At 73.9% G+C, this 54,869-nt stretch carries 60 protein-coding genes (2 of these 60 cut by a window edge); 37 read left to right on the top strand and 23 right to left on the bottom strand.

Annotated elements, in window-relative coordinates; all coding sequences use genetic code 11:
* The 6 genes from M8316_RS05565 to M8316_RS05540 all read left to right on the top strand — a co-directional run.
* Positions 1-823 carry the 3' portion of a multicopper oxidase family protein gene (locus tag M8316_RS05565; protein ID WP_250052754.1) on the top strand. It extends 686 nt beyond the left edge of the window, so only the last 823 of its 1,509 coding nucleotides appear in the window; its start codon lies off the left edge, out of view; it ends in the stop codon at positions 821-823.
* Between the two features lie 32 nt (positions 824-855).
* Positions 856-1,323, top strand: coding sequence for a DUF6153 family protein (locus M8316_RS05560; RefSeq protein ID WP_250052752.1), 468 nt, complete (start codon positions 856-858; stop codon positions 1,321-1,323).
* A 74-nt stretch (positions 1,324-1,397) separates the two neighbouring features.
* A complete protein-coding gene (locus M8316_RS05555; RefSeq protein WP_308195965.1) occupies positions 1,398-1,976 on the top strand; it encodes a DUF305 domain-containing protein in 579 nt (192 codons plus the stop codon).
* A complete protein-coding gene (locus M8316_RS05550) occupies positions 1,973-2,800 on the top strand; it encodes a F510_1955 family glycosylhydrolase (protein ID WP_250052750.1) in 828 nt (275 codons plus the stop codon). Before M8316_RS05555 ends, M8316_RS05550 begins: the two co-directional genes overlap by 4 nt.
* Before the next feature lie 63 nt (positions 2,801-2,863).
* Positions 2,864-3,403 (top strand): glycine cleavage system transcriptional repressor, encoded by a 540-nt coding sequence (locus M8316_RS05545; protein ID WP_250052748.1) that lies wholly within the window; start codon positions 2,864-2,866, stop codon positions 3,401-3,403.
* 10 nt (positions 3,404-3,413) lie between these two features.
* Positions 3,414-4,541, top strand: a complete 1,128-nt coding sequence (locus tag M8316_RS05540) for a YihY/virulence factor BrkB family protein (RefSeq protein WP_250052746.1) — start codon at positions 3,414-3,416, stop codon at positions 4,539-4,541.
* Between the two features lie 21 nt (positions 4,542-4,562).
* On the opposite strand, the gene M8316_RS05535 is transcribed toward M8316_RS05540, so the two are convergent.
* The gene (locus M8316_RS05535) at positions 4,563-6,842 is read right to left on the bottom strand and encodes an MMPL family transporter (RefSeq protein WP_250052744.1); all 2,280 of its coding nucleotides are present in this window, start codon (positions 6,840-6,842) and stop codon (positions 4,563-4,565) included.
* A gap of 139 nt (positions 6,843-6,981) precedes the next feature.
* On the opposite strand from M8316_RS05535, the gene M8316_RS05530 reads away from it, so the two are divergent.
* The 5 genes from M8316_RS05530 to M8316_RS05510 all read left to right on the top strand — a co-directional run bounded on the left by M8316_RS05530 (position 6,982) and on the right by M8316_RS05510 (position 10,795).
* Positions 6,982-7,605, top strand: coding sequence for a TetR/AcrR family transcriptional regulator (locus M8316_RS05530; RefSeq protein ID WP_250052742.1), 624 nt, complete (start codon positions 6,982-6,984; stop codon positions 7,603-7,605).
* Between the two features lie 79 nt (positions 7,606-7,684).
* A complete protein-coding gene (locus M8316_RS05525) occupies positions 7,685-8,080 on the top strand; it encodes a DUF302 domain-containing protein (RefSeq protein WP_250052740.1) in 396 nt (131 codons plus the stop codon).
* A 4-nt stretch (positions 8,081-8,084) separates the two neighbouring features.
* Positions 8,085-8,567, top strand: coding sequence for a MerR family transcriptional regulator (locus M8316_RS05520; RefSeq protein WP_250052739.1), 483 nt, complete (start codon positions 8,085-8,087; stop codon positions 8,565-8,567).
* Between the two features lie 22 nt (positions 8,568-8,589).
* Positions 8,590-10,092, top strand: a complete 1,503-nt coding sequence (locus M8316_RS05515) for a SulP family inorganic anion transporter (protein ID WP_250052738.1) — start codon at positions 8,590-8,592, stop codon at positions 10,090-10,092.
* A 49-nt stretch (positions 10,093-10,141) separates the two neighbouring features.
* Positions 10,142-10,795: a DUF6198 family protein gene (locus tag M8316_RS05510; protein WP_250052737.1), complete on the top strand. Its 654-nt coding sequence runs from the start codon at positions 10,142-10,144 to the stop codon at positions 10,793-10,795.
* Between the two features lie 35 nt (positions 10,796-10,830).
* On the opposite strand, the gene M8316_RS05505 is transcribed toward M8316_RS05510, so the two are convergent.
* The 3 genes from M8316_RS05505 to M8316_RS05495 all read right to left on the bottom strand — a co-directional run bounded on the left by M8316_RS05505 (position 10,831) and on the right by M8316_RS05495 (position 14,585).
* A complete protein-coding gene (locus M8316_RS05505; protein WP_250052736.1) occupies positions 10,831-12,039 on the bottom strand; it encodes an NAD(P)/FAD-dependent oxidoreductase in 1,209 nt (402 codons plus the stop codon).
* Positions 12,040-12,065: 26 nt separating this feature from the next.
* On the bottom strand, positions 12,066-12,872 hold the full coding sequence (locus M8316_RS05500; RefSeq protein WP_250052735.1) for an SDR family NAD(P)-dependent oxidoreductase: 807 nt from the start codon (positions 12,870-12,872) through the stop codon (positions 12,066-12,068).
* A 183-nt stretch (positions 12,873-13,055) separates the two neighbouring features.
* Complete coding sequence (locus M8316_RS05495) at positions 13,056-14,585, bottom strand: MXAN_6640 family putative metalloprotease (protein ID WP_250052734.1); 1,530 nt, start codon at positions 14,583-14,585, stop codon at positions 13,056-13,058.
* A 223-nt stretch (positions 14,586-14,808) separates the two neighbouring features.
* Between M8316_RS05495 and M8316_RS05490 the strand changes: the two genes are divergently transcribed.
* The 3 genes from M8316_RS05490 to M8316_RS05480 all read left to right on the top strand — a co-directional run bounded on the left by M8316_RS05490 (position 14,809) and on the right by M8316_RS05480 (position 17,432).
* Positions 14,809-16,158, top strand: a complete 1,350-nt coding sequence (locus tag M8316_RS05490) for a DUF445 domain-containing protein (protein WP_250052733.1) — start codon at positions 14,809-14,811, stop codon at positions 16,156-16,158.
* A gap of 94 nt (positions 16,159-16,252) precedes the next feature.
* Positions 16,253-16,498, top strand: coding sequence for an RNA-binding S4 domain-containing protein (locus M8316_RS05485; protein WP_250052731.1), 246 nt, complete (start codon positions 16,253-16,255; stop codon positions 16,496-16,498).
* A gap of 229 nt (positions 16,499-16,727) precedes the next feature.
* Positions 16,728-17,432, top strand: coding sequence for a riboflavin kinase (locus M8316_RS05480; RefSeq protein ID WP_250052729.1), 705 nt, complete (start codon positions 16,728-16,730; stop codon positions 17,430-17,432).
* Between the two features lie 79 nt (positions 17,433-17,511).
* On the opposite strand, the gene M8316_RS05475 is transcribed toward M8316_RS05480, so the two are convergent.
* Both M8316_RS05475 and M8316_RS05470 read right to left on the bottom strand, forming a co-directional pair.
* Positions 17,512-17,880 carry an FKBP-type peptidyl-prolyl cis-trans isomerase gene (locus M8316_RS05475; protein ID WP_250052727.1) on the bottom strand — a complete coding sequence of 123 codons (369 nt, stop codon included), beginning with the start codon at positions 17,878-17,880 and terminating at the stop codon, positions 17,512-17,514.
* Between the two features lie 61 nt (positions 17,881-17,941).
* Positions 17,942-18,373 carry a CBS domain-containing protein gene (locus tag M8316_RS05470; protein WP_250052725.1) on the bottom strand — a complete coding sequence of 144 codons (432 nt, stop codon included), beginning with the start codon at positions 18,371-18,373 and terminating at the stop codon, positions 17,942-17,944.
* Between the two features lie 188 nt (positions 18,374-18,561).
* Here M8316_RS05470 and lepB point away from each other — a divergent pair, with 188 nt between their 5' ends.
* On the top strand, positions 18,562-19,362 hold the full coding sequence (gene lepB, locus M8316_RS05465) for a signal peptidase I (RefSeq protein ID WP_250052723.1): 801 nt from the start codon (positions 18,562-18,564) through the stop codon (positions 19,360-19,362).
* A gap of 36 nt (positions 19,363-19,398) precedes the next feature.
* Here lepB and M8316_RS05460 read toward each other — a convergent pair whose 3' ends face one another.
* A complete protein-coding gene (locus tag M8316_RS05460; protein WP_308195964.1) occupies positions 19,399-20,319 on the bottom strand; it encodes a DICT sensory domain-containing protein in 921 nt (306 codons plus the stop codon).
* 140 nt (positions 20,320-20,459) lie between these two features.
* On the opposite strand from M8316_RS05460, the gene M8316_RS05455 reads away from it, so the two are divergent.
* On the top strand, positions 20,460-20,897 hold the full coding sequence (locus tag M8316_RS05455; protein WP_250052720.1) for an FHA domain-containing protein: 438 nt from the start codon (positions 20,460-20,462) through the stop codon (positions 20,895-20,897).
* A gap of 30 nt (positions 20,898-20,927) precedes the next feature.
* Here M8316_RS05455 and M8316_RS05450 read toward each other — a convergent pair whose 3' ends face one another.
* Entirely contained in the window at positions 20,928-21,791 is an 864-nt protein-coding gene (locus M8316_RS05450; protein ID WP_250052719.1) for an inositol monophosphatase family protein, read from the bottom strand.
* Between the two features lie 63 nt (positions 21,792-21,854).
* On the opposite strand from M8316_RS05450, the gene M8316_RS05445 reads away from it, so the two are divergent.
* Positions 21,855-22,289 carry a DUF2231 domain-containing protein gene (locus M8316_RS05445; RefSeq protein WP_250052717.1) on the top strand — a complete coding sequence of 145 codons (435 nt, stop codon included), beginning with the start codon at positions 21,855-21,857 and terminating at the stop codon, positions 22,287-22,289.
* A gap of 33 nt (positions 22,290-22,322) precedes the next feature.
* Here the strand turns inward: M8316_RS05445 and rsgA are convergent, their stop codons facing one another.
* The 3 genes from rsgA to M8316_RS05430 form a co-directional block, all read right to left on the bottom strand.
* The gene (gene rsgA, locus M8316_RS05440) at positions 22,323-23,339 is read right to left on the bottom strand and encodes a ribosome small subunit-dependent GTPase A (RefSeq protein WP_250052715.1); all 1,017 of its coding nucleotides are present in this window, start codon (positions 23,337-23,339) and stop codon (positions 22,323-22,325) included.
* A 2-nt stretch (positions 23,340-23,341) separates the two neighbouring features.
* Complete coding sequence (gene aroA, locus M8316_RS05435) at positions 23,342-24,673, bottom strand: 3-phosphoshikimate 1-carboxyvinyltransferase (protein WP_250052713.1); 1,332 nt, start codon at positions 24,671-24,673, stop codon at positions 23,342-23,344.
* 107 nt (positions 24,674-24,780) lie between these two features.
* Complete coding sequence (locus tag M8316_RS05430) at positions 24,781-25,344, bottom strand: DoxX family membrane protein (RefSeq protein ID WP_250052710.1); 564 nt, start codon at positions 25,342-25,344, stop codon at positions 24,781-24,783.
* Positions 25,345-25,474: 130 nt separating this feature from the next.
* Between M8316_RS05430 and M8316_RS05425 the strand changes: the two genes are divergently transcribed.
* From M8316_RS05425 to M8316_RS05360, 14 genes are all read left to right on the top strand, one after another.
* Entirely contained in the window at positions 25,475-26,311 is an 837-nt protein-coding gene (locus M8316_RS05425) for an SOS response-associated peptidase (protein WP_250052708.1), read from the top strand.
* The gene (locus tag M8316_RS05420) at positions 26,308-26,994 is read left to right on the top strand and encodes an alpha/beta hydrolase family protein (protein ID WP_250052706.1); all 687 of its coding nucleotides are present in this window, start codon (positions 26,308-26,310) and stop codon (positions 26,992-26,994) included. Before M8316_RS05425 ends, M8316_RS05420 begins: the two co-directional genes overlap by 4 nt.
* 106 nt (positions 26,995-27,100) lie before the next feature.
* On the top strand, positions 27,101-27,784 hold the full coding sequence (locus M8316_RS05415) for a sigma-70 family RNA polymerase sigma factor (RefSeq protein WP_250052704.1): 684 nt from the start codon (positions 27,101-27,103) through the stop codon (positions 27,782-27,784).
* Positions 27,781-28,092, top strand: coding sequence for a mycothiol system anti-sigma-R factor (gene rsrA / locus M8316_RS05410; protein WP_250052702.1), 312 nt, complete (start codon positions 27,781-27,783; stop codon positions 28,090-28,092). The genes M8316_RS05415 and rsrA overlap by 4 nt, the downstream gene beginning before the upstream one ends.
* A gap of 575 nt (positions 28,093-28,667) precedes the next feature.
* A complete protein-coding gene (locus M8316_RS05405; protein WP_250052700.1) occupies positions 28,668-29,141 on the top strand; it encodes a TadE/TadG family type IV pilus assembly protein in 474 nt (157 codons plus the stop codon).
* 13 nt (positions 29,142-29,154) lie between these two features.
* Entirely contained in the window at positions 29,155-30,819 is a 1,665-nt protein-coding gene (locus M8316_RS05400) for a TadE/TadG family type IV pilus assembly protein (protein WP_250052698.1), read from the top strand.
* 105 nt (positions 30,820-30,924) lie between these two features.
* Positions 30,925-31,698 carry a Flp pilus assembly protein CpaB gene (cpaB, locus tag M8316_RS05395; protein WP_250052696.1) on the top strand — a complete coding sequence of 258 codons (774 nt, stop codon included), beginning with the start codon at positions 30,925-30,927 and terminating at the stop codon, positions 31,696-31,698.
* Positions 31,698-32,915, top strand: coding sequence for a CpaE/TadZ family protein (locus M8316_RS05390; protein ID WP_250052694.1), 1,218 nt, complete (start codon positions 31,698-31,700; stop codon positions 32,913-32,915). The genes cpaB and M8316_RS05390 overlap by 1 nt, the downstream gene beginning before the upstream one ends.
* A 1-nt stretch (position 32,916) precedes the next feature.
* Positions 32,917-34,518, top strand: a complete 1,602-nt coding sequence (locus M8316_RS05385) for a TadA family conjugal transfer-associated ATPase (protein ID WP_250052692.1) — start codon at positions 32,917-32,919, stop codon at positions 34,516-34,518.
* Positions 34,515-36,476 carry a type II secretion system F family protein gene (locus M8316_RS05380; RefSeq protein ID WP_250052691.1) on the top strand — a complete coding sequence of 654 codons (1,962 nt, stop codon included), beginning with the start codon at positions 34,515-34,517 and terminating at the stop codon, positions 36,474-36,476. The genes M8316_RS05385 and M8316_RS05380 overlap by 4 nt, the downstream gene beginning before the upstream one ends.
* Position 36,477: 1 nt before the next feature.
* The gene (locus tag M8316_RS05375; RefSeq protein ID WP_250052690.1) at positions 36,478-37,410 is read left to right on the top strand and encodes a type II secretion system F family protein; all 933 of its coding nucleotides are present in this window, start codon (positions 36,478-36,480) and stop codon (positions 37,408-37,410) included.
* Positions 37,407-39,053 (top strand): histidine kinase, encoded by a 1,647-nt coding sequence (locus M8316_RS05370; protein WP_250052689.1) that lies wholly within the window; start codon positions 37,407-37,409, stop codon positions 39,051-39,053. The genes M8316_RS05375 and M8316_RS05370 overlap by 4 nt, the downstream gene beginning before the upstream one ends.
* Positions 39,050-39,688: a response regulator transcription factor gene (locus tag M8316_RS05365; RefSeq protein ID WP_250052688.1), complete on the top strand. Its 639-nt coding sequence runs from the start codon at positions 39,050-39,052 to the stop codon at positions 39,686-39,688. The genes M8316_RS05370 and M8316_RS05365 overlap by 4 nt, the downstream gene beginning before the upstream one ends.
* Positions 39,689-40,017: 329 nt before the next feature.
* The gene (locus M8316_RS05360) at positions 40,018-40,212 is read left to right on the top strand and encodes a Flp family type IVb pilin (RefSeq protein ID WP_250052687.1); all 195 of its coding nucleotides are present in this window, start codon (positions 40,018-40,020) and stop codon (positions 40,210-40,212) included.
* Between the two features lie 103 nt (positions 40,213-40,315).
* On the opposite strand, the gene M8316_RS21270 is transcribed toward M8316_RS05360, so the two are convergent.
* The 5 genes from M8316_RS21270 to M8316_RS05340 all read right to left on the bottom strand — a co-directional run bounded on the left by M8316_RS21270 (position 40,316) and on the right by M8316_RS05340 (position 44,058).
* On the bottom strand, positions 40,316-40,390 hold the full coding sequence (locus M8316_RS21270; protein WP_370249596.1) for a 50S ribosomal protein bL37: 75 nt from the start codon (positions 40,388-40,390) through the stop codon (positions 40,316-40,318).
* 104 nt (positions 40,391-40,494) lie between these two features.
* Positions 40,495-40,893 (bottom strand): thioesterase family protein, encoded by a 399-nt coding sequence (locus M8316_RS05355; RefSeq protein WP_250052686.1) that lies wholly within the window; start codon positions 40,891-40,893, stop codon positions 40,495-40,497.
* A complete protein-coding gene (locus M8316_RS05350; RefSeq protein ID WP_250052685.1) occupies positions 40,890-41,396 on the bottom strand; it encodes a GNAT family N-acetyltransferase in 507 nt (168 codons plus the stop codon). Before M8316_RS05350 ends, M8316_RS05355 begins: the two co-directional genes overlap by 4 nt.
* 32 nt (positions 41,397-41,428) lie before the next feature.
* Positions 41,429-43,144, bottom strand: a complete 1,716-nt coding sequence (locus tag M8316_RS05345) for an acetolactate synthase (RefSeq protein ID WP_250052683.1) — start codon at positions 43,142-43,144, stop codon at positions 41,429-41,431.
* Positions 43,145-43,212: 68 nt separating this feature from the next.
* Entirely contained in the window at positions 43,213-44,058 is an 846-nt protein-coding gene (locus tag M8316_RS05340; protein WP_250052681.1) for a DUF2785 domain-containing protein, read from the bottom strand.
* Positions 44,059-44,219: 161 nt separating this feature from the next.
* Here M8316_RS05340 and M8316_RS05335 point away from each other — a divergent pair, with 161 nt between their 5' ends.
* Positions 44,220-45,701 (top strand): sensor histidine kinase, encoded by a 1,482-nt coding sequence (locus M8316_RS05335; protein WP_250052675.1) that lies wholly within the window; start codon positions 44,220-44,222, stop codon positions 45,699-45,701.
* Between the two features lie 89 nt (positions 45,702-45,790).
* Here M8316_RS05335 and M8316_RS05330 read toward each other — a convergent pair whose 3' ends face one another.
* On the bottom strand, positions 45,791-46,039 hold the full coding sequence (locus M8316_RS05330) for a WhiB family transcriptional regulator (RefSeq protein WP_136568628.1): 249 nt from the start codon (positions 46,037-46,039) through the stop codon (positions 45,791-45,793).
* A gap of 258 nt (positions 46,040-46,297) precedes the next feature.
* Between M8316_RS05330 and M8316_RS05325 the strand changes: the two genes are divergently transcribed.
* A complete protein-coding gene (locus tag M8316_RS05325; protein ID WP_250052673.1) occupies positions 46,298-46,795 on the top strand; it encodes a hypothetical protein in 498 nt (165 codons plus the stop codon).
* 29 nt (positions 46,796-46,824) lie between these two features.
* Here the strand turns inward: M8316_RS05325 and M8316_RS05320 are convergent, their stop codons facing one another.
* From M8316_RS05320 to sodN, 3 genes are all read right to left on the bottom strand, one after another.
* Entirely contained in the window at positions 46,825-47,694 is an 870-nt protein-coding gene (locus M8316_RS05320; protein ID WP_308195963.1) for an RNA polymerase sigma factor SigF, read from the bottom strand.
* A gap of 5 nt (positions 47,695-47,699) precedes the next feature.
* Positions 47,700-48,110, bottom strand: a complete 411-nt coding sequence (locus tag M8316_RS05315) for an anti-sigma factor (protein ID WP_250052671.1) — start codon at positions 48,108-48,110, stop codon at positions 47,700-47,702.
* A 291-nt stretch (positions 48,111-48,401) separates the two neighbouring features.
* The gene (sodN, locus tag M8316_RS05310; RefSeq protein WP_250052669.1) at positions 48,402-48,803 is read right to left on the bottom strand and encodes a superoxide dismutase, Ni; all 402 of its coding nucleotides are present in this window, start codon (positions 48,801-48,803) and stop codon (positions 48,402-48,404) included.
* Between the two features lie 169 nt (positions 48,804-48,972).
* Between sodN and M8316_RS05305 the strand changes: the two genes are divergently transcribed.
* The 4 genes from M8316_RS05305 (at position 48,973) to M8316_RS05290 (ending at position 52,541) form a co-directional block, all read left to right on the top strand.
* Entirely contained in the window at positions 48,973-49,287 is a 315-nt protein-coding gene (locus M8316_RS05305; RefSeq protein ID WP_250052667.1) for a S24/S26 family peptidase, read from the top strand.
* 398 nt (positions 49,288-49,685) lie between these two features.
* Positions 49,686-50,801, top strand: a complete 1,116-nt coding sequence (locus tag M8316_RS05300) for an NAD(P)-dependent malic enzyme (protein ID WP_250052861.1) — start codon at positions 49,686-49,688, stop codon at positions 50,799-50,801.
* 61 nt (positions 50,802-50,862) lie between these two features.
* Complete coding sequence (locus M8316_RS05295) at positions 50,863-51,831, top strand: zinc-binding dehydrogenase (RefSeq protein ID WP_250052665.1); 969 nt, start codon at positions 50,863-50,865, stop codon at positions 51,829-51,831.
* Positions 51,828-52,541: an SDR family oxidoreductase gene (locus M8316_RS05290; RefSeq protein ID WP_250052663.1), complete on the top strand. Its 714-nt coding sequence runs from the start codon at positions 51,828-51,830 to the stop codon at positions 52,539-52,541. Before M8316_RS05295 ends, M8316_RS05290 begins: the two co-directional genes overlap by 4 nt.
* 75 nt (positions 52,542-52,616) lie before the next feature.
* Here M8316_RS05290 and M8316_RS05285 read toward each other — a convergent pair whose 3' ends face one another.
* The 3 genes from M8316_RS05285 to M8316_RS05275 all read right to left on the bottom strand — a co-directional run.
* A complete protein-coding gene (locus tag M8316_RS05285) occupies positions 52,617-53,264 on the bottom strand; it encodes a TetR family transcriptional regulator (RefSeq protein ID WP_250052661.1) in 648 nt (215 codons plus the stop codon).
* A 184-nt stretch (positions 53,265-53,448) separates the two neighbouring features.
* Entirely contained in the window at positions 53,449-53,625 is a 177-nt protein-coding gene (locus M8316_RS05280) for a DUF6104 family protein (RefSeq protein WP_250052658.1), read from the bottom strand.
* A gap of 88 nt (positions 53,626-53,713) precedes the next feature.
* A protein-coding gene (locus M8316_RS05275; protein WP_250052656.1) for a multifunctional oxoglutarate decarboxylase/oxoglutarate dehydrogenase thiamine pyrophosphate-binding subunit/dihydrolipoyllysine-residue succinyltransferase subunit crosses the window boundary here: on the bottom strand, positions 53,714-54,869 show its 3' end. The gene runs 2,648 nt beyond the window's last position; 1,156 of the gene's 3,804 nt are visible here — the last part of the coding sequence; its start codon lies off the right edge, out of view — the gene reads right to left on this strand; it ends in the stop codon at positions 53,714-53,716.

Here is a 54,869-nt window from a genome sequence, read left to right as displayed (position 1 = left end):
TGCCCCGGGCACGGTGGAGCGGTGGCGCGTCGTGAACGCGTGCACGTCGCGGTACCTGCGACCGCTGCTCTCGACCGTGGGGGCCGCGGCGGTGGCGGGTGCCGGGGTGGTGGCCCGCGACGGGCGGGACCTGGCCTCGGGTCTCGGCGTGGGTGAGGTCGTGGTGCCGCCGGGCGGCCGGGCCGACCTGCTCGTGCCGGTCGGCCAGGAGGACCTCGTGCTCACCACCGCGCCGGTCGACCGTGGGGCGGGCACTGGTGGGACGGCGGGCGGGGGGATGGGCGGCATGATGGGCGGGATGATGGGCGGCGGCGCCTCGGACGAGCAGCCCTCCACCCTGCTGACGCTGCGAGCCACGGGGCCCGTTGCCCCTCCCTCGTCCACGTCCTCGATCGACGCCTCGACCACCGCCCCGCCCCGCGACCTGCGCGACGTCGAGCCCGACCGCCGTCGCACGCTGATGCTCACCTCGGGGATGGGGATGGGGCAGGGGATGGGCGGGGGGATGCTGTTCGGCATCGACGGGCGGACCTTCGAGCCCGGACGCACCGACCAGACCGTCACGCTCGGCACGGTGGAGGAGTGGACGCTGGTCAACGACACGACGATGGACCACCCGTTCCACCTGCACGTGTGGCCCATGCAGGTCCTGGACGGCGGGGAGACGCCGCTCCTGCTGGACACCGTCGACGTGCCGGCCGGGGAACGGGTGGTGGTGCGGGTCGCGTTCGACGACTTCCCCGGCCGGACGGTCTACCACTGTCACGTCCTGGACCACGAGGACCTCGGCATGATGGGCACCCTGGAGGCCCTGCGCCCGTGACCGCGGGCCGGACTGGTCCGTACCCTGGTCGCGTGACCTCCCCGACCGCCGTCCCCGGCAGCACCGGCGCGCGCCGTGCTGCGCTGGTGGTCGTCGTCGGGCTGCTGGCCGTGGGCGTGCTGCTCATGCACGCGGTCTCCGGCCACACCGGGCACGGCGCGGCCGAGCACGGCACGGCGACGGGCCACGCCGAGGTGGCCGCCTCGGCCCCCGAGCACGTCGGCTGGATGGTCACCGCGGCCGGCGCGGCCGTGGAGGTGACCGTGGCGGACACGGTCACCTGCGTGGGCTCCGCGCTCTCCGGGGTGGCCGGCTCCCACGGGGGCGTCCTCGGCGGGTGCCTGGCGCTGCTGACGCTGCTCCTGCTCCTGCTGGCGGCGCACCGTACCCCGGTCTGGCGCCTGCGCCGCGACCCCGGTGCGCCCGTGGACCCGCCGCTGCGCGCACCCTCCGGTGCCGCGGCTCCCGACCTGCACGCCCTCTCGGTCCTGCGCTGCTGAGCGGCCCGGCGACGCTCCGGCGTCGCCGTCGTCCGCACCAGCGCCACCACACCGCACCGAGAAGGAGCACTCCCGTGCCCGCACGCACCCCTGCCCGCAGCACCTCCGCCTGGGCCCGCGCCGCCCTGCTGGTCGCCGTCCTCCCCGCCGCAGCGCTCACCGCCTGTGCCGACGACGGCACGCCCGAGGCACAGTTCAACGACGCCGACGTGGCCTTCGTCAGCGGCATGCTGCCCCACCACTCCCAGGCCATCGACATGGTGGAGATGTCGGCCGGGCGCGACCTGCGACCCGCGGTCGCCGACCTGATGGCCGACGTCGAGGCCGCGCAGGCCCCCGAGATCGAGACCATGACGCAGTGGCTGGAGGAGTGGGGAGTGGAGACCGCCGACGACGGCCACGCCCACGAGCACGGCAGCGAGGACCTCACCGACTCGATGATGACCGCCCAGGACATGGCCGATCTCGAGGACGCCGGCGACCGCGCGTTCGAGCGCCTGTGGCTGGAGCTGATGATCGAGCACCACGAGGGCGCCGTCGCCATGGCCGAGACCGAGCTGGCCGATGGCACCAACCCCGACGCCCAGGACATGGCCCAGGACATCGTGGACTCCCAGTCCGCCGAGATCACGCTGATGGAGGGCCTGCTGTGAGGGCCTCCCTCGCCGCCGGCCTGGCGCTGGGTGGCCTCGCGCTGGCGGGGCTCTCCGCCTGCGGCGCCGACGAGGGTCCCGACGCCGGGGTCGACCTGACCCACGTGCACGGCATCGCGGTCGACCCCGTCGACCCGGGCACCGTGCTGATCGCCACCCACGAGGGGCTCGTGGCCTGGGACGGCGACGAGACGGCCCGCGTCGGCGACATCTCCAGCGACCTCATGGGCTTCGCCGTGGGCGGCGACCGGCTCTACGCCAGCGGCCACCCCGGCGAGGACGAGGAGGGGCCGGGCAACCTCGGCCTCATCAGCTCCGGAGACGACGGGGCGTCGTGGGCGGAGGTCTCCCTCGGGGGCACCGTCGACTTCCACGCCCTCGACGCCTGGGACGGCGGCGTCGTCGGCTTCGACGGCGCTTCGGGGTCGGTCCTGGTCTCCGAGGACGAGGGCTCGTCGTGGACGACCGTGGCGACCGACGTGGCCGTCGCCGACCTGGCCGCCGACGACGGCCGGATCGTCGCGACCACGGGCAACGGGCCGCAGCTGAGCACCGACGGTGGCGCCACGTTCACGCCGCTGCCCGACGCCCCGCTGCTGGTCCTCGTCGACCTGACCCCGGACGGCACCCTCGTCGGGGTCGGCGTCGACGGCGTCCTGCACACCAGCGAGGACCTGAGCACCTGGACGGAGGGCGCCGCGGTCGACGGCGAGCTCCGCGCCCTCGCGGCCGGGCCGGACGGGCACGTCTGGGTCGCCACGAGCCAGGGGCTCGCACGCAGCAGCGACGACGGCGCGACGCTGGAGACCGTCACCGCCTGGTAGTCGGCGCCGTCGGCCACCCGCCGAGGGGCACCGGGCCGTGGCGGGAGGCACTAGCCTCCCGCCATGGCCACCCTCGTGCTCACCGTCATCGGCGACGACCGCGCCGGCCTCGTCTCCGCCCTCTCCGCGGCGATCTCCGACCACCGCGGCTCTTGGCAGCGCTCCGAGATGGCGCGGCTGGCAGGCAAGTTCGCCGGTGTCGTCCTCGTGGACGTCCCCGACAGGCAGGTGGTGGCGCTGGAGGCCGCGCTGGTCGACCTGTCGGCGGCCGGCCTCACGGTCGGGGTCGCGCCCGCCCAGCCGGAGAGCCGGCCCGAGGACGCCGCGGGCGTCGACCACTGGTACCTGCACCTGGTCGGGCAGGACCGCCCCGGGATCCTGGCCGAGGTCTCCGCGGCGCTGGCCGGCCACGGGGTCGGCATCGAGGAGCTGGCCACCTCGGTCACCGAGGCCCCGATGGCGGGCGGCCTGCTGTTCGAGGTCGAGGCCCGGCTGAGCGTGCCGGCCGACCTGCACGCGGCGGCGGTGAGCGGCCCGCTGGAGCAGTTGGCCGACGAGCTGATGGTCGACCTCACGATGGGGCCCGGCACCGACCAGACCTGAGGTTCCTGGGATGAGCGCCGTGCCGGACAGGGACGAGGACCGCTCGACGAGCCGGCGGCTCGAGCGTCGCGCACGCCGTCTGCGTCGCGCCGGGCGCCAGGTGGGGGACCGGGTCACCGGCCAGGTCCGCGAGCGTCGGGACGAGGCGGAGCGCCGCGCCCTCGCGCACGCCGACCGGGTGCGCGACCGGCTCCCGCGCCCGCTGCGGGCCGTGTGGGACCTGACGGTGGTGACGGTCCGCGAGACCTTCGACGACCGGGTGCCCGGGCTGGCGGCGGAGACGGCGCTGTTCACGCTCATCTCGCTGCCGGCGCTGCTGCTGGTGCTGCTCGGCTCGCTGGGCTACGTCGCGGCGGCGCTGGACGCCGAGAACACCCAGCAGCTGGAGACGGTGGTCTACGGGCTGCCGTCCACGGTGCTCTCCGACTCCACCTACGCGGCCTACTCCGACGTCGCCGAGCAGGTGCTCTCCCAGGGCCGCGCGGACGTGGCGGGCATCGGCCTGGTGCTGGCGCTGTGGACCGGGTCGCGGGCGGTCAACCGCTCCCTGGAGACGATCGTGATCGCCTACGACGCCGAGGCCGAGGCCCGCTCCGGCTGGAAGCGGCGCATCCTCGCGTTCTTCCTGACGGTCGCCGGGCTGGTGGGCGCCGTGGCGATCCTGCCGCTGCTGGTGCTCGGGCCCCGGCTGCTGCGCGCACTGGTGCCGGACGGCACGGCGAACGCGCTGCTGGACGCCACGTCCTGGCTCTACTACCCGGCGCTGGGCCTGCTGGTGATGGCCGCCCTGACGACGCTCTACCACGTCGGCGTCCCGTGGCGGACGCCCTGGCGCCGGGACCTGCCGGGAGCCGTGCTGGCGATGGTCGGCTGGGTCCTCGCGGCGGCCGGGCTGCGGGCCTACCTGCTGGTCAGCGGCACCGGTGACGTCGCGTACCGGCAGATGGGCACCCCGATCGCGGTGGTGCTGTGGCTGTGGATCTCGGCGATCGTGGTGCTGGTCGGGGCGGAGCTCAACGCCGAGATCGAGCGGATGTGGCCCACCACGGACCAGGGGCGACTGCGCCGCGCGGACCAGGGCGGCGGCGATCCGGAGCAGCGACGCCGGGCCGGGCGGGAGCCCGACCCGGCGTCGTGAGGCGCGCGGGGACCGCCTGCGTCAGTCGGCCGAACCGGTGGGGGAGTCGACCGTCGAGCCGGCACCCGTGCTGCGCGGCGCGTGGCCGAGCCGGCGCACGAGCCCCTCGCCCTCGATGTCGAGGTTGGGCAGCACCTTGGCCAGCCAGCGGGGCATCCACCAGATCCGCTCACCGATGATCGCCATCACGGCCGGCACGATGAGCATGCGGACCAGGAACGCGTCGGCCAGCACGCCGATCGCCAGCGCGAAGCCGATCGACTTGATGATCACGTCGTCGGCCAGCGCGAAGCCCGCGAACACGCCGATCATGATCAACGCGGCGGCCACCACGACCCGGGAGCTGTGCTGGAAGCCGTCGATCACCGCGCGACGGGCCTCGGTGCCGTGCACCCAGGCCTCGCGCATCCGGGTCACGAGGAACACCTCGTAGTCCATCGCCAGGCCGAACAGGATGCCGGTGAGCAGGATGGGCAGCAGGAACATCACCGGCGACTCGCCGTCGAGCCCGATGACGGAGCCGAGCCAGCCCCACTGGAAGACGGCCACGGTCGCGCCCAGCGAGATGCCCACCGAGAGCAGGAAGCCGAGGGCAGCCTTGAGCGGCACCAGCAGGGAGCGGAAGACCAGCACCAGCAGGACGAAGGCCAGGCCCACCACGACCAGCAGGTACTTCGGGAACGCGGCGGCCAGCTCGTCGGAGATGTCGACCCCGACGGCGGTCTGACCGGTCACCAGCGCGCGGGCGCCGGTCTCGTCCTCGAGGTCGGCCAGGGTGCTGCGGATGTCGCTGACCAGGTCCTTGGTGGCCTGGTCCGAGGGGCCGGAGGAGGGGATGACCGTGATGGTGGCGAACTGGACCGCGTCCAGCTGCTGGGCGAAGGCCTGCTGGGCCTTCGCGGAGTCGCTGGTCACGGCCGGCACGATCGCGGTGACGTCGTTGGAGACGCCGCCCAGCTCGGCGAAGGCCGTCTGGTAGGCCGCGGCCGGGTCGTCGGCGCCGGCGGTGTCGACCACGACGACCAGCGGGCCGTTGAAGCCGGGGCCGAAGTTGTCGGAGATCAGGTCGTAGGCGACGCGGGCGTCGCTGCCCTCGGCGGCGGTGCCGTTGTCGGGCAGGGCCAGCTCCATCGAGGCCACGGGGATCGAGATGACGGCGGCGAGGACCACGCCGCCGATGACGGCGGGCCACCGGAACCGGCTGAGGAACGTTGCCCAGCGGGTGCCGAGGTGCTCCTTGGCGGGTGCGGTGCCGGTCGCCTCGGCCTTCTCCTCGGCGACCTCGCGCCGGGCGGCGCGGCCGATGGCCCGGGACCCGCCGAACCCGAGGATCGCGGGCAGCAGCGTCAGCGAGAGCAGCACCGTGACGGCGACCATGGCGGCGGCGGCGAGACCCATCTGGGTCAGGAAGCCGATGCCGACGACCGAGAGGCCGGCCAGCGCGATGATGACGGTGAGGCCCGCGAAGATCACGGCCGAGCCGGCGGTGCCGACGGCGACGCCGGCGGCCTCCTCCCGGTCGCGGCCCTGGGCCACCTCGTGCTGGTAGCGGGACATGATGAACAGCGCGTAGTCGATGCCGACGGCCAGGCCGAGCATGGAGCCCAGCGCCGGGGTGGTCGAGGAGAGCTCCACGAAGCCGGTGAGCACGGTGATGCCCAGGAAGCCGATGCCGACGCCGATGAGCGCGGTCAGCAGGGGCATGCCCGCGGCCACGAGCGAGCCGAAGGTCAGCGAGAGGACCACGAGGGCCACCACGATGCCGATCACCTCGCCCACCGGCGGAGCGGTCTCCGGTGCCACGGCGTCGCCGCCCACGGCGACGAGCAGGCCGGCGTCCTCGCCGGTGGTCTTCACGTCGTCGAGGGCGTCGCGGTCGGCCTCGGTCATCTCGATCGCCTGGACGGTGTAGGAGACCGAGGCGTAGGCGACCGTGCCGTCCTGGCTGATGGTGCCGGTGGTGAACGGGTCCGAGACGCTCACGACGTCCTCGGTCTGCACGGCGGCCAGCGCGTCGCTCACGGCCTGCTGGTTGGCGGGGTCGGTGAGCGTCTCGCCGTCCGGGGCCTGGAAGACCACCTGCGCCGTCGCGCCGTCGATGCCGGAGTCGGGGGTGCGGTCCTCGATCAGGGAGAACGCGTCGGTCGACTCGATCCCGTCCAGCTCGAAGTTGTCGGAGGTCTCACCCCCCAGCGTGGTCGCGCCGATGCCCACGGCGACCAGGAGGGCCAGCCACAGGCTCGCCACCAGTCGGCGGTGCCGGAACGAGCCCCTTCCGAGTCGGAACAGGTGCCATGCCATCGCGGGTCCTCCATCAGGGTTCGGGTCCGCCGGTCGATCCACAGGTGTGTCTCGATCACACCATCGGTCGGCGACAGGGTCGAGTGTAGGCAAATCTGGGAGTAACTCCCAAGATGGGAGTTACTGTTAGCATGCCCACATGGGACTGCGTGAGGAGAACGCCGCGAGGACGCGGCGCACCATCCTGGACGTCGCTCTCGGCCTGTTCCTCGACCATGGCTACGAGAGCACGACGATGGAGGAGATCGCCGCGGCCGCCGGCGTCGGCTCCTCGACCCTCTACCGCTACTTCGCCTCCAAGGACCTCCTGCTGGTCGAGCCGCTCCAGGTGGTCGGGCGTCTCGCGGACGCCCTGCTGCGACGTCCCGAGCAGGAGCCGATCGAGGTGGCGCTGGGGGAGATGCTGCTGGACGTGCTCGCGGCGCCCCGCGAGCACAGCCTGGTGACGCGCGCCCAGGCCGTCGTCCACGCCACCCCGTCCGTGCGCGGCCGGGTGCTGGAGCTGGTCGCCGACGAGCGCCGCGAGCTGGAGCAGGCCGTGCTCGCGCGGATGGGCCGCGAGCGCGGCGACCTCCAGGCGCTGATGACGGCCCGCACGGCCGGCCTGGTCCTGGAGTACTACTCCGAGCTCTCCGAGCAGATGCAGGCCGACGGGGTCTGGACGCCCGAGGTCGAGGTGCGCCGCGAGGGCATCGCCGTGCACCTGCGCGAGACGCTCGCCCGCCTGACGGTCGCGCCGCCGCTGCTGCCTCGGCTCCCGTGAGGGCGGCCCGCCCGGGTCCTCGCTAGGGTCGGGGCAAGCCCGGCGGCGACCGGGACGTCGCAGACCCGTGGAGCGTGTCATGGCCTCGTTCACCCTCATCCGCACCCTCGACCGCCCGTGGGCCGAGACCGTCGAGGCGACCCGGGCCGCCCTGGCCGAGCAGGGCTTCGGCGTGCTCACCGAGATCGACATGCAGGCCACGCTCAAGGCCAAGATCGACGTCGACATCGCGCCCCAGGTCATCCTCGGGGCCTGCCGTCCGCCGCTGGCCCACGCGGCCATCCAGGCCGAGCCGTCGATCGCCGCCGTCCTGCCGTGCAACGTCGTCGTCCGCGAGACCGAGGCCGGCACCGTCGTCGAGGCGTTCGACCCCCAGGCCATGGTGGGCCTCGCCGGCGTGGACGCGGACGCGCCGCTGTGCGGCGTGGCCGAGGACGCCCGGACGCGGCTCCAGGCCGCGCTCGCCGCGCTCTGACCCGGTGTCGCTGCTCCAGATCGGCGAGGTCGCCGAGCGCGTCGGGCTGAGCCTGCGCAGCATCCGCTACTACGAGGAGATGCGTCTCGTCGTGCCCGCGGACCGCTCCGCCGGCGGGTTCCGGCTCTACGCCGACGCCGACGTGGACCGCCTGCTGCTGATCAAGCGGATGAAGCCGCTCGGCTTCCCGCTCGAGGCCATGCGGGACCTGCTGGAGGTCGTCGACGCCCTGGACGCCGGCGCGGCCGGTGCGCAGCGCGCGGCGCTGCTCGAGCGGCTGGCCGCCGTCCACGCCCAGGCCACCGAGCGCGCGGAGAAGGCGCGCCGCGAGCTGGGCATGGCCGAGGAGTTCGCGACGGGTCTCGGGGACCGTCTGGAGGCGCTGTCCGACGCCCCGGCCGGCGTGCCGATCGACGGTCCGACCCACGGAGCAGGTGTCCCGGATCACACCACGGAGTCGACCTCGGGGAGTTCAACCCTTCCGTAACGGAAGGGTAGGGTCACGGCACGTGTCAGCCACCGCCACCTCGACCGTGACCGACGACCCCGAGGGCCACCTCGTCCGGACCGTCCTCCGCAGCCCGCGCCTCCTGCGCCGTGAGCTCGTGGCCGGCCTGGTCGTCGCCCTCGCCCTCATCCCCGAGGCGATCTCGTTCTCGATCATCGCCGGCGTCGACCCGCGCCTCGGCCTGTTCGCCTCGTTCACGATGGCCGTGACCATCGCGATCGTCGGTGGCCGCCCCGCGATGATCTCGGCCGCCACCGGCGCCGTCGCGCTCGTGGTGGCGCCCGTGGCGCTGAACTACGGCGTCGACTACCTCATCGCCACGGTGCTGCTGGCCGGCCTCTTCCAGATCGTGCTGGGCGTGCTGGGCGTGGCCAAGCTGATGCGGTTCGTGCCGCGCTCGGTCATGGTCGGCTTCGTCAACGCGCTGGCGATCCTCATCTTCACCGCGCAGCTGCCCAACCTCATCGACGTGCCGTGGGCGGTCTACCCGATGGTGGCGCTCGGGCTGCTGATCATCGTCGGCATGCCGCGGGTGACCCAGCTGGTGCCGGGGCCGCTGGTCGCCATCGTCATCATCACCGCCATCGTCCTGGCCAGCGGGATGTCGCTGCCGAACGTCGGCGACGAGGGCGCGCTGCCGGAGTCCCTGCCGTCCCTGGTGATCCCCGACGTGCCGTTCTCCCTCGACACGCTCGAGATCATCGCCCCCTACGCCCTGGCGATGGCGCTGGTCGGCCTGCTCGAGTCCCTGATGACCGCCAAGTTCGTCGACGACATCACCGACTCCGGCTCGTCCAAGACCCGCGAGGCCTGGGGCCAGGGCGTGGCCAACATCGTCACCGGTGCGTTCGGCGGCATGGGCGGCTGCGCGATGATCGGCCAGACCATGATCAACGTGCGCATCTCCGGCGCGCGCAGCCGGCTCTCCACCTTCAGCGCCGGCGTGCTGCTGCTGATCCTGGTCGTGGGCCTCGGCGACCTGGTGGCCCGCATCCCGATGGCCGCGCTGGTCGCGGTGATGATCATGGTCTCGGTCGGCACCTTCGACTGGCACAGCCTGCGCACGCTGCACTCCATGCCGCGCAGCGAGACCGCCGTCATGCTCGCCACGGTCGTGGTCACCGTCCTCACCCACAACCTCGCCTACGGCGTCATCGTGGGTGTGCTCATCGCCTCGGTGCTCTTCGCCCAGCGGGTGGCCCACCTGGCCCGCGTCGAGCGCGCGGTGGTCGTCGAGGACGGGGCCGAGGTGGCCCGCTACACCGTCAGCGGTGAGCTGTTCTTCGCCTCCAGCAACGACCTCTACGCGCAGTTCCACTACGCGGAGGACCCGGATCGCGTCGTCATCGACCTGACCGACTCCCACATCTGGGACGCCTCGACCGTCGCGGCGCTCGACTCGGTCACCACGAAGTACGGCCGCAAGGGCAAGACGGTGGAGATCCACGGGCTCAACGAGGACTCGACCGCACGCCACGAGCGGCTCTCGGGCAACCTCGGCTGACGGCCCGCTCGTTTTGGCAGGACGCGGTCGCGAGCCCGACCCTGGGCACGTGACCGCGTCCCAGCCCGAGACCCCGACCCCGGCGCAGGGACCCTCGCAGGCCCCCGCCGTCGTCCCGCACTCCCGCCTGGAGAACGTGCTGGGCGTGCTGACGGGCACCTGGACGGTGAGCTTCGGCGTCTCGCTGCTGACCCACGTCGGCGCGGTCACCGGTGGCACCGCGGGCCTCGCGATCGTCGTCTCCTACGCGCTCGGCCTGCCCTTCGGCGTCATGTTCGTGCTGGTGAACCTGCCGTTCTTCGCCGTCGCGGTGTTCACCAAGGGCTGGCAGTTCACCGTGCGCAGCCTCGTCTCGGTCGTGCTGGTCTCGGTCTTCGCCAGCGCGCACGCGCACTTCGCGGTGCTGGGGGACCTGGCCTCCCCGTACGCGGTGCTCACCGGCAACCTGCTGGTCGGCATCGGCCTGCTGATCGTCTTCCGGCACGGCTCGAGCCTCGGCGGCTTCAACATCGTGGCGCTGCTCGCCCAGGAGCGGCTCGGCCTGCGCGCCGGCTACGTGCAGATGGTGCTCGACGTGTGCGTGGTGCTGGCCGGCTTCGCCGTGCAGGCGCCCGCCATCGTCCTGCTCTCCGCCGTGGGCGCGGCGCTGCTCAACCTCGTGCTCGCGATCAACCACCGCCCGGGCCGGTACACCGGGGCCTGAGGGGCCCCGGGCACCGGCCCGACGGAAGCGGTCGCTCAGCCGAGCGCGCCGGCCAGGTCGGAGGCGTCCGCGGGGCGGCTGTGGCGCGCGAGCAGCGCGACCGCGTCCTCCGTCCTGCCGAAGACGTTCCAGCCGAGCACGCCGACCACCTCGTCGTCGGTGAGGTAGTAGACGATCCGGCCGCCGTCGCCGGCGTCCTCCACGAACGTCTCCAGCGAGGCGTCGAGCGTGCCCACGGCCTCGTAGCCGAGGTCGAAGAGGTCGGAGTAGAACATCGGCGTGTGGTCGTAGACCTCCTCCGCGCCGGCCAGGTTGCGGCCGGCGACGGCGCCCATGGTGGTGGCGTTGTCGACGTGCTCCACGCGGCGCAGGCCCAGCACGGCGTCCGGGTAGGTCACCACGTCGCCGCAGGCCCACACGTCGGGCGCGGAGGTGCGCAGCCGGTCGTCGACGAGGATGCTGCCGTCCTCGGCTCGCCGCAGCGATCCCGACAGGAAGCCGGTGGCCGGCTCGATGCCGAGCCCCACGACCGCCACGTCGGCCTCCACGACGGACCCGTCGGAGAGGTTGAGCCGCACGCCGTCACCCTCCTCGTCCCCGTCGGTGACCCGCGCCCCGGCGAGCACGGTCGCACCGTGGGAGCGGAACTCCTGGTCCAGCTCGCGCGCGAGCTCGGTGGGGTAGGTCTTCTCACCGAGCACCTCGTCGGGGTGGACGAGGGTGACCTGGCAGCCCTCGCCCAGCATCGCGGCGGCGATCTCGGTGCCGATGTAGCCGCCACCCACGACGGCGACGTGCGGCTTGACGTCGGCCAGGCCGTCCCCGGAGGTCAGCGCGCGCAGGCGCTCGTAGTCGCGCAGCGAGCGGTAGTACAGCACCCGCTCGCCCTCGGGCAGACCCTCGAGCGTGCGCGGGTGCCCACCGGTCGCGACCAGCAGCCGGCCGTAGGAGTAGGTGTCACCGTTGGCGCAGGTCACCGACCGGGCATCGGTGTCGACCCCGACGACACGGTGCTCGAGCAGCACGTCGGCGCGGGCCGCCTCGACGGTGCCGAGCCAGTTCTCGTCCCGCGTGAAGTCGGGGTCGGTCCACAGCTTCTTGCTCAGCGCCGGCCGGGGGAACGGCTGGGTGGGCTCCTCGGACAGGATGCCGATGGTGCCGTTCTCGTCCTTCTCGCGGATCGCCTGCGCGGCGGCGTCGGCGCTCATGCCGCCGCCGATGATCAGGTAGTCGTAGCGCGTCATGGCTCTCTCCTCTCGTCGGGGCCGGGTCAGATCGTCGCCACCGAGCCGGCGTCGACCCGGTAGTTGGAGCCGTTGACGAAGCTGGCGGCCTCGGAGCACAGGAAGACGATGACGTTGGCGACCTCGTCGGGCTCGCCGCGGCGACCCAGCTCCATGTGCGGGCGCTGGTCGGAGAGGAACGTCTCGACGGCCTCGTCGAAGGACATGTCCTCCATCTTCGAGCGGCGCTCCATCATCTTGTCCGTCATCGGCGTGTGGATGAAGGCGGGGGAGACGCAGTTGACCAGCAGGCCCTCGCCCGCGTAGGTCTGCGAGAGGCCCTTGGCGAAGGCGAGGACGCCGGCCTTGGCCGAGCAGTAGGGGATCTCGTCGTCGTAGGGCTGCACGGCGTCCTCGGAGGCGAGGAAGACCGCGCGGCCCCAGCCGCCGCGGCGCAGCGCGGGCAGCACGGCGCGGGTCACGCGGACCGGCGCGAGCAGGTCGGTGGTGAGGGTGGAGACCCAGCCCTCGTCGTCGATCTCGTGGAAGAGGCCCTGCGCGCCGGTCACGCCCGCGCAGTGCACCAGGATGTCGAGCGAGCCGCCGTCGAGGATCTCCTCGACCCGCGCGCCGAGGGCCTGGCAGGCCTCGTCGGTGGAGAGGTCGGCGGTGACCGTGTGCAGGCGGCCCTCCGGCGCCTCGAGCTTCTCCGCGGACGCGGCGAGCGACTGCTCGTCCATGTCGCTGAGGATGACGGTGGCGCCCTCGTCGAGCAGCAGTCGGGCGGTGTTCCAGCCGATGCCGGAGTCGCCTCCGGTGACGAGCGCGGTGCGGCCGGTGATGCCGAGGTCCATGCGGGAGTCCTTCCGTGTCCTCCGCGCGGGCGGACCGCGCGGAGGGGTGCTGGTGGGTTCTCCTCCTCGGTTCCCCGCACCGCGCCCGCTCGCCCTCACCCGAGGGGGAGCCATCCGTTCGGACGAACCTCGACAGGTGACCCGGCGCCCGCCGGCGTCAGCTGGCCCCGTCAGCTGGCCCCGTCAGCCCACCGGCGTGGCGGTGACCGTGAGGGTCTGCTCGAGCCCGTCGTCGCGGGGGCTGCCCTCGCAGGACCAGACCGAGCCGCGGTCGCAGCGGTACCGGGTCGAGGCGTTGACCAGCGTGACGGAGACGGCCTGCACGGTGCCGTGGTCGAACGGCACCGAGACGGACGCCAGCCCCGCCTCGTCCGCCGTGACGAGGCGGCGGGTGAGGGTGCCGTCAGCCCGTCGCACGACCACGACGTAGGCGGCGGAGGCGACCTCCGCGCGCTGGGCGTCGACCTCGACCACGAGCCGGTAGCCGTCGGTGACCCGGGAGGCCGGTCGGACCAGGACGGAGCTGCTGGTCAGGTGGTCGAGCGTGCTGGTGCGGGTCCAGGTGGGGGTGCCGACCCCCAGGGTGTGGGTCTCGACGGGGGCGCTCGGCCAGGTGCGGCCCTCCTCGTACGCGCGGCCGGGGGTGAGGTTGTCGGCCGCGAACCGGGCGTAGGCGCGGACGAAGCCGCGCTCGGGGGCCAGGGCGCGGGTCGTGGCGCGGATCGAGAAGGTCTGCCCCGCCCCCGCGTAGGCCCCGGCCTGCCGCCAGGCACGGCGGACGACGGCGGCGTTCGCCTCGTCCTGCACGTGCTGCCAGAACGCCCACTGCCCGTAGACGGCGAGCGATCCGGGGGTGGACTCGTCGAGCGGCAGCTCGGGATGCCGCACCTGGCCCGCCCGCAGGTACTGGCGGTTGTCGTCGACCTTGTCGGCGACGACCTCCTCCATCCACGTGGCGGTGGACTCCATGAACCAGGCGTCCTCGGTGTAGTCGTAGGCGAACTGCACGGCGTGGAAGAACTCGTGGGCAGCCGTCACCCGCAGGGTCTCGGCCGGGGCGGCCCCGTACTCGGCGCGGGCGAAGTCGTCGTCGAGCACGCAGTAGCCGCCGCCCACCTGCGGGCGCGCGGTGAGCCGGAAGTCGGGCGCGCAGTAGCCGTAGAGGCCCTGGTCGGCGAGCTGCGTCAGGTAGACGTCGAACCGGCCGTCGCCGCCGTTGGCCGGCCGGCCGAGCGACCCGTCGCTCAGCGGCCGGCGGTAGCCCAGGCGCCCCACCTCGGTGGCCCACGTGGCCTCCATGACCTTCAGGGTGCGTCGCACCCACGCCAGCGTGGCGGCGTCCGGGCCGGAGGTGACGAAGTGGACGCACACGTGCTCGCGGCAACGGACCTTCGAGCCGCGGTCGAAGGCGTCGGAGTCCCAGGAGTCGGTCGGCCGCGCGAGCAGCGCGTCGGCGTCCTCGCGGTCGGTGGCCGACAGGTCGCCGCGCAGCAGGAACAGGTCGCGCAGCGCGAGGGTGGCGTCGAGGCCGGTGCCACGCGCCGGGACCTGCACGGTGCTTCCGCGGGAGGCGGTCTGCGGCGTCGCGGCGAGGGCCGCCCGCGCCGTGGCGAGCGCGGCTGCCGCGGGGGCGCTGGAGGCCTGGTCTTCTTCCGCGGCGGCCGGGGCGACGAGGACCAGCGCCGAGGCCAGCGACAGGACGAGCGCACTCACGAGCCCGCTCGCCGGCCCACGGAGCGGCCCCCCGAGGAGCCCGCGGGCGGGCGGGGTCGCGGGCGCAGCCGGGGAGACGGCCGACGGACGGGGCACGGGGCCTCCCGAGGTGAAGGACTGGGCCCGGGCGCGGTGGCACCGGGACCCGGGGTGGGGAGGCCGACTTTACCCGGCGGGCCCGCGTGCACGCCCGTGTCGCCGCGGCCGGGCATGATCGGGGGCGATGAGCACGCCAGCCAGCACGCCACCCAGTCCGTCCACCCCTCCGTCCGACCCTGCCGGGTCCCGCGGGCCCCGCGGCGCCCGCGCGCTCGGGGCCGGCCTGGTGGCGGGGGAGGAGGCGGACGCGCGCCGCGCCCGCGACCTACGGCGCTGGAAGCTGATCGCCCTGGGGCTGCTGCTCGTCGCCGCGATCACCTACGCGGTCACGCTGCCGTTCGAGGACCACTGGTTCTGGGGCTTCGTCAACGCCGGCGCCGAGGCGTCGATGGTCGGCGCGATGGCCGACTGGTTCGCGGTGACCGCGCTCTTCCGCCACCCGCTGGGCCTGCCGATCCCGCACACCGCCCTCATCCCGCGGCGCAAGGACGACCTGGGCGCGGGGCTCTCGGAGTTCGTCTCGGAGAACTTCCTGGCCGAGGACGTGGTGCGCGACCGTCTCGCCGCGGCCCGCGTCTCCGAGCGGGTGGGCACCTGGCTCTCGCGCCCCGAGGCCCGGCAGCGCCTGGTCGACGAGGGCTCGGACCTGCTCGGCACCGCCCTGGCCCGGGTCACCGACGAGCACGTGCGGCTGCTGGTCGAGGACGGCCTCGTGCCGCGCCTGCGCGACGAGCGGCTCGCGCCGCTGCTGGGCTCCATGCTCACCGAGGCGATGCGGGACGACCTGCACCACGGGGTCGTCGACCTCGTCCTCGACGAGATGCACGACTGGCTGCTCGCCAACCCCGCGACCGTGGCCGAGGTCGTGGAGGAGCGGGCCCCGTGGTGGGCCCCGCAGGGCGTCAACGAGATGGTCAGCAGCCGGCTGCACCGCGAGCTGGTGCGCTTCGTGGTCGACGTCCGCGACACCCCGGACCACCGCGCCCGCCGGGCCCTGGACTCGTGGCTGGCCCAGCTGGCGACGGACCTGGGGGAGGACACCGAGACCGCCGCCGCCACCGAGCGCCTCAAGGAGCGGTTGCTGGACCAGCCCCAGGTGGTGGCCACCGCCGTGTCGGTGTGGGACGCGCTGCGCCGCGCCCTGGTCGGCTCGCTGACCGACCCCGACGGCCTCGTGCGCGCCCGCGTTCTGGAGGAGGTGCGCCTGCTGGCCGAGCGGCTCGTGCAGGACGCGGACCTGCGCGCGCGTCTGGACGGGCTGGCCGCGGACGCGGTCGTGCACGTCGTGGGTCGGTACGGTCACGAGGCAGTCGGCATCATCAGCAGCACCATCCAGGGCTGGGACGGCCGCGAGGCCGCGCAGCGGATCGAGCTGCACGTCGGCAAGGACCTCCAGTTCATCCGGCTCAACGGCACCGTCGTCGGCGGCCTCGTCGGCGTCGTCATCCACGGTCTGGCCCTGCTCCTCGGCTGAGGCCCCGGGAGCGTCCGCCGGGGTGAGGGCCCGGAGTGTGCGCGGCGTGGGCGTGGAGTGGGTCCGTCGCGGCCCGGTGGGGGAGGATGAGCGGGTGCCGCAGCCCTTCGACGTCCCCATCCGCGACGAGGCGATCCGCCTCGGCCAGTTCCTGAAGCTGGCCTCGCTCATCGAGTCCGGCTCGGAGGCCAAGCAGGTGATCGGGGCCGGCCTGGTGCGCGTCAACGGCGAGGTCGAGGAGCGACGCGGGCGTCGGCTCGTCGTCGGGGACGTGGTGGAGGTCGGCGGCCAGGCCGCCCGCGTGAGCGACACGGACGCCGGCGACGACCTGCCCTGGTAGCCGTGCGCCGGTCCGCGCGGCCCGGCCGGGGCCCCGGACACCCCGACGCGGGGAGGAACTCTGTGGCCGCATTCGCGGCCGGACGCGCCTGACCTGCGGCGGAGCGTGTGTGTCACAGGCGCAATAGGCGCGTTACCCCCGAGTGAACCCGGCGCAATCCGCCGGGGGTGGACTACGGTCGTCGGCTGATCCGAGTGGCCGGCGCTCCCCGCACCCTGGAGGAACACCCGTGACGACCCTCGCCGCCCCCGTCGAGCTGAGCGCCCCCGCCTTCCCGAGCGCCGTGCACGGACCGCTCGTCGGTGTCGTGGAGCGCGGTGACCAGCGCGGCCGCGAGCTGGGCTTCCCGACGGCCAACGTCGGCGTCCCGCTCGACGGCGTCCGCGACGGCGTGTGGACCGCCACCGTGGTGATCGCCTGCGGCACCGAGCAGCGCGTCTGCGTGGCCGCCGTCTCCGTCGGGCGGCGCCCCACCTACTACCGCCGCCACGGCGAGCGACTGCTCGAGGCCCACCTCGTCGACTTCGACGGCGACCTGTACGGCTCCCGCGTGGTCGTGCGGCTGCACCGCCTGCTGCGCGGCCAGCGCCGGTTCAAGGGCTCGGCCGAGCTCGTCGCCCAGATGACCGCGGACGTCGAGAGCACCCGGGCCTGGGCCGTCGAGGCCGGCCTGGGTGACCTGCTCACCCAGGCCCCCGCGCACCCGCCCCGCCACGTCCGGGCCACCCGCGGCCGGGGCGCCTCGGGCACCGTCACCGCCGCCCGCGCGGGCCGCGCCCGTCAGCGGATCGTCGCGATCGCGCAGGCGCTCGGCGACCTCGGCCCCGAGCGTGCCGACCACGAGAGCATCGCCCGCGCCACCGGCATCCCGCTGCCCTACCTGCGGTGGGCCTACCCGTCGCTGGCCGACCTGCACGCCGTCCGCGGCGACTGAGCGGCCCCCGCCCCGGAACGCCACGAGGGCCCGCACCGACCGAGTCGGTGCGGGCCCTCGCACGTCGGGCGGGGTGGGGTCAGGAGACGCCCAGCAGGTCCACGACGAAGATCAGCGTCTCGCCGGGCTTGATGACGCCGCCGGCGCCGCGGTCGCCGTAGCCCAGGTGCGGCGGGATGACGAGCTTGCGGCGGCCGCCGACCTTCATCCCCTGCACGCCGGTGTCCCAGCCGGAGATGACCTGGCCGATGCCGAGGCGGAACTGCAGCGGCTGGCCGCGGTTCCACGAGGCGTCGAACTCCTCGCCGGTGGAGTGGGCGACGCCCACGTAGTGCACGGAGACGGCCTGGCCGGCCTGGGCCTCGTCGCCCTCACCGACGGTGATGTCCTCGATCATGAGGTCGGCGGGCGGGTCGAAGTCGGGGAAGTCGATCTCGGGCTTGTCCATGGGCGTGAGCCTACGCGGCGAGGGCGCCGGGGGCTGAAGTCCGGAGCCGGAGGCCGGGGCCTCAGCCCTGGTTGACGTAGGAGTCCAGGGCGTCGCGCTCGAACTGGAGGGCGTCGATCTTGTGCTTGACCAGGTCGCCGATCGAGACGATCCCGACGAGGGTGCCCTCGTCGAGCACCGGCACGTGCCGCACCCGCTGGTGGGTCATCTGCCCCAGCACGTCGTCCATCTCGTCGTCGGGGGTGCAGGTGTGGACGGCGCCGGTCATGATCGCGCCCACGTGGTTGTTCACGACCGTGCCGTCGTGGTGCAGGTGGCGGACGACGTCGCGCTCGCTGACGATGCCGAGCATCTCGCGTCCGTCGCGGCTCACCACGAGCGCGCCGACGTTGTGCTCGGCCAGCATGCCGAGCAGCGCCCGCACGCCGGCGTCCGGGTCGACGGTGAGGACGTCCTGGTGCTGCTTGGCGGCGAGGATCTCTCCGATACGCATGACGGGACGGTACTGGCGAACCCGGGCTGTGACCAGGCTCACAGTCGCGCGTCCCCAGCGCGGCCGGACCGCGGGGAGCGTGGTCGCCCTCGGCGCGATCGGGTGCTACGGCTCCGGTGTCGGAGTGGGCGGTATGGTCTGCCAGGCTGCCGGGACGCGGTGGCCGGACGAGCAGGGGACGAGGGCACGTGACCGAGGAGAACGCCGGCCCGTCGGCGGCCGACGAGGCGCCGACGGAGAAGAAGCGGATGCCGGTGTGGCAGGAGTCGATCCTGCTCCTGGTGCTGGCGGTCGTCCTCGCCATCCTCGTGAAGACGTTCCTCGTCCAGGCGTTCTACATCCCCTCCCGCTCCATGGAGCCGGGGCTGGAGGTCAACGACCGTATCCTCGTCCAGAAGCCCTCCTACTGGGGCTCCGGGGAGCCCGAGCGCGGCGACGTCATCGTCTTCGCCGACCCGGGCGGCTGGCTCGACGCCAACGAGGCCGTGACCGCCACCAACCCGCTCACCGAGGCGCTGAGCCGCATCGGGCTCTACCCGACCGGCGGGCACCTGGTGAAGCGCGTGATCGGGGTCGCGGGCGACACGATCCACTGCTGCGACGACCGCGGACGCCTGGAGATCAACGGCGTGCCGCTGGACTCCTCGGACGAGTGGATCGAGAACAACAGCCGCTGCGACGGCCCCATGGTCGGCGCCTGCGACTGGACCGCTGGGCCCGTCCCCGACGGGGAGCTGTTCGTGATGGGCGACCACCGCGACAACTCGGCGGACTCCAGCTACCACCTGCAGTGCACGAGCAAGGCGGAGACGTGCGACGCCTCGGACGCCTACGTGGACGTCGACCTGGTGGTCGGCAAGGTCTTCGCCCGGGTCTGGCCGGCCGACCGGTTCGGCCTGGTCGAGAAGCCGCCGGCCTTCGACCAGCTGGCCGAGACCCTCGCGGCGCGCGAGGAGGACGCCGAGCCCGCGACCTCCTCGGCTCCGTAACCGGTCCGTCCGGCCTGTGCCGCGAGGCCGTGGGCGTCAGTCCAGCGGACGGTGTCGGGCGGTGCGGTCCACGTAGCCCAGGACCCGGTTGAACAGCCGGGTCACCGCGGTGACGTCGACGTCCGGCGCAGCAGGCGAGGCGAGCGCCTGCGCGGCCGCACGCGCGCGGTCGGCCGCGGCGGGGGAGACGTCCTGGACGCCGGTGCCCGGCGACGCCAGGGCGCCCAGGGTCAGGCGGGCGGCGTCGCGGACGACGGCGGGCTCGACGCTCCACAGGGTCTCGAAGACCCGCTCCCGGTCGGGCCGGTCGGCCTGCCCCGGCGGCTCCCAGGCGGTCAGCACCATCGGCAGCCGCGGGTGGTCGTGCACCACCGCCCACTCCCGACGGAGGGGAGAGGCATCCGTCAGGCCGGCGAGGTCGGGGCCTGCCGTCTCCGCGTCGGAACCGCTCAGGCCGGCGCCGAGCGCGAAGCAGGACGCGGTGCCCGCCGCCAGGTCGCGCCACCGGGCCGCGGCGGAGCGGTAGTGCCGCTCGCGCTGGAACAGGCCGACCAGGTAGCCACCCTGCCCGGCCACGGCGAGGGCCTCGTCCTCGATGGCCCACGAGAGCCCGAGCAGCGTGGCCTTGGTCAGCCGCTGCGGAGCCAGCGCCGGGTGCCGCTCGCGCAGGTGCGCCCACAGCGAGACCGGGGCCGCTGCCTGCGTGGGGGAGGTCGCCTGCTCGGCCGCCACGGCGGCGTCGAGGCGCTGGCCCGCGTCGCGCCGGGCCAGGACACGACGGACGGCGGCGACGTCCGCGTCGGTGTAGCGGCGGTGCCCGCCGTCGAGCCGGACGGCCGTCGGGAACCCGTGCCGGGCCTCCCACATGCGCAGCGTCGCGGGGCTCACGCCGGTCCGCTCGGCCAGGTCCCCGATGCTCCAGGGGGCGGCTTGCGCAGACCTCAACGTTGTGTTCACAATCAGAGCGTAAACCTCAACACTGTGTTCGTGCCATCCGTGTCACGAGCGAGGATGAGGACGGGCTAGTCCGGCACCGCCGGAGCAGGAGTGGGACCGATGAGCGCCACCGGCACGCGCGACCGCATGGGGGTCGCGCGATGAGCACCCCCACCGACGAGGGTGAGGGCACGCTGGCGCCCGTCGTCCCGCTCACCGAGCGCGCCGGCACCGACCTGCCCGGCGGCTTCCGGGCCATCCGTGCCCGGCGTCGGCGCGAGGCCGAGCGCACGGCCCGGGTCCCCGAGCCCGGCGAGGTCGCCCACGTCGCGGGGGAGGTGCGCGTGGCCGTGGGCTCCGGCTCCCTCGTCTTCGGCTCCCACCCCTCCTGCGACGTGGTGCTCCCGGGACTGCACGCGCGGCACGCCGTGCTCGGGCGCGACGGCGCCGGGCGGCTGGTGCTCAGCGCCCTCTCCGGCTCCACCCGCGTGGACGGGGTGCCCGTGCTGAACCAGGTCGTGGACGAGGCCGCGCGAGTGGTCATGGCCGGCCACCGGATCGCGCTGCTGCTCCCGCGCCCGGCGCCCCGGCTGGTCTGAGGGCGGCTGGTCCTCGGGTGGGCGCCCTGCTCAGCGCCCCCGCAGCGGCGAGACCGACCCGGGGCCGGTGCGCGGCCAGTCGGGGTCGGGGTCGTCGGAGTCGGGCAGGGACCCGATGAAGCCGAGGGCGGCCTCGTGCAGGTGCCCGTTGGAGGCGATGGCGTTGCCGCCCCAGGGGCCGGGATTGCCGTCGAGGGAGGTGAACCGGCCGCCGGCCTCGCGCACGATCACGTCGAGGGCCGCCATGTCGTAGAGCTCCAGCTCCGGCTCGGCCGCGATGTCGACCGCGCCCTCGGCCACCAGCATGTAGGACCAGAAGTCGCCGTAGGCGCGGGTGCGCCACACACGGCGCATGAGCGCCAGCACCTCGTCCAGCCGGTCACGCTCCTCCCAGCCGGAGAGCGAGGAGTAGGAGAACGAGGCGTCCTCGAGGCGGCGCACGTCGGAGACGTGGATCTGCTGGGCCTTCATCAGCGACTTGCCGGTGAAGGCGCCGCCGCCCTTCTGGGCCCACCACCGGCGCTGCAGCTGCGGCGCCGAGACGACGCTGCACACCACCTCGTCCTCCACCGCCAGGGCGATGAGGGTGGCCCACACCGGCACCCCGCGGACGAAGTTCTTCGTGCCGTCGATCGGGTCGACGATCCAGCGGCGCGCGGAGGTGCCGGTGGAACCCTCCTCCTCGCCGGTGATGGCGTCGCGCGAGCGCACGCGGGAGAGGGTGCGGCGGATGGCCTCCTCGACGCCGCGGTCGGCGTCGGTGACGGGCGTGAGGTCAGGCTTGGCCATCACGTGCAGGTCGAGCGACTTGAACCGGCTGCTGGTGAGGGAGTCGGCGTCGTCGGCCAGGAGATGGGCCAGCCGCAGGTCGTCGGTGTAGTCGGGCTCAGCCACGGTGAGCAGGCTACCGGTGCGGGCCCTGTCGGTCGGGTCACACCCCGGCTAGCCTCCTCGTCCATGGAGATCCTGGGGCTCCCGGCCCACCCCCTCGTGGTGCACGGCGCCGTCGTCCTCGGCCCGCTCGCCGGCCTGGTCAGCCTCGCCTACCTGCGTCCCGCCTGGCGCGGCCTCCTGCGGTGGCCGCTGCTCGTCGGCGCCGTCGCGGCCATGGTGTTCCTGGTGCTCGCGGCCGTCTCGGGCGAGTCGCTCCTGGAGAGCCGCGAGCAGCTGCGGCAGCTGGACGGCATGCACGACCACGAGGAGGGCGGCGAGCTGGCGCGGAACCTGACCCTGCTCTTCGGCGTGCTCGCGATCGCGACCACGGCGCTCCAGCGGCGCCTGCACGGCGTGCTCGCGACCGCCGCGCCGGTCGCCACGGCGCTGGCCGCGGTCGCGATGATCGTGGTGATCGCGCTGGCCGGGCACTCCGGCGCCTCGCTGGTCTGGGGCTGAGCGCGCCACCTACCAGGCCGTCCACCAGGCCGACTACCAGGCGGGCTCGGAGCGGGCGGCCAGGAGCCTGCGGAAGGACTCGACGCGGTCGGGGTCCACGGTGCCCTCGGTGACGGCCTCGTCGAGCCCGCACTCGGGCTCGTCGCCGCCGTGGGTGCAACCGCGGGGGCAGTCCTCGGTGGCCTCGTCGAGGTCGGGGAACGTCTCGATCAGGGTCTCGGGGTCCACGTGGGCGAGCCCGAAGGAGCGGATGCCGGGGGTGTCGATGATCCAGCCCTCCGCCCCGTCCGCGCCCGTGCCCCAGCTCTCGGGCAGGGCCAGCAGGTAGGCCGAGGTGGAGGTGTGCCGGCCACGGCCCGTCACGGCGTTGACGTGGCCGGTCTCGCGGTCGGCGTCCGGCACGAGGGCGTTGACCAGCGTGGACTTGCCGACGCCGGAGTGGCCGACCAGCACCGAGGTGCGCCCGGCCAGCAGCCCGCGCACCTCCTCGAGGTCGCCGCCGCGCTGGGTGACCACCCACGGCACGCCCAGGGAGCGGTAGGTGGAGAGGAACGCGTCGGGGTCGGCGAGGTCGGCCTTCGTCAGGCACAGCACCGGCTTCATCCCCGAGACGTAGGCGGCGACCAGCGCACGGTCGACCAGCCCGGTGCGGGGCTCGGGGTCGGCGAGCGCGGTGACGATGACCAGCTGCTCGGCGTTGGAGACGATCACCCGCTCCACCGGGTCGTCGTCGTCGGCGGTGCGGCGCAGCGTGGTGCTGCGCTTCTCGACCTCGACGATGCGGGCCAGCGAGCCGTCGTCGCCGGAGACGTCGCCGACGACCTTGACGCGGTCGCCCACGACGACGCCCTTGCGGCCCAGGGGGCGCGCCTTCATCGCCATCACGGTGCGGCCGTCGACCAGCAGCGTGAAGCGGCCACGGTCGACCGTGACGACGCGGCCGCGCACCGCGTCGTCGTAGGTCGGCCGGTCCTTCGTGCGGGGTCGCGTGCGGCGGCGGGGTCGCTCGTAGTGCTCGACGTCCTCGCGCCCGTAGCGGCTCCGCGCCATGCTCAGCCCTCGCTCGACGACCCGGTGGGCCGGGCCAGCAGGCCGGACCAGAACCCGGCGAAGTCGGGGAAGGTCTTCGAGGTCGTCGCCACGTCCTCCACGCGGACGCCGGGCACCGCCGCCCCGGCGATCACCGCGGCGTGGGCCATCCGGTGGTCGGCGTAGGTGCGGAACACGCCGCCGCTCAGGGGGGCGGGGGTGAAGGAGAGGCCGTCGCGGTGCTCGGTCACTGCCGCGCCGAGGCCGCGCAGCTCGGTGGCCAGGGCCGCGAGCCGGTCGGTCTCGTGGAAGCGGATGTGCTCCACGCCGCGCAGGTGGCTGGGGCCCTGCGCCAGCGCGGCCAGCGCCGCCACGGCCGGGGTCAGCTCGCCCACGTCGTGCAGGTCGACGTCCACGCCCGCCAGCACGCTGGGGCCGACGACCTCGAGGCCGCGGCCGGTCGGTGCGTCGGCGACGTCGACGAAGGAGACCTGGCAGCCCATCTGCGTCAGCAGGTCGCGCAGCACGTCGCCGGCCTGCGTGGTCTCGGCCGGCCAGTCGCGCACGACGACGCGGCCGCCGGTCACAGCGGCCAGCGCCAGGAAGGGGGCGGCGTTGGAGAGGTCGGGCTCGATCACGTGGTCCACGGCCGCGACCGGCCCGGGAGCGACGGCCCACCGGTTGGCGCCGTCGGTGTCCACCTCGACGCCGTGCATCCGCAGCACCTGCACCGTCATCTCGATGTGCGGCAGGGACGGCACGGGCTTGCCCACGTGGCGGACGTCGACGCCCTGCTCGTAGCGGGCGCCGGCGAGCAGCAGGGCGGAGATGAACTGCGAGGAGGACGAGGCGTCCAGCGTCACCAGGCCGCCGCGCACCGACCCGGAGCCGCGGACGGTGAAGGGGAGCGCCCCGCGGCCCTCGTCCTCGATGGCGACGCCGAGGCCGCGCAGCGCGGTGAGGACCTCGCCGACGGGGCGGTTGCGCATGTGGGCGTCGCCGTCGAAGGCGACGGTTCCCGAGGAGAGTGCTGCCACCGGCGGCACGAAGCGCATGACGGTGCCGGCCAGGCCGCAGTCGACCGCCGCGTCCGCGGTGAAGGGGGCGGGGGTGACCCGCCAGTCCTCGCTGCTGGTGTCCACGTGGGCGCCGAGGGAGGTCAGGGCCGCGGCCATGAGCGTGGTGTCGCGGCTGCGCAGGGCCCGGCGGACGACCGAGGGACCCTCGGCGATGGAGGCCAGCAGGAGGGCCCGGTTGGTGAGCGACTTGCTGCCGGGCAGCGAGACGACGAGGTCGACGGGCCCGGCCGCGGCGGGGGCGTCGTAGAGGTCGGTGCTGGAGGGGGCGCTGCTCACGGGCCGAGGGTAGTCGGTGGACGCGACGACGCCGGCCTCCGCACGCTCGGGCGAGCGGGGAGACCGGCGTCGGTCGGGAGCGAGCAGGGGTTCGGGTGGCCGGCGGCTCAGGCGCCGGGCAGGCTCTTGGCGGCCAGCTTCGCCTCGGCCTTGGCGGCCCGCTTGGCCGACTTCACCTCGCGCTTGGCGCTCTTGGCCGCGGACTTCGCACCCTTGGAGGCGTCCGAGGCGGCCTTCTTGGTGCGCCACGCGACGCCGGGGGCGCCGTCGGTGTCGCCGGCGGCGATGATCAGCCCGCCCACGAGGGAGACGTTCTTGGTGAAGCCCATCTGGGCCTCCTTCTTGGCGGCCGGGGAGTCGGCCTTCCAGAACGGGTAGCCGGCCCACGTCGTCGGCACCATGGTCGCGGCCAGGACGGCGGCGGAGCAGCGCGGCGCCTTGCCGGTGGCCAGCCCGAGCGCGGCGGCCAGCTGCACGCCGGCGTTCACCCGCACCAGCAGGGTGGGGTCCGAGGGGAACTGGGGGACGGCCCGGCGCACGAGCGGCACCAGCTTCTCGGTGACGGGCTCGGCCTTCTCGGCGAGCGCGGAGCTGTTCTTCAGCGCACCGGCGGCACCGGTGACGAAGGCAGCGGCGAGCAGGGGACGGGCGATGGCACGGCTGAGCGACATGACACCTTCCTACTACACGGCCCTGCGCGAGCGGCCCGCCCCGCCGGGTGGCCGCGTCGGCTGCGCGATCCTCGGGTTGCACGATCAGTGGGTGCGCGATCGATGGGTGGGGAGCCCCTAGGCTGGGCGCATGTGCGGCAGGTACGCCTCCAGCCGGGACGCGGCCGACCTCGTCGAGGAGTTCGAGGTCGACGTGCCCATGTTCGCCGCGCCGCTGGCCGCCGACTTCAACGTCGCGCCGACCAAGGAGGTCTACGCGGTGCTCGAGCGCCCGCCGAAGGGCGAGGAGCGACCCAGCGCCGAGCGGCAGCTGCGGGTGCTGAGCTGGGGGCTGGTGCCCTCGTGGGCCAAGGACCCCGCCATCGGCAACCGGATGATCAACGCCCGGGTCGAGACCGTCGCGGAGAAGCCGGCCTACCGCAAGGCGTTCGCCTCGCGCCGCTGCCTGCTGCCCGCGGACGGCTACTTCGAGTGGTACGCCACGTCCGAGACCACGAAGGCCGGCAAGCCGCGCAAGCAGCCGTTCTTCATCCGGCCGGCCGACGGCGGGACGCTGGCGATGGCCGGGCTCTACGAGATCTGGCGCGACCCCACGCGGGGCGAGGACGACCCCGCGCGTTTCCGGTGGACCTGCACGGTGATCACCACCCAGGCCGAGGACTCCCTGGGCCAGATCCACGACCGGATGCCGATGATGCTGGACCGGGAGCGCTGGGGCGCCTGGCTCGACCCGACCGTCGCCCGCGCCGACCTGGTGGACCTGCTGGTGCCCGCGGCGCCCGGTCGGCTGGAGGCCTTCCCCGTCTCGACCGCGGTCTCGAACGTGCGCAACAACGGCCCCGAGCTCGTCGCGCCCCTGCCGCTGGACGGCCTGCCCGACGACGTGACCGGCCAGGTGGCCCACCCCGACCCTGATGCTGATCCTGGCCAGCCCGCCCTGCTGCCCGCTCCCGAGGAGTCCCGATGACCGACGAGACCGGCCTCCCGGGCGTGCCCGGCCGCACCGTGGACACCCCGCACGGCCCCGGCCTGCTCCAGGTGGTGGACGCCGACGAGCCGGTCGCGCTCCTGCTGCTCTCGCACGGCGCGGGCGCGGGTGTCGACACCCGGGACCTCGCCGCCCTCGCCGAGCTGCTGCCGCCGCAGGGCTTCTCGGTGGCGCTGTTCACCCAGCCCTGGCGCGTCGCGGGCCGCAAGGTCGCCACGCCGCCCGCCACCCTGGACGCCGGCCTGGCCGCCGCGGCCGCGGCGGTGGCCGAGTCGCACGCCGGCGTCCCGCTGGTCCTCGGGGGCCGCTCCGCCGGCGCCCGCTCGGCCTGCCGCAGCGCGCGCGACCTCGGCGCGGTCGGCGTGCTGGCGCTCTCCTTCCCGCTGCACCCGCCGGGCAAGCCCGAGCGCAGCCGGCTTCCGGAGCTCTCCGACGTCGGCGTCCCCGTGCTCGTGGTGCAGGGGGAGCGGGACACGATGGGCCGCCCCGAGGAGTACCCCGACCCCATGCCCGACGGGGTCGAGATGGGGGTGCTGCCGGGGGCCGACCACGGGCTGAAGGTGGGCGCGCGGGCCGAGCCCGGCCAGGACGACGTGCTGGCGATGCTCGTGGAGACCACGCTGGAGTGGCTCGTGCGCGAGGTCGTCGGCGGCAGCGTCTGAGGGGCCGACCGGACACGGACCGGGGAATGTCCGGTGGGTGTCGGTGGTTGTCCCACCCGTGATGGCACTGCTGGAACCGACCGCACCGCGGCTAGGCTCGGGAGAGATGACTGAGCTCTCCCCCCGCGCCGACGACGCCGGACTCGACACCGGCCTCGACTCGAGCACCGTCGACCCCACCGAGATCGACGTGGCCACCGAGTCCGAGGCGGACCGCAACGCGCGCTTCGAGCGCGACGCCCTGCCCTTCCTCGACCAGCTCTACTCGGCCGCGATGCGGATGACCCGCAACCCCGCGGACGCGGAGGACCTGGTGCAGGAGACGTTCGCCAAGGCGTACTCCTCCTTCCACCAGTTCCGCCCTGGGACGAACCTGAAGGCGTGGCTGTACCGCATCCTCACCAACACCTTCATCAACTCCTACCGCAAGAAGCAGCGCCAGCCGCAGCAGTCGATGTCCGAGGACGTCGAGGACTGGCAGCTCGCGCGGGAGGCCTCGCACTCCTCGTCCGGGCTGAAGTCCGCCGAGAACGAGGCGATGGAGCACCTGCCCGACAGCCAGGTGAAGGACGCCCTCCAGCGACTGCCCGAGGAGTTCCGCCTCGCGGTCTACCTGGCCGACGTGGAGGGCTTCGCCTACAAGGAGATCGCGGAGATCATGGGCACGCCCATCGGCACCGTGATGTCGCGGCTGCACCGCGGCCGCCGCCAGCTGCGCGACATGCTGACCGACTACGTGCGGGACAACTCTCTGCTGCCCGCCTCGAGCCTGCCGGGGGAGACGTCATGACCCACCACGACCACGACCACGCCGGGCAGACCGGGGCTGCGCCCACGGCCGCGCCCGCCACGGAGTCGGACTGTGCCGACTTCCTCGAGCGGATCGTCTACTTCCTCGACAACGAGCTGGACGAGACCGACTGCGCCGACGTCCGCGTCCACCTCGACACCTGCAACCCGTGCCTGGAGAAGTACGACCTCCAGCGCACCGTGAAGCAGGTCGTCGCCCGCTCGTGCGCCGAGGCGGCTCCCGAGGACCTGCGGGCGCGGGTGCTGATGCGCGTGCGCGAGGTGCAGGTGCGCATCGCCGAGGGCTGAGCCCTCCCACCCCCCCTGGCCGACCCGCCACAGATCCACCGTCGACCCCCGTCCCTCCTGTGAGGGGCGGGGGTCGTCGTCTGTCTGTCTCGTCTGTCCAGACCACCGCCGCCGACCGGTCCCCCAGATGGCGTACGGACGCCCGTGCAGACCCCGGCCGTCCGCCACTCCCGTCACGCTGGCCGCAGTTCGGCCGTGCGGCCGGCGGGGTGGAGGAGCCCCGCCAGGCCCCGCCGGACCCCACCGGGTCACCCGTGGCTGCCCTCCCGGAGCGCGGCCACGGGTCCTGGTGCTTCCGGAGACAGTGCGGCCTGGCGCCGACCCATGTCGACGTCCGTCGCCTGACCGGGTGCGCGTCCGTGCACCCGCGCGTGCCACGGCGGGCCCGTGCCGTTACGTGCTTTCGAGGATTTACCCCCGCCAGGTCTAGGCCGCGGTTCACGGCTGTTCCCCCACATTGAGTAAGACGTTCGGGTCGTCCTGTTCCCCCGGACGTCTCGATCCACCCTCCTTGACGTGGCCCCGTCGGACAGCGGGACCACAGCGAGAGACCGACCAGCCATGGGGGAGGGCGGATGAGCACCGAGCGTGAGCACACCCGGCACGGGGGGCGCGAGGGACAGGTCCGGGCGCGGCAGCAGCTGCGCCGCGGACGGCACGAGGAGCGCGGCGCCGCCGCGGTCGAGTTCGCCCTGGTGGCGATGGTCCTGGTGACCCTGGTCTTCGGGATCATCCAGTTCAGCCTGTACTTCTGGGCCTGGCAGTCGGCCGGCAACGCGGCACGCTCCGCGGCCCGGGCCGGCGCCGTGGACCCGTGCGACACGGCGGCCGTGCAGACGGCCGCCACCAACGCGCTGGCCGGCACGCCGACCGACGGGGCGCCCGCCGGCGTCACCGTCACGCCGCCGTCGCCCGTCGAGGTCGGTTCCGACCTGACGGTGACCATCACCTTCGACGCCCTGGACCTCGGGTTCTTCCCGTTCCTGGACCCGGCGATCGACAAGAGCGTCACCACCCGGGTGGAGCACGTGCCGGCTGGTGGGTGCTGACGTGAGGACGCACGTGTCCACCCGACGGGCGGCGCGCCGCTCGCGGGAGGACCGCGGCGCGGTGGCCGTGCTGGTCGCGATCCTCGCCGTCGTCCTCATCGGGATCGGCGCCTTCGCCGTCGACCTGGGCCAGGCGTACGCGAAGAAGTCGCTGCTCCAGACCGACGTCGACGTGGCCGCCATGGCCGCGGCCGCCGAGCTGACCCAGGAGGACGGCTGCAACGCCGAGGTGATCGACACGGCCGAGGAGTACCTCACCCACGCCGACAACGCGGTGCCCGGGCAGTACCCGATCGACCTCGGCGGCAGCGCCGGCGACGGTGACGGGTTCATCTCGTGCAGCGACTGGACCGTGCACCTGTGGGCGCCCGCCTCCGAGGTCGAGCTGGGCCTGGGCCAGGTGATCAGCGACTCCGACAGCTTCGACGTCGCGTCCTACGCGGCCGCCCAGGTGGGCTCGCCCGCCGCCAGCGGCACCCTGCCGTTCTTCGGCGTGCAGGGCTGCGACTACGGTTCGCAGACCATCCGGGACGACTCGGGGTCGCCGACCAGCGCGTCGCCGCCCTCGACCTTCGTGCCCGACTCCGGCACGCACAACAACATCGTCGTCCAGTCGGTCACGCCGGACACCGCGCCCTCGCCCGCCGACGACGGCACCACCACCGCGATGACCGTGACCGTCGACGGCACGCACATGAACAACGCCCGCTACGTCGGCTTCACCAGCGCCACCGGTCAGCACTACGAGGCCCTCATCTCGCCGGTGCCGAGCAACGGCCAGCAGACCGTGACCGTCTCGGTGCCCAGCGACGTGCTGGCCGCGGTCGGCACCTGGTGGGTGCGGATCAAGGGCTCCAGCGGCAACTGGTCGAACCCGACCGAGGCGAAGCCGTTCCAGGTGGGCGACGACCTGCTCTACTGCGACAACTCCAACGAGGGAAACTTCGGCACCATCGACGTGCCCCGCACCGACGGCAACGCCGGCAACCGGCTGGCCCTCAACATGATCCTCGGCGTCCAGCCTGAGCTGGCCATCCACCCCTCGCCCAACGGCGAGTGCGGCGGTGACCCGAGCCCCACCGTGGAGTCGAAGAACTCCCCGGTCGACGGCACCAACTGCCTGCTCAGCGAGCCGGGGCTCAAGGTCTCCGCCACCAACGACGGCATGGTGCTCGGCGCCGACGGACACCCCGGGCGCCTCGACGCCGACTCCACGCACGACTGCAGCCGCAACGGCAGCGGCTCGCGCACCAGCGGGGCGGTCAAGGGCAAGACCCTCAACGACGACCTGCTGACCTGCTTCATCATCAACGGCGCCAGCATCAACGACCTGGTCAGCGGCAACGCCTCGGGCACCCACGCGCTGTCGGCCGACATCTTCGACTCGCCCCGGTTCTTCTGGATCCCGATCGTCGACACCGACCCCTCCAACGGGGCCAAGTCGTGGCCGATCATCGCGTTCCGCCCCGGGTTCATCACCGACCAGTCGCTGTCCGCCACCAACGCCGCACCCGGCTCGATCTCGTCCCTCAACGGGGTCGAGGCCGACAGCTCCGGCATCCGCGCCCTGCACGTCGTCCTCTTCTCCGAGGACGCCCTCCCCGAGACCGCCGCCGCCACCGGCGACGAGATCTCCTACCGCGGCTCCGGCACGCGGGTGCTCACGCTCGTCGAGTAGCACCCGTCCGCCCGCAGCCCACCGATCACCAGCTCAGCCACCCAGCTCAGCCACACCGCTCAGCCACGACAGACGGCCCTCCCGGGCCTGGGACAAGGAGACGTCATGGCACGTCGCAGCATCCTCCTCGGCGTCGCGTTCCTCATCGCGGCGTTCGGCACGACGATGGTCGTGCTCTACGTGCAGGGCATCGAGGCCCGCGCCACCGCCGGCCAGGACCTCGTCGAGGTCCTCGTCGCCACCGACACCATCGCCGCGGGGGAGAGCGTCTCCGACGCCCAGGACGCCGGCAAGCTCGAGAAGAGCTCGGTGCTGCGCGACGACCTGGTCGACGGGGCGCTCGCCTCGACCCGCAGCATCGAGGGCGAGGTCGCGCTGGCCACCGTCTACCCGGGCCAGCAGATCCTCGGCCAGCAGTTCGGCGACGCCGCCGGCGCCTCCGCGCTGGAGATCCCCGAGGGCACGATGGCGATCTCGGTGGAGCTCACCGACCCCGCCCGCGTCGCCGGCTTCGTCACCCCCGGCTCGGAGGTCGTCATCTTCGCCTCCGCCGACCCCGAGCTCTACCTGCCGGACGGCAGCACCCGGAAGCTCTCGCCCTACACCAGCCTGCTGCTGCCGAAGGTGACGGTCGTCGGTGTGGGCACCACCTCGGTCACCTCGCGCACCACGACCACCGAGGACGGTGAGCAGACCACCGAGGAGGTGCCGCGCACCATCCTCACCATCGCCGTGGACCAGGGCCAGGCCGAGAAGGTCATCTACGCCAGCCGCAACGGCGACCTCTCCTTCGCCCTGCGCGACGACGAGACCGTGGCCCGCGCCGGCAAGGGCGTCACCGCCTCCGACGTCCTCCCCGGCGCGTTCGGGGGCAACTGATGACCATCGTCGTGGAGAAGGAAGCCGGCCTGGCCGGCGCCATCGTGGCCGGGCTGGACGAGCGGCTCGTGGACCGGATGGGCGGCGTGCCCGGCGGCGTCACGGCGCTCGCCGGCACCGACGAGGTGGCCGCCCACCTCGCGCAGCACCCGCACGAGACCGTCGTGGTGCTCGGCGCCTCGGAGTCCCTGGAGGACGCCGTCGCGCTCGCCGAGGCCGCCCGGGTCCAGCGTCCCTGGCTCGGCGTGGTGCTCCTGCGCGAGAAGGTCGACACCGCCACCCTGACCCGGGCCCTGGAGTCCGGCCTGCGCGCCGTGGTCGACGCCGACGACGCCGACGGGCTGGCCGGCGCCGTCGAGCGGGCCCACGCGCTCGGCTCGGCCCTGGTGCCGGTGGCTCCGCCCGCACCCCCCGTGGAGCGGCACGGCCAGGTCGTCACCGTCTTCTCGCTCAAGGGCGGGGTCGGCAAGAGCATGGTCTCCACCAACCTCGCCGTCTCCCTGGCCGACCGCGGCCACCGGGTGTGCGTCATCGACCTCGACGTGGCCTGCGGCGACGTCGCGATCATGCTGCGGATCAACCCCACGGCCACGCTGGCCGACCTCCAGCGCGTGGGCACCGTGGACCGCTCGGCCGTGCTCTCGATGCTCACCGAGGCCGAGGACGGGCTCAGCGTGATGGCCGCGCCGACCCACCCGGGCCAGCCGGTGCCTCCGGACGACCTGGGTGACGTGCTGCGGCTGCTCACCGCCGAGTTCGACGTGGTCGTCGCCGACACCTCCGGCACCTTCGACGACCACGCCCTGGTCGCGCTGGACCACGCCGACCAGCTGGTGCTCGTCGGCACCCCCGACATCCCGTCGCTGAAGTCGCTGAAGCTGGCGACGGGCACGCTCGACCTGCTCGACCTGCCCCGCGAGCGCCGCTCGCTGGTGCTGAACCGGGTCGAGCCGAAGGTCGGGCTGACCACGGCCGAGGTCGAGGAGACCCTCGGCGTGCCGGTCACCGTGGCCGTGCCGGCCGACCGCGAGGTCGTGGCCGTGCTCAACCGCACCGAGACCATGGTCCGCGTCCGCCCCGGGCACCCGGTGAGCAAGGCGCTGACCCAGCTGGCCGACCTCGTCGAGGCCGAGCTGGTGACCAGCGGGGAGACCCCCGCGACCAACCGGAGCGAGCGCCGCGGAGGGCGGCGCCGCCTGCGCAGGAAGGTGAGCTGACATGAGCCTCGCGGACCGACTCGCCGCCGCCCGTCGCGAGAGCACGGCCGGCGCCCACACCGCCACCACGCCCGGCACCACGCCCGGCACCGCCGAGCCGACCGGCGTCCAGGACGGGGCTGCCACCCCGACCCCGCCCCAGACGCCCAGCGTGGCCCCGGCCCAGCCCGCCCCGGCAACCGTCACCGCCCTCACCGGCGGGCCCACGGCCACCGGCCGCACCACCGCCGGCTCGCACACGGGCTCAGGGGCCGCCAGCGGCTCCGCCGCCCCGGGCCGCCGCAGCCTGCGGGCCGACGTGGAGGCCGGCAAGCTCGCGCGCAGCACCGACCCGATCGCCGACCTCAAGCGCCAGGTGCACGCCCAGCTGGTCGCGGCGCTCGGCCCGAAGCTCTACGACGTCGGGCTGACGCCCGCGGAGCTCGAGACCCAGGTCCGGGCGGCGCTCGCCTCCGCCGTGGCCGGCGCCGAGCGACCCATGTCGGGCCCCGAGCGCACGCGGATCACCCAGGAGATCGCGGACGACATCCTCGGCTACGGCCCGCTCCAGCCGCTGCTGGACGACCCGGACCTCACCGAGGTCATGGTCAACCGCTCCGACGACATCTGGGTCGAGCGCGACGGCCGGCTCACCAAGGTGCCGACGGCCTTCACCGACGAGGCCCACCTGCGCCGCACGATCGACAAGATCGTCGCCAAGGTCGGCCGCCGCGTCGACGAGTCCTCGCCGATGGTCGACGCCCGTCTGCCCGACGGCAGCCGCGTCAACGCGGTCATCCCGCCGCTGGTGCTCGACGGCTCGACGCTCACCATCCGCAAGTTCTCCGCCGACCCCTACACCGTCGACGACCTGGTCGGGTTCGGCACGCTCAGTGCCGAGTCCGCCGAGCTGCTCAGCGCCTGCGTGCGCGGCCGGCTCAACATCCTGGTCTCGGGCGGCACCGGCGCCGGCAAGACGACCACCCTCAACGTGCTCTCCTCCGCGATCCCCGCCGACGAGCGGATCGTCACCATCGAGGACGCGGCGGAGCTCCGGCTCATGCAGGAGCACGTGATCCGCATGGAGGCCCGTCCGGCCAACATCGAGGGCCGCGGCGCCGTCACGATCCGCGACCTCGTCCGCAACGCCCTGCGCATGCGCCCCGACCGCATCGTCGTCGGCGAGATCCGCGACGCGGCGGCGCTCGACATGCTCCAGGCGATGAACACCGGCCACGACGGGTCGCTGTCCACCGTGCACGCCAACAGCCCGCGCGACGCGCTGGCCCGTGTCGAGACGATGGTGATGATGGCGGGGCTGGACCTGCCGGTCCGCGCGATCCGCGAGCAGGTCTCCAGCGCCATCGACCTCGTCGTCCAGCAGCGCCGGCTCAAGGACGGCAGCCGCCGGATCACCTCCATCACCGAGGTGGTCGGCATGGAGGGCGACGTGGTCACCCTCCAGGAGGTCTTCTCCTTCGACCACAGCGCCGGCTGGGACGAGCAGGGCCGCACCCGCGGCCACCTGCGCGCCACCGGCCTGCGGCCCCGGTTCCTGGAGACCCTCGCCGACGCGAACGTCCGGGTCGACCCGGCGCTGTTCCTGACCCGGGCGGGCGCATGAGCGTCGCGACCGCCCCTGGCACAGGAGCAAGCAGTGGCGCTGGCACGACCCGGGCGCGGCGGCTGGCGGCCTCGGCACTGGTCGTCGGGCTCGTCGCCGGCCTGCTGCTGCTCGTCGGGCCCCTCGTGGGCCCGGCGCACGGCCAGGGCACCGGAGCCGGCGACGGCGGGCTGGACATCGCCTACGTGCAGACCGCGGAGGACGGCCGCGTCTCGGTCCTGCTGGACCAGGGCGCCGACCTCACCTCCCCGCTCGAGGACGTCGAGGTCAGCGTGGACGACACGCTCGTGGACGCCGACGTGGCGCAGGTGACCGGCCAGGTCGATCGCACCATCGTCCTCGCCCTCGACGCCAGCCGCAGCATGGCCGGCGCCCGCATCGCCGCCGCCCGCGAGGCGGTCGAGGCGTTCCTGGCCGCCGTGCCGGACGACGTGGCCGTCGGCCTCGTGTCGTTCGCCGGCGAGGTCGAGACCACCGTCGAACCGACCACCGACCGGGCGCAGGTCCGCGACGCCGTCGCCGACCTCACCCTGCGGCGCGGTACGCGCCTCTACGACGGCGTCGCCGCAGCCGCCGCGGCGACCGGCACCACCGGTGCCCGCTCCGTGCTCGTGCTCTCCGACGGCCGCGACACCGGCGGCGGGGTCGACCTCGAGGCCGCGATCGCCGCCGTCGAGGACTCCGGCGTCGCGCTCGACGCCGTCGCGCTCGACCAGGACGCCGCCGATGTCGCGCCCGTGCGCCGGATGGTCGACGCGGCCGACGGCACGCTGGTCGACGCGCAGGGTGCCGCCGCCCTCACCGACGTCTTCGCCGCCCAGGCCGACGCCCTCGGCCGCCAGCTGCTGGTCACCTTCGAGCGCCCGGCGGGCCTCGCCTCGCTCTCCGACGTGGACCTCTCCGTCAGCGCCACCGCGGGTGGGCTCGCCGTCGGCGACCGCGCCCTCGTCGACCTCCGGGCGGCGGACGACGGCCTCGCAGGCGCGTCCGCCACGGTCGGTCGCTCGCTGGTCGGCACCACCGGCCTGCTGATCGGCGGGCTGGCCCTGGCCGCGGGCGTGTTCGCGCTCCTGGCGCTGGTGCTGCTCCAGCACCGCGGGCCCAGCGCCGCACAGCGCACCGTGGCCCGCTACCTGGGCGAGACGCCGCTGACGCAGGAGCGGACCACGCTGCGCGACTCCGCCCTGGCGGTGACGAACTCGCTGGTGAAGCAGGACTTCGAGGCGCGGTTCTCGCAGCGGCTCACCGGCGCCGGCCTGGCGATGACGGTGGCCGAGTGGGTGCTGCTGCACGCGGGCATCGCGGTGCTGGCGGGACTGGTCGGGCTGCTGCTCGGCGGGCTGCCGTTCCTGCTGATGCTGCTCGCGCTGGGCGCGGCCGCACCCTACGTGGCCCTGCGCGTGCTCCACGGCCGACGGCTGGCCGCCTTCGGCGCCCAGCTGCCCGAGACCCTGACGATGATCTCGGGCGGGCTCTCCGCCGGCCTCTCGGTGGCGCAGTCGATCGACACCGTCGTCCGCGAGGGTGCGGAGCCGATGGCGAGCGAGCTGCGCCGGGCGCTGGCCGAGCACCGGCTCGGCATCCCGGTCGAGGACGCGCTGGAGAACGTGGCCGACCGGATGGGCAGCCCCGACTTCGCCTGGGTGGTGATGGCCATCCGCATCCAGCGGGAGGTCGGCGGCAACCTGGCGGAGCTGCTGGACACCGTGGCCGGCACGCTGCGCGAGCGGGAGTACCTGCGCCGGCAGGTACGGACGCTGAGCGCCGAGGGCCGATTGTCAGCCTATATTCTCTCCGCCCTGCCAATCCTCATGCTCGCGTACATGCTCGTCGCGAATCGCGACTACGCCTCCTTCTTCTACACCTCGGTCCTCGGAGTCCTGATGCTCGTGGGCGCCGGACTCCTGCTGGCCCTGGGCTCGTTCGTCATGTCGCGCATGGTCAAGGTGGAGGTCTGACATGGAGTCCTCGTGGTTCCTGCTCCTGGGTGGCGGGGCGATCCTCGTCGCCGGCACGCTCGCTCTCTCGGTGGTGGGCCTGGCCGGGAGCCAGCGGGCTGCCGTCGGGCGCTCGCTCGCGGCCGTACGGGCCCTTGACGCGGCGCCGGACGACGCTCGCAAGGAGGTTCAGCGGCCGTTCTCCGAGCGGGTGCTTGCGCCGCTCGCCGGTCGGCTAGTCGGCATCGGTCGGCGGCTGGTGCGGGCGGACACAGTTCGTCGGCTCGAACACCGGCTCGACATCGCCGGGAACCCCGACGGCTGGGACGTTCCCCGTGTGCTGGGCGCCAAGGTGCTCGCAATGGTGATCCTAGGTGGTCTCACGCTGTTCTGGTGCTTTGCCTCTGGTCAGGCAATGGCAGTGCTGATCCTGGCGACCGGTCTGCTCGCGGCAGGTGGTTACATGCTGCCTGACCTTCTTCTCTACAACGCAGGCGAGAAGCGCGAGGCGCTCATGCAACGTGCGCTCCCGGACGCGATCGACCTGCTCACCATCTCGGTCGAGGCGGGGCTGGGCTTCGACGCGGCCATGCTCCGGGTCGCCCAGCAGACGCGGGGCCCGCTCGCGGGGGAGTTCGCCCGGTTCCTCCAGGAGACCCAGCTCGGCTTGGGACGCACCGAGGCGATCCGTGCGATGGCGGAGCGCAGTACGCTGGCCGACCTCCGCTCCTTCTGCCTCGCGATGGTGCAGGCCGACGAGCTGGGCGTGCCGCTGGGCAAGGTGCTGCGGGTGCAGAGCCAGGAGATGCGCGCCAAGCGGCGGCAGCGGGCGGAAGAAGCGGCGGCCAAGGTGCCGGTGAAGATCATGGTGCCGCTGGTGCTGCTCATCCTGCCGTGCCTGTTCGTCGTGGTCATGGGACCGGCAGCGGTGCAGATGATGAGGTTGTTCTCGTGATCGGCGCGCTGGTGGCCTCCGCTGACCCGCAGGTCCGGGCCTGGCGTACGACGACGGCGGCGCGGATCTTCGCCGTGGCTCTGGTGGCCGGACAAGTGCTGTCGACGGAGACCACCGTGGTCGCTGTGCTCGGGGTCCTCGCCCTCGGCTGCGTGGTCGGTGCCGTGACGTTGATCGACCTGCCGCCACACGGACAGCGTTTGGTTTGGCTCTCCTTCGGGGAGGCGGGTGCGGTGGCTGGGGTCGTGCTGGTCGCCGCCTCCGGCACCGGAGCGGATGCACTCCTGCTGTACCTGGCCGTGCCCGCCAGTCTCGCCGGTCTCCGGCACGGCGCGCGGCCGGCGGTGGCCTCGTGGTTCGCCACCGTGCTCGTCGCTCTGGTCGTCGGGCTGGTCCTGGGCGGCGTTCCCTGGGTCGGAGCGGTGACGTGGCTGGTGCTCGGCCTGGTGGGTGGCCTTCTCACCGCCCTCCTGAGTCGCGACGAGCGGGCCGAGGCACGGGAGATCCAGCCGCACCTGGCCGCGCGGCACCTGGTGGAGCAGCTGCGTGAACTGGTGGAGCACGACCGGGTGGACCTCGACGTCGAGCGGCGTGCCGAGGCGGTGCTCGCAACCGCGGTCGAGACCCTGGCCGTCCAGGGCCAGGATCAGCCGGGGCTCGGGCGCGGTGAGGTGTTCGTCGCCGCCGACGGCCGGCAGGTGCGGAGAGTTCACGGCCGAGGGGCGCCGCTCTCAGGAAGCGGGACCGTCGCCGCCAAGGCGGTGCGGCGCGGTGACGCGGTGCACGAGCGCGGTGCTGTCGCCCTGCCGCTGGCCGCCGGCGGCAGCACCTACGGTGCCGTCGTGCTGCCGGTCGCGCAGAAGCCGTCGGCCGCGGCGCTCCATGCTGTCGGCGCACGTCTGGGCGTCGGCGCGCTGCGGCTCGACACCGCCGTCCTGGTCGACCGGGCCCGTGCCGGCGCCACCGGCGCCGAGCGCCGCCGCCTGGCCCGCGAGCTGCACGACGGGGTGGCCCAGCGGGCCGTGGCCCTCGGCTATCTCGCCGACGAGCTGATGGAGGACGCTGACGCTCAGGCGGCGGGCATCGCCGCCCAGTTGCGGGACGAGGTGGACGCGCTCGTGCTCGAGCTGCGTCGCTCCGTGCACGACCTGCGCAGCGGTGCCGGCGAGGGGCTCGGCACCGCGCTGCGCCGCCGCCTGGAGGAGACCCTGACCGGCCCGGGTGCGCCCGCGCTGCTGCTCGAGGTCGACGAGACCGGCCCCCGGCTCGATCCGGCCCAGGAGGACGAGGTGCTGCGCGTGGCGGTGGAGGCCGCCGGCAACGCCCGGCGGCACGCCGCTGCCGGCCAGGTCCGGGTGTCGCTCGCCTGTGACGGCGACGCGCTCGACCTCGTCGTCACCGACGACGGCGTCGGCGGTGCCGAGCCACGGAACGGGCACTACGGCCTGCACACGATGCGCGAGCGGGCCGCCCTGCTCGAGGCCACGCTGAGCGTCGAGCAGGCCGGCAGCGGCACCCGCCCCGGCACACGGGTGCACCTGCACCGGGCCGGCGGCAGTACGAAGCACCACGACACGACGAGCGCCCGCACGGGCGCCCAGGACGCGGGCAGCCTGCCGGCGTCGGGAGAGGGGACGAGATGACGCAGCGGGTGCTGCTCGTGGACGACCACGAGCTGATCCGGCAGGGCCTGGCCCGCGCCTTCGAGCGCGCGGGGGAGTGGGAGGTCGTCGGCGAGGCCGCCGGCGTGGCCGAGGCGCTCGCCCTGGCGCGGGTGCTCAAGCCCGACGTGGTGGTCACCGACCTCCAGATGCCCGACGGCAGCGGCTTCGACGTGGTGCGCGCCCTGCGCGAGGACAGCCCGGAGGTCGGGCTGGTCATCCTCACCATGCACCTGGGCGACGCGCAGGTGCTCGCGGCGATGGAGGCCGGCGCCTCGGCCTTCCTCGGCAAGGAGACCCGCGGTCCGGACGTGGTGGCCATCGCCGCGCAGGCGCTGCGGGACCCCGACGGCTTCGTCAGCACGGGTCTGGCCGGCGCCATCCGGCGTCGCGCGGCCGTCGGGGTCTCCCGGCTCACCGACCGCGAGACCGAGGTGATGCGCTGCTTGGCCGACGGCCTCGGCACCGCCGAGATCGCCGCCCGGCTCTACCTGGGGGAGTCCACGGTGAAGACCCACCTCAACCGGATCTACCGCAAGCTGGGGGTCAAGAACCGCACCCAGGCGCTCGCCGAGGCCGTGCGCGCCGGTCTCCTGCTCGACCAGGTGGCGCCCTGACCTCAGCGGACCACTTCCGCGCCCGGCTCGATCGCGTGCCCGCCCTCCGTCACGGAGGGCGGGTACGTGGCCATTTCAGCCGCTGACCTGCGGCGACGGCGCACGCCATGCGGGCAGGCCATCCGGGGCGGGCCCGAGCCCGGTATGGCCCGTTGGGACTACACCGGAGGGTGGAGAACGGTGTCCACCTCGCGGCGTCCCAGGGTGGACCCGGAGGTGGACGGCGCGAGGGCCGGCGGCCGGAAGAGTAGGGCTCAGCAGGGAGCCCGTGGGGGGCTCCCGGACAGCTCCGGGGACGGGGCCTCCACTCTCACACAAGGGGAAACGCCATGATCGAGAAGCTCCAGATGATGTTCTTCATGCTCAGCAACGACCTGACCGCCAAGCGCGACGAGCGCGGCGCCACCGCTGTCGAGTACGGCCTGCTGGTGGCTGGCATCGCTGCCGTCATCGTCGTCGTTGTCTTTGCGCTGGGAGTCAAGGTCGACGCGGCCTTCGACACCGTTATCGGCCAGTTCCCGTGATCGACCGGCCGGAGGGATCAAGCGCACGACCCGCACCGGCCAGATGAACGAACCCCCCGAGCCGACAGGCTCGGGGGGTTCGTCGCGTCTGAGGCGTCAGCGCTCAGGAGTTGGGGCGCTTGCCGTGGTTCGCGCCCTTCTTCCGGCGAGCGCGGCGCTTGCGTCCGGTCTTGCCCATGGTTACCTCCGGGGTTTGCAGGTGCGGCCCCACCCGGGGACCAGCGAACACCGCAGTTTCCCACCATCACGCACCCATGTTCAAAACGGCCCCGCGGCGAGTGCTCAGAGCCGCGACAGGAACCGCTCGACGGCCACCACGACGCGCGTCACCTCGCCCGTGAGCACGACCGTGCCGGGGCGGCCAGCGTGCCGCCCGGAGGAGTGCCGGGCCTGCACGGCGAACCGCAGCAGCCGGCCGTCGCGGTGCACCAGCGTCGCGGTCACCTCGACCTCCGCGCCCACGGGACTGGCGGCCCGGTGCTCGAGCTCGACCCGGGTGCCCACCGTCGTCTCGCCGTCCTTCAGCACGGCCTCGGCCGCCTCGCAGGTCGCGGCCTCGGCCCAGGCGAGCGCCACGGGCGTGCCGAGCACCGGCAGCGCGCCGGAGCCCACCGCCCGCGCGGTGTCCTCCTCGGTCACGGTGCGGACGAGCGTGGCGCCGGACTGGGGGTCGGTGCTCACAGCGGCCTCCGGAACACGACGAGGTGGACGGACGGCACCGGCGACCAGTCCCGCTCCGGCACGCGGACGAAGCCGTGCCGGGCGTAGAGCCGGTGGGCGTCGCCCATTTGCGGCAGGGACGACAGCACCACGGCCGCGTCCCCGGCCTCGCGGCACCGCTCGAGGACGTGCTCGACGAGCGCCCCGCCGACGCCCTGGCCCTGCGCGCCCGGCGCCACGGCCAGCATGCGGAACTCGCCCTCGCCCTCGGCCGCGATCTCGCGCCACGGCGAGCCGGGCGGGCACAGCGTCACCGAGCCCAGCGCCTCGCTGCGGCCGTGCGGGTGCTCGGCGCTGCCCGCGACCCAGAGCTCCGCCTCGTCCGCCCGTGCCCGGGCGTCGCGCAGGCGCGGCACGTAGGGGTCGGAGGGGCCGAGGAGGAACGAGGAGTAGGCGGCCACGGTGACCTCGCCGACCTCGTGCAGCAGGTCGGCGTCGTCGGGGGAGGCGCGGCGGATCAGCACGCCACCCACCCTGACAGACGCCCCGGCACCACTCACACCCCGTACGTGGTGCGCGGGTAGGCGGCGTCCACGTCGGTGACCACGTTGACCAGGTACGGGACGCCGGAGGCGAACGCCCGGTCCAGCGCGGGCCCGATCTCGCCCGGGGTCCGCACGGTCTCCCCGCCGCCGCCGAGCGCGCGCACGACGCCGTCGTAGGAGGTGTGCGGGGAGAGGTCGGCGACCACGTCGTAGCCGTAGATCATCTGCATCGGCCCCTTCTCCAGGCCCCACGCGGCGTTGTTGCCCATCACCATCACCACCGGCAGGCCGTGGCGCACCATCGTGTCCACGTCCATGAGGGAGAAGCCCGCGGCGCCGTCGCCGAGCAGGAGCACCACCTGGGACGACGGCCGCGCGATGCGTGCGGCGATGGCCGCGCCGGGGCCGGCCCCGAGGCAGCCGTAGGGGCCGGGGTCGAGCCAGCAGCCGGGCCGCTTCGGCTCCACGAGCTTGCCGGCGAAGGAGACGAAGTCGCCGCCGTCGCCGATCACCACGGCATCGTCGTCCAGGCGGCGGTTCAGCTCGCCGTAGATGCGCCCGGGGTGCACGGGTGCGGCGTCGGAGTCGAGGATCGTCCGGTCCGTGGCGATCGTCGCGGCCACGCCGGCGGCGAGCTCCTCGGCCCACGACGCCCAGCGGGCGCCCTCGCCCACGTGCGGCTGGGCGGCCGTCAGCAGGGCGTCCAGGCAGGCGGTGAGATCGCCGGCCAGCGAGGCCTCGAGCGCCGCGTGCCCGGCCACCTGACCGGGGGAGTCGGCCACGTGCACCACGCGGGCCGGGGTGGTGGGGCTGCCGTCGGCGTCCGGCTTGCCGCCGAAGGTGCCGTAGCCGAGCCGGAAGTCGAGCGGGGTGCCCACCACGACCACGAGGTCGGCGCGGGCGAGCGCCCGGCTGCGCGCCTTGGTGACCAGCAGCCGGTGCCCGCCGGGCACCACGCCGCGGGCCATGCCGTTGGTGATCGTCGGGAGGCCCAGGGACTCGACCAGGCGCAGCGCGGCCACCTCCGCGCGGTCGGCCCACACGTCGGTGCCCAGCACCAGCACGGGCCGCTCGGCCGCAGCCAGCAGTCGGGCGATCGCGGCCACGGCGTCGGGGTCCGGGTCGGCGCCCCGGGGGCGCTGCGGGGTCGGCACCGGCCCCGAGGCGGGGGCGTAGAGCTCGTCCATGGGGACGTCGACGAAGACCGGGCCCCGGTGCGGGGAGGCGGCGGTGGTGAACGCCGCGTCCACCCCGGGCAGCACGTCGTCGCGGCCGTGCAGCGTGCGGGCGTCCTTGGTGACGCCCGCGAGCACCGGCGGGTGGTCCAGCTCCTGGAGCGAGCCCATGCCCCAGCGGTTGGCCGGCGCGCGCCCGCCGAGCACCACCATCGGGGACCCCGCGAAGTGCGCCTGGGCGAGCGTCGAGACGGCGTTGGTGACGCCGGGCCCGGCGGTGAGCACCGCGAACCCGGGGGTGCGTGTCAGCTTGCCGGTGGCCTCGGCCGCGAACGCGGCGGTCTGCTCGTGCCGCACGTCCAGCATCCGCATGGGCGGCTCGGCGTTGACCGCCGCGTCGTAGAGCGGGAAGACGTGGGCGCCCGAGAGCGTGAACAGGGTCTCGACGCCGTGGGCCCGCGCGGCCGCCAGGGCGGCGGTGCCGGCGTGCCCGTCGACGACGGCGGGGCCGGGCGCACCGGAGGGCGCGGTTGTGTCCTGGGTCTCACTCATGCTCGCACCCTACTCACGGGTAGGGAGCGCTGACGAGGGGTGCGGCGAACCCCGGAGAGGTCGGGCGCTCAGTGCGCGCCGACGGGCGCGAGCACGCCGTTGGTGCGGCGCAGCGCCTCGACGAGGACCAGCAGCAGGTCCGAGCGCGTGGCCGGGTGCCGCGGGCCGAGGGCCAGCAGCAGGTAGAGCGAGCGGAGCAGCGACTGCGCGTTGCCGGTGGCGGTGTAGGGGTCGTCGGCCTCGCTGCGCTCGGGGTCGGCGCCGGCGGCCAGCCGGTTCACCCAGGGCTCGAGCACGCCCACGGGCACGAGCTCGCGGCGCAGGACGGCGACGACGGCCCGCGCCATCCGGTCGTGCTCGCCGTGCGTCCACACGGGCCCGGGCGCGAGCACCCGGTCGGCGACGACGTCGAGCAGCACGGTCAGCTCGGGGGCCGACAGGTGGGGGGAGCGGGCGAGCGTGGCGATCGCGTCCGCGCCGTGCGACATCGCGTGCGCCCAGCCCTTGCCGGGCACGAAGCCGCGGGTGTCCTGCTCGCGGAGCAGCCAGGTGGCGAGCCGGTCGCCCCACTCCAGCACCTTGCCGGCCAGCACGAGCGGGCGGCGGTTGTCGCGCTGGATGCAGGCGCCGAGCACGAGGGCGGAGAAGGAGCGACGGAAGACCGAGTCGGTGCCCTCCTCGCCGAGGCCGACCAGCAGGCCCGCGGCCATGCCGTCGCCCAGACCGGGCAGGAGGTCGTCGTAGACGCCCCGGGCGACCCATGCGCCGAGCGTGGGCAGGGCCAGGCCGTCGCGGCGGGACGGGTCGGCGTCGCCGAGCATCCGGGTGAGCTCCGCCGTGAGGTCGGCGAGCGGACGGTCCGTCGGGACCGCCAGATCGTCCGCCATCACCTGCTCCCAGTAGGACCCCGACATGTCGGCCATCCTGACAGACACCACCCCCGCGCTCACCCCTTGGGGGGGGACCCCTTGCGAAGGCGCAGGCCAGGGGGCTACCGGCCGGTCACCAGGCGCGTGCGCGGGCTCACGCGCAGGCCCACCCGGACGTGCCCGGCGGCTGGATCTAGGCTCTGCTCGTGCCCTCCCTCAGCGAGCTCGTCCGCAGCCACACGGACCTCACCGGAGACGACGTCGCCTGGCTCCAGCTGCTCATGGCCGACTGGCAGATCATCGCCGACCTCTCCTTCGCCGACCTCGTCCTGTGGCTGCCCGACGCCGACGGCCAGGGCTTCTGGGCGGCCGGCCAGATGCGGCCCACCACGGCCCCCACCGCCTACGTGGACGACGTCGTGGGCACGTTCGTGCCCCGCGGACGCCGCCCCCTGCTGGACGCGGCCTGGCTCCAGGGCCGGCTCGTGCGCGAGGGCGACCCGGAGTGGCGCGACGACGTGCCCGTGCGCGTGGAGACCATCCCCGTGCGCCACGAGGGCCGCGTCATCGCCGTGGTGGCGCGCAGCACCAACCTGCTGGGCGTGCGCACCCCCTCCCGGCTGGAGCTGTCCTACCTCCAGTCGGCCGCGGACCTCACGCAGATGATCGCGACCGGGCACTTCCCCTCGACGGGGCAGCGCAGCGACCACGCCGACACTCCGCGCGTGGGCGACGGCTTCGTCCGTGTCGATGCCGACGGCCGTGTCGTCTACGCCAGCCCCAACGCGCAGTCGGTCTTCACCCGCCTCGGGCTCTCCGGCGACCTCGCGGGCAGCCGTCTCGTGGACGTCACGCGCGACCTGGTGCCCTCACGACGACGCCCGGACGAGGAGACGTTCTCGGCCGTCCTGGGCGGCCGGGTCCACCGGGACATGGAGTTCGCCACCGAGGGTGTCGCGATCATCGCCCGCAGCATCCCGCTGCGCCCGACCGGCGAGCGGATCGGCGCGCTCGTCCTCGTCCGCGACGTCACCGACCTGCGCCGCCGCGACCGGGAGCTGATCACCAAGGACGCCACCATCCGGGAGATCCACCACCGGGTGAAGAACAACCTCCAGACCGTGGCGGCGCTGCTGCGCCTCCAGGCCCGCCGCATCGACAACGACGAGGCGAAGCTGGCGCTGGAGGAGGCGGTGCGCCGGGTCGGCTCGATCGCGATCGTGCACGAGACCCTCAGCCAGGCCGTGGAGGAGGACGTCGAGTTCGACGAGATCGCCGACCGGCTCTGCGTCATGGTCACCGAGGTCTCGGCGGCCGCCGGCCGCGTGCGCGTGCAGCGCCGCGGCACGTTCGCGCGGCTGCCCTCGGAGACCGCCACCGCGCTGGCGATGGTGATCACCGAGGTGCTGCAGAACGCCGTCGAGCACGGCTACCCCGAGCCCGGGCCGGGCACGGAGGGGCACATCACCCTCGACGTCGAGCCCGGCGAGGGGCGCCTGCGGGTCACGGTGACCGACGACGGCCGCGGCCTGCCCGAGGGCTTCGACCTGGACGGCTCCACGAACCTGGGCCTGTCGATCGTGCGGACCCTGGTGGAGTCCGAGCTGTCGGGCACGCTCTCGCTCGGCCCCCGACCGGAGGGCCGGGAGGCCGGCACGCGCGTGGTCGTCGACCTGCCCCTGGACTGACGTCCCGGCCGGTCCTAGGCCCACCCTCGGTGGGCCGGCGTCGACCGGGGACGCGCTCCGGGCCGCCCCGCCCGGACCGCGTCAGCGGGTCAGGCGGTGCGACGGCCCCGGGCGTTGCGGCGCTTCAGCGCGCGCCGCTCGTCCTCGGACAGGCCGCCCCAGACGCCGTGGTCCTGGCCGGCGTCGAGCGCCCACTGCAGGCACTGCTCGCGGACGTCGCACCGGCGGCAGACCTGCTTGGCCTCCTCGACCTGGAGGACGGCCGGGCCGGTGTTGCCGATGGGGAAGAAGAGCTCGGGGTCCTCGTCCAGGCATGCGGAGCGACTGCGCCAGTCCATGGCAGGGTGTTCCCTCTTTCTGACGATCGTGCAGGCCAGGGGCGACAGGGCCTGCGGGGCTCGTGCGGTGGGCACAGCAACGTGTACGCGTCGACGAGCGCAGCGACTAGATTGACAACGAACACCCCGTGACACAAGTCCCTTCCCCCTGCGGAGTTCGTCGGCTGCGTCACAGCAACGTCATCTGGACGTCACACGGCAGGCACGAAAGTGGCCGGGATCGGGGTCGGGTCACGGGGCAGCCCTAGGCTGGTCGACGTGAACGACCGTCCCACGGACCCGCCCGTCCCCGCGGCCACCCGGAGGGGTGGCTGGCTGCTCGTCGCCGCCCTCGCCGCTCTCGCCGAGGGCGCCACCCTCCTCGTGCTGGGCGTCCTGGAGGCGCGTGCGACCGCGGCCGAGCGCCTGGAGCTGGGCGTGAGCACCACGATCTTCTTCGTCGGGCTCGGCCTGGTCGTGGTGGCGGCCGGGGTGTCGCTGGTCGTCGGCCGTGGCTGGGGCCGCAACCCGCTCGTCTTCGTCCAGGCGCTCACCCTGCTGATGGCCTGGAGCCTGCGTTCGGTCGAGCCGGTCTCGGCGGCGCTGGTCGCCGCCGGCGGGCTCGGCCTGGCCGGGCTGCTCCATCCCAGCACCCGTCGCTACCTGGACGAGCGCGGGCGGGCGCGGGCGCTCGCGCGCGGGGAGGACCCCGACGCCGAGGAGGCCGAGGACGCAGCCGACGGCGAGGACGCCGGCGGGGAGCCCCGCCGGGCCTGACTCAGCCCGCGTCGCTCAGGCCGCGTCACTCAGCCCGCGTCCTCGGCCAGCGAGGCGCGCAGGTGCGTGAGCGTCCGGTTGAGCAGCCGGCTGACGTGCATCTGCGAGACGCCGATCTCCTCGGCGATCTGGGACTGGGTCATGTTGCGGAAGAACCGCAGCAGCAGGATCTTCTTCTCCCGCGGCTCGAGCTGGTCCAGCAGCGGCTTGAGCGACTCCCGCACCTCGACCTGGGCGATGTTGACGTCCTCCTCGCCGATCGCGTCCAGCATGGTCGCGGCGCCGTCCTCGGAGTCGTCGCCGGCGTCCAGCGAGAGCGTGGAGTAGGCGTGCGAGGACTCGATGCCCTCCACGATCTCCTCGACGCTGCAGCCGATGTGCCCCGCGAGCTCGCTCGCCGTGGGGGAGCGGCCGAGGTCCTGGGTGAGCTCGGCGGTCGCGGAGCCGATCTGCATCCGCAGCTCCTGGAGCCGGCGCGGCACGCGGATCGCCCAGCCCTTGTCGCGGAAGTAGCGCTTGATCTCGCCGATGATCGTCGGTGTGGCGTAGGTGGAGAACTCGACCCCGCGGTCGGTGTCGAAGCGGTCGACGGACTTGATCAGCCCGATCGTCCCGACCTGGACGAGGTCCTCGAACGGCTCGCCGCGGTTGCGGAAGCGGCGCGCGCAGTGGTCGACCAGCGGCAGGTGCAGCTGGACCAGCGCGTCGCGCGCGGTCTCCCGCTCGGCCTCGCTCGCCCCGGGGTCGAGCAGGCGTGCGAACAGCTCCCCGCTGCGGCGGCGGGTCTCCTCGATGCCGGCCCGGCGGTCCCGGTCGGGAGCGTCGGGGACCTCCGGCAGGGACAGCTCCGGCACGGGGGCGTCCCCGCTGAGGCTGTCGTGCCCGGACGTGGCCACCACGGTCCTCAGCTCCCGCCGAGCGGCGTCGACGTCGCCACGAGGGTCACGACGAAGCGGCCGTCGTGCGTGGCGACGGTCGCGTCGGCCAGCGTGGTGAGGACCTGCCAGGCGAAGGAGTCGTAGTCGGGCGGCGAGGGGTGCGTGGCGGGCACGCCCACCTGGACGGTCAGGCGGCCGGGGGCGAGCGCGAAGCTGCCCACCAGGTCGGTGGCCTCGTCGGCCTCGGGCAGCACCATGGCGCAGGCCTCGCCGACCGCGATGCGCAGGTCCTCGATGTCCTCGATGGTGAAGTCGAGGCGGGCCGCGAGGCCGGCGGTGAGGGTCCGCAGCACGGCGACGTAGGCGCCGTCGGCAGGGACCCGGATCTCGACGTCGGCCGGGGTGCCGGGGCCCGCGGGCTGGCCGGGCAGGGACATGGGTACCGCCTTCGCTGGTCGTGGCCCGGTCAGGGGGACGGGCCGTGCTCGCGCCAGACCCTAGGTCATGACCTCGCACCGGCTCCGGTACCCCGGGGCGCGCCCGGTGAAACAGTGCTCACCGACTCGGCCGCGGCGGTCCGTACCAGCCCGCGAGCCTTCTCGTCCGGACGCGACGACGCCGTCGCCGGGTGCCGGCGACGGCGTCGTTCGATGTCCGCCCGTGCGGGCGGTGCCCCGGTGAGGCCCCGGGTGAGGCCCCGGGTGAGGCCCCGGGTGAGGGCAGTGGCCTCAGGCCTTCTTGGTCTCCCAGAAGATCTCGGCGATCTCGTCGATCTTGGCGAGGAGGGAGTCGGCGGCCTCGGCGTCCATGGTGCCCTTGGTGCCGGTGGCGCCGGCCAGCTTGGTGGCCTCGTTGAAGAGGGTGTGGAGCTGGGGGTACTTCTCGAAGTGCGGGGGCTTGAAGTAGTCGGTCCACAGCACCCAGAGGTGGTGCTTGACGAGCTCGGAGCGCTGCTCCTTGATGAGCACGGCGCGGGTGCGGAAGTCGGGGTCGGAGGAGTCGTTGGCCTTGGCGATGACGGCCTTGACGGACTCGGCCTCGATGCGGGCCTGGGCGGGGTCGTAGACGCCGCAGGGCAGGTCGCAGTGGGCGGAGACGGTGGCGGTACGAGCCAGCGGGAAGCGCAGCATGGCGTCCTCTCGAGGATGGGGAACGGTCGGTTGGGACACTACTCTCGTGCCCGAACGCCGACGACGCCTCCCACCTCTGGTTGAGACGGTCCGGGACGTGCTTTTCCCGACACCTGACGGTCAGGCGTCCGGGGCCGTGGGCGGGGCGAGGTCCGGCCCGCGCTGGGGCATGGCCCTGGTGAGCGGGGAGTCGATGACCCCGACGCTGCGCCCCGGCGACCGGCTGTGGGTCGACTACCACGCGGCGCCCGCGCCAGGGCAGGTCGTGGTGGCCCGCCTAGCCGACGGCACCGTCGCGGTCAAGCGGGCCCACGACCGGCGGACGACGGCGACGGGTCGACCCGCCTGGTGGGTGCTGAGCGACGCGCCGGACAAGGGCGTCGACAGCAGGCATCGCGGGCCGGTCCCGGACGACGACGTGCTCGGCGTCGTGCGGGCGCGGCTGTGGCCGCGTCCCACCCGACGGCTCGAACCGCCCGCCTGAGACCCGGGAAGGGGGCGCTCGCCCCCGACCCCCCCTGGCACGCTCTGCGGACGGCCGCGTCCGCCCAGCGGTACCACGGTGTGACCTGACCCACCTTCTGTGCCGCCTCGCTGTGCCAGACTGCGGGTCCGGCGCACCCGCCGCCGTCCGATCCGGACACCCCGCGACACCGACCTGTCGCCGCCCACCGTCACGCACGCCCGCACTCCGGCCGGTCCCGGCCCGGACGAGCACCCGCGCCCAGGAGAGAGCCCGCCATGACCGACGCCTTCGTCGAGACCGACCCCCGCACGCCCGAGGCCGAGGCCGCCCCGGGTGCGGTGGGCCCGACGCTGCCCGGTCCGGACGAGCACCCGCGGGCCGGCGACCCGGCCTTCGACCTGCACGTCGGCGGCAAGATGCACATCGCGGCCACGGCCCCGCTGCGCGACGCCGACGACCTCTCGCTGGCCTACACCCCGGGTGTTGCCCGCGTCTGCGAGGCGATCGCGGAGGACCCGGAGCTGGCCCGCACCTACACCTGGGTGCCGAACACGGTGGCCGTCGTCTCCGACGGCACCGCGGTGCTCGGCCTCGGCGACATCGGCCCCGCGGCCGCCATGCCCGTGATGGAGGGCAAGGCGGTGCTGTTCAAGCAGTTCGGTGGCGTCGACGCGATCCCGATCTGCCTCGACACCACCGACACCGAGGAGATCATCGCGACTGTCGCGCGGCTGGCGCCGAGCTTCGGCGGGGTCAACCTCGAGGACATCTCCGCGCCCCGGTGCTTCGAGATCGAGGACCGGCTCAAGGAGATGCTCGACATCCCCGTCTTCCACGACGACCAGCACGGCACCGCCGTGGTCGCCCTGGCGGCGCTGACCAACGCGTTGCGCCTGACCGGCCGGGAGCCGGGTCAGGTCCGCGTCGTGATCTCCGGCGCCGGCGCGGCCGGCGTGGCCGTCGCCAAGATCCTGCTCCAGGCGGGCATCACGGACCTCGCGGTGACCGACCGCAAGGGCGTCCTGCACTCCTCGCGCGGCGACCTCACACCGGTCAAGCGTGCGCTGGCCGCCGCCACCGCCGACCTGACCGGCCGCACCGGCAGCCTGTCCGACGTCCTGGCGGGCGCGGACGTCTACATCGGGGTCTCCGGCGGCACGGTGCCCGAGGAGGACGTGGCGCGGATGGCCGACGACGCGATCGTCTTCGCGCTGGCCAACCCGACCCCGGAGGTGCACCCGGAGGTCGCCCACCGGCACGCCCGGGTCGTGGCGACCGGGCGCTCGGACTTCCCGAACCAGATCAACAACGTGCTGGCCTTCCCGGGGATCTTCCGCGGCGCCATCGACGTGCAGGCTCGCTCCATCACCGAGCCGATGAAGGTGGCCGCCGCGACGGCCCTGGCCGACCTCGTCGGTGACGACCTGCGCGAGGACCACGTGATCCCGCACCCGTTCGACCCGCGCGTGCCGGGGGCGGTCTCCCGCGCCGTGGCAGAGGCCGCCCGCCGCGACGGGGTGGCGCGGCGCTGAGGCGCCGCCTCCTGCGCCCGGGCCCTGCCCACGAGTCCTGCCTCCGAGTAGCGTCACGAGCATGTTCGCCGTCTACACCGACACCGCCAGCCCCGACGACCCGCTCTCCGCGCTGCGCGTGGGGGAGCGCCCCGAGCCCGAGGTCCCCGACGGCTGGACGACCGTCACCGTGCGGGCCGCGTCGCTGAACCACCACGACGTCTGGTCGCTGCGCGGGGTCGGCCTCAAGGCCGAGGCGCTGCCGATGATCCTCGGCTGCGACGCCGCGGGCACCGACGAGGACGGCAACGAGGTCGTCGTCCACGCCGTCGTCAACGACCCGCGCTGGAGCGGGGACGAGACCCTCGACCCGCGCCGCTCGCTGCTCTCCGAGCGCTACCAGGGCACGTTCGCGGAGAAGGTCGCCGTGCCCCGGCGCAACGTGGTGCCCAAGCCGGCTTCTCTCTCCTTCGCGGAGGCCGCCTGCCTGCCCACGGCCTGGCTCACCGCGTACCGGATGCTCTTCGTCCGCGGCGGCCTGAAGCCGGGGGACACCGTGCTCGTGCAGGGCGCCGGCGGGGGCGTGGCCACTGCCTGCATCATCCTCGCCCGCGCGGCGGGCCTCACCGTGCTGGTGACCAGCCGTGACGAGGCCAAGCGGGCACGCGCGCTGGAGATCGGCGCGCACGAGGTCTTCGAGTCCGGCGCGCGGCTCCCGGTGAAGGTGGACGGGGTGATGGAGACCGTCGGACGCGCCACCTGGTCGCACTCGGTCCGCTCGCTGCGTCCCGGTGGCTGCATCGTCGTCTCGGGCACCACCTCCGGGCCGAAGCTGGACGACGCCGAGCTCACCCGGATCTTCTTCCTCCAGCTCTCGGTGATCGGCTCGACCATGGGCACCTCGGGCGAGCTGGCCTCCCTCGTGCAGCTCCTGGACGCCACCGGCACCCGGCCGCTCATCGACCGGACCGTGCCCATGGACGACGCCCCCACCGCGTTCTCCGCGATGGTCGACGGCGACGTCTTCGGCAAGATCGTGCTCACCCGGTGAGCGGCCGCACCCACCTGGTCACCGGCGCCGGCTCCGGCATCGGCGCCGCGCTCGTCGACCGGCTGCACGCCCGCGGGGACGCGCTCGCGCTCCTCGCCCGCTCGGCCGAGCGCGCCGCCGAGCTCGAGCAGCGCTGGCCCGGCAGCACCACGCTGGTCGCCGACCTCGCCGACCCGGCCTCCCTGGAGGGCCTCGCGGGCGACCTGCCCGACCGGCTCGACTCGCTCGTGCACTCGGCGGGCGTCGTGGCGCTCGGGCCGGTGGCCGAGGCGCCGCTGGGGGAGTGGGAGCACCAGCTGGCGGTCAACCTGCTCGCCCCGGCGGTGCTGACGCGGCTGTGCCTGCCCGCGCTGCGCGCGAGCCGCGGCACGGTCGTCTTCGTGAGCTCCGGCCAGGGCCTGAGCGCCTCGGCGTCGTGGGCCGGGTACGCCGCGTCCAAGCACGGCCTGAAGGCGCTGGCCGACAGCCTCCGGGCGGAGGAGGCCGGGCACGGCGTCCGCGTCTCGTCGGTCTACCCCGGTCGTACGGACACGCCCATGCAGGAGGCGGTGCACGCGCACGAGGGCAAGGAGTACGAGCCCGCGCGGTGGATCAGGCCGCAGACGGTCGCCGACGCCGTCCTGCACGTCCTCGACCTGCCGGGCGACGCCCAGGTGCGGGCCCGGCCGGCCCGCCCGCGCGGGTGCGCCGGGGGGTGCGCCGGGGGCTGAGCACGGGGCTGAGAGCACGCGTGCGCCGGCCGGCCTGGGGCCGCCCGGCGCACACGGCCCGCGGAGCGGGCGAGGTCAGGAGCGGTCGGAGCGCCAGTGGAAGGCGCCGACCAGGATCATCCGCAGCTGCGTGCGCGCGGTCTGCACGACCGCGGTGCGGGCGGCCGGGCGACCCTCGGCGCGCAGCAGCGACTCGGCCGTGGCCGTCATCGTGGTGACGAACAGGTCCGCGAGGATGCGGAGGTCCTCCCCGGACCAGGTGTCCGCGCCGCCGACCCGCGCCAGGTCGGTGGCGAGCTCGCGGGCGCAGAGGTCCAGCTCGTGGCGGATCGCGTCGCGCACGGCCGGCGGGCCGGCGGCGCGCTCCCGCGCGATGAACGCGAAGTGCGGCTGGTGGGCCTCGACGTGGGTGACGATGATGTCCACCGAGGCGTCCACGACGTCGGAGGCACTGGCGTCGTCGGCCAGCGAGGCGCCGGTCTCGACGGCACGGACGTCACGCAGCAGCGCGCGCAACGACGTGAAGGACTCGTCCACCAGCGCGAGTCCCAGCTCCTCCACCGAGGAGAAGTGCCGGTAGAAGCCCGTGGGGACGATGCCCACGTGCTTGGCCACCTGCCGCAACGAGACCGACCCGAGGCTGCTGTCTCCCGAGAGGTCCAGTGCGGCGGACAGCAGCGCTCTGCGCGTCTGCTCCTTGCGTTCCGCTCTCACCTGTCCCATGTGGCGACAGTAGAGCACTGAGGGGAATACCCCCAGGGTATATCGGCCCTAGCGGTGACCTGGGAAAAGGTTCACATACGCCGAATCGGGTAACACCGGTGCGGTCCGGTGACACGCGTCCACTCAAGCGGTGCTCGGTGTCGGGGTGTGCACGCGTCCGGCACCGCGTCCCGCGGGCCCCTGGTCAGTCCTCGGGGTCGTCCAGGCGGGCGAGCCACGTGGCCAGCCGCTCGACGGCGGACTCGTGCTCGGGGTGGACGTCGGTGAAGGCGCGCAGCTGCTCGGCCAGCCACGCCAACGTCACCTCCTCGTCGCCGCGGCGGTTCTCGAGCTCCTCGATGCCTCGATCGGTGAAGTACATGCGTTCTCCTGCAGGGTCTGCTCACAGCCCCGGGCCGGGCCGACACGAGGTCGACCCGGCCCGGGGGACGGTCATGCTGCGGCGTGGATCAGGCGAAGGCCCGGCCCAGCAGCTCCTTCTGCTCCGCCTGGTGGCGCTTGATCGTGCCAACCGACGGCGAGGACGACTCGGGTCGGGTGACCGGCACGACCTTGGCGTCCACCTCGGGCCACACGTTCAGCGCGTAGTGCGGCCAGGGGCCGTTGTTCATCGGCTCGTCCTGCACCCAGCGGACCTCCTTGAGGTGCGGGTACCGGGCGATCTCGGCCTGGATGTCGCCGAGCGGACGCGGGTAGAGCTGCTCCACGCGACCGATGGCGAACCGGTGGCCGTCCTCGCGCTTGGCCCGCTCCACCATGAGGTCCCAGGTGACACGACCCGAGCACAGCAGCAGCGTGTCGACCTGGTTCGGGTCGGCGGAGTCGTCACCGATGAAGGGTCGGAACGTGCCCTGCGTGAAGTCGGCCGGCTGCGAGGCGGCCTCCTTGCGCTTGAGCATCGACTTCGGCGTGAACACCACCAGCGGGCGGTGCACCTCGCCGAGGGCGTGCTTGCGCAGCAGGTGGAAGTAGGACGCCGGCGTGGACGGCTGGGCCACCACGATCGCCTCGTCGGCCGCCATCGTCAGGAACCGCTCGATGCGGGCCGAGGAGTGGTCCGGGCCCTGCCCCTCGTAGCCGTGGGGGAGCAGCAGGACGACGCCGGAGCGCTGGCCCCACTTGGTCTCGCCCGCGGAGATGTACTCGTCGATGACCGACTGGGCGCCGTTGACGAAGTCGCCGAACTGGGCCTCCCAGAGGACGAGGGCCTCCGGCCGCGCCACCGAGTAGCCGTACTCGAAGCCGAGCGCGGCGTACTCGGAGAGCAGCGAGTCGTAGACGTAGAAGCGGGCCTGGTCCTCGGTGAGGTGGGCCAGCGGCGTCCACTCGTCGGCGTTCTTGCGGTCGATGATCGTGGCGAAGCGGGAGACGAACGTGCCGCGTCGGGAGTCCTGACCGGCCAGGCGCACCGGGCGGCCCTCGCTCAGCAGGGCGCCGAAGGCGAGGATCTCGCCGGTGCCCCAGTCGATCGGGCCCTCGAGGATGCCCTTCGCCCGGCGCTGGAGCTGCGGCATGACCTTCGGGTGGACCGTGAAGCCCTCCGGCGGGGTCGTGTACGCCTCGGCGATGCGCGCCATCAGCTCGTCGTCGATGGCGGTCACCGTG

The sequence above is a fragment of the Nocardioides bruguierae genome, assembly GCF_023554635.1.
GTDB classification, from domain to species: Bacteria; Actinomycetota; Actinomycetes; order Propionibacteriales; family Nocardioidaceae; genus Nocardioides; species Nocardioides bruguierae.
Note: the sequence above shows the minus strand (reverse complement) of the source record. Positions and strands in the feature narration are given on the sequence as shown.

What these genes read in the sequence shown, in the direction of transcription:
- M8316_RS05475 (WP_250052727.1), bottom strand. Translation starts at nt 17,880, where the DNA reads ATGGACAAGCCCGAGATCGACTTCCCCGACTTCGACCCGCCCGCCGAC.
- M8316_RS05280 (WP_250052658.1), bottom strand. Translation starts at nt 53,625, where the DNA reads ATGTACTTCACCGATCGAGGCATCGAGGAGCTCGAGAACCGCCGCGGC.
- M8316_RS05380 (WP_250052691.1), top strand. Translation starts at nt 34,515, where the DNA reads ATGAGCGTCGCGACCGCCCCTGGCACAGGAGCAAGCAGTGGCGCTGGC.
- M8316_RS05390 (WP_250052694.1), top strand. Translation starts at nt 31,698, where the DNA reads ATGACCATCGTCGTGGAGAAGGAAGCCGGCCTGGCCGGCGCCATCGTG.
- rsrA (WP_250052702.1), top strand. Translation starts at nt 27,781, where the DNA reads ATGACCCACCACGACCACGACCACGCCGGGCAGACCGGGGCTGCGCCC.
- M8316_RS05455 (WP_250052720.1), top strand. Translation starts at nt 20,460, where the DNA reads ATGAGCACCCCCACCGACGAGGGTGAGGGCACGCTGGCGCCCGTCGTC.
- M8316_RS05425 (WP_250052708.1), top strand. Translation starts at nt 25,475, where the DNA reads ATGTGCGGCAGGTACGCCTCCAGCCGGGACGCGGCCGACCTCGTCGAG.
- M8316_RS05305 (WP_250052667.1), top strand. Translation starts at nt 48,973, where the DNA reads ATGGCCCTGGTGAGCGGGGAGTCGATGACCCCGACGCTGCGCCCCGGC.
- M8316_RS05445 (WP_250052717.1), top strand. Translation starts at nt 21,855, where the DNA reads ATGGAGATCCTGGGGCTCCCGGCCCACCCCCTCGTGGTGCACGGCGCC.
- M8316_RS05530 (WP_250052742.1), top strand. Translation starts at nt 6,982, where the DNA reads ATGGGACTGCGTGAGGAGAACGCCGCGAGGACGCGGCGCACCATCCTG.
- M8316_RS05525 (WP_250052740.1), top strand. Translation starts at nt 7,685, where the DNA reads ATGGCCTCGTTCACCCTCATCCGCACCCTCGACCGCCCGTGGGCCGAG.
- M8316_RS05345 (WP_250052683.1), bottom strand. Translation starts at nt 43,144, where the DNA reads ATGAGTGAGACCCAGGACACAACCGCGCCCTCCGGTGCGCCCGGCCCC.
- M8316_RS05375 (WP_250052690.1), top strand. Translation starts at nt 36,478, where the DNA reads ATGGAGTCCTCGTGGTTCCTGCTCCTGGGTGGCGGGGCGATCCTCGTC.
- cpaB (WP_250052696.1), top strand. Translation starts at nt 30,925, where the DNA reads ATGGCACGTCGCAGCATCCTCCTCGGCGTCGCGTTCCTCATCGCGGCG.
- M8316_RS05505 (WP_250052736.1), bottom strand. Translation starts at nt 12,039, where the DNA reads ATGACGCGCTACGACTACCTGATCATCGGCGGCGGCATGAGCGCCGAC.
- M8316_RS05540 (WP_250052746.1), top strand. Translation starts at nt 3,414, where the DNA reads ATGAGCGCCGTGCCGGACAGGGACGAGGACCGCTCGACGAGCCGGCGG.
- rsgA (WP_250052715.1), bottom strand. Translation starts at nt 23,339, where the DNA reads ATGGCGCGGAGCCGCTACGGGCGCGAGGACGTCGAGCACTACGAGCGA.
- M8316_RS05545 (WP_250052748.1), top strand. Translation starts at nt 2,864, where the DNA reads ATGGCCACCCTCGTGCTCACCGTCATCGGCGACGACCGCGCCGGCCTC.
- M8316_RS05300 (WP_250052861.1), top strand. Translation starts at nt 49,686, where the DNA reads ATGCACATCGCGGCCACGGCCCCGCTGCGCGACGCCGACGACCTCTCG.
- M8316_RS05330 (WP_136568628.1), bottom strand. Translation starts at nt 46,039, where the DNA reads ATGGACTGGCGCAGTCGCTCCGCATGCCTGGACGAGGACCCCGAGCTC.
- M8316_RS05340 (WP_250052681.1), bottom strand. Translation starts at nt 44,058, where the DNA reads ATGTCGGGGTCCTACTGGGAGCAGGTGATGGCGGACGATCTGGCGGTC.
- M8316_RS05430 (WP_250052710.1), bottom strand. Translation starts at nt 25,344, where the DNA reads ATGTCGCTCAGCCGTGCCATCGCCCGTCCCCTGCTCGCCGCTGCCTTC.
- M8316_RS05385 (WP_250052692.1), top strand. Translation starts at nt 32,917, where the DNA reads ATGAGCCTCGCGGACCGACTCGCCGCCGCCCGTCGCGAGAGCACGGCC.
- M8316_RS05360 (WP_250052687.1), top strand. Translation starts at nt 40,018, where the DNA reads ATGATCGAGAAGCTCCAGATGATGTTCTTCATGCTCAGCAACGACCTG.
- M8316_RS05470 (WP_250052725.1), bottom strand. Translation starts at nt 18,373, where the DNA reads ATGCGTATCGGAGAGATCCTCGCCGCCAAGCAGCACCAGGACGTCCTC.
- M8316_RS05490 (WP_250052733.1), top strand. Translation starts at nt 14,809, where the DNA reads ATGAGCACGCCAGCCAGCACGCCACCCAGTCCGTCCACCCCTCCGTCC.
- M8316_RS05285 (WP_250052661.1), bottom strand. Translation starts at nt 53,264, where the DNA reads ATGGGACAGGTGAGAGCGGAACGCAAGGAGCAGACGCGCAGAGCGCTG.
- sodN (WP_250052669.1), bottom strand. Translation starts at nt 48,803, where the DNA reads ATGCTGCGCTTCCCGCTGGCTCGTACCGCCACCGTCTCCGCCCACTGC.
- M8316_RS05405 (WP_250052700.1), top strand. Translation starts at nt 28,668, where the DNA reads ATGAGCACCGAGCGTGAGCACACCCGGCACGGGGGGCGCGAGGGACAG.
- M8316_RS05420 (WP_250052706.1), top strand. Translation starts at nt 26,308, where the DNA reads ATGACCGACGAGACCGGCCTCCCGGGCGTGCCCGGCCGCACCGTGGAC.
- M8316_RS05415 (WP_250052704.1), top strand. Translation starts at nt 27,101, where the DNA reads ATGACTGAGCTCTCCCCCCGCGCCGACGACGCCGGACTCGACACCGGC.
- M8316_RS05295 (WP_250052665.1), top strand. Translation starts at nt 50,863, where the DNA reads ATGTTCGCCGTCTACACCGACACCGCCAGCCCCGACGACCCGCTCTCC.
- M8316_RS05365 (WP_250052688.1), top strand. Translation starts at nt 39,050, where the DNA reads ATGACGCAGCGGGTGCTGCTCGTGGACGACCACGAGCTGATCCGGCAG.
- M8316_RS05500 (WP_250052735.1), bottom strand. Translation starts at nt 12,872, where the DNA reads ATGGACCTCGGCATCACCGGCCGCACCGCGCTCGTCACCGGAGGCGAC.
- M8316_RS05535 (WP_250052744.1), bottom strand. Translation starts at nt 6,842, where the DNA reads ATGGCATGGCACCTGTTCCGACTCGGAAGGGGCTCGTTCCGGCACCGC.
- M8316_RS05315 (WP_250052671.1), bottom strand. Translation starts at nt 48,110, where the DNA reads ATGTCCCTGCCCGGCCAGCCCGCGGGCCCCGGCACCCCGGCCGACGTC.